This is a genomic window from Sulfurospirillum arsenophilum NBRC 109478 (assembly GCF_000813345.1).
Classification (GTDB): Bacteria; Campylobacterota; Campylobacteria; order Campylobacterales; family Sulfurospirillaceae; genus Sulfurospirillum; species Sulfurospirillum arsenophilum.
In genome coordinates, this window is sequence record NZ_BBQF01000002.1 from 56,328 (window position 1) to 113,998 (window position 57,671).

Below are 57,671 nucleotides of genomic sequence, written 5' to 3' on the forward strand. Positions count from 1 at the left end.
GTGTGATGATGGGTGAAGATGTGGTTAACTTAATCACAGGTAAACCATTTAAAGTTCAAACATTGGATGAGAGCAAAATTACCGAAGAAGCAACACGTTCATGGTATAAAGACAATGCGGCTTACCACCCATATGAGGGTCGTCAAGAGCCTAATTATACTGGCTTTAAAGATGCTCAAACAATTAATGACAAAGGCGTACTCGCTGCAACTAAAGTTATTGATGAAAAAGGTAAATATACGTGGGTAAAAGCTCCTCGTTACGATGGTAACCCACTTCAAGTTGGACCATTGGCAAATATCGTTATTAACTACGCACTTGGAAACAAACGTGTTAAAGTCGTTGTTGATAAATTCTTAAAAGATACAGGTCTTCCAATTTCAGCTGTTGCTTCAACACTAGGTCGTACAGCATGTCGTATGATTGAAGCTAAAGTGATTGCTGACAATGGTATGGAAGCATTTACCGCATTGATTCAAAACCTCAAAGTTGATGATTCAACGTGTACAAGTTACAAAATTGATAAAAACAAAGAGTACAAAGGTCGCTACATCGGACATGTTCCTCGTGGTGTTCTAAGTCACTGGGTTAAAATCAAAAACGGTGTGATCGAAAACTACCAAGCAGTAGTGCCTAGTACATGGAATGCAAGTCCTAAAGATGCAAAAGGTGTTAGAGGATCATATGAAGAGTCTTTAATTGGTTTGAAGATTACAGATCTTTCTCAACCGCTTGAAATTGTAAGAATCATCCACTCTTACGATCCATGTCTTGCATGTGCTGTACATGTTATGGATACAAAAGGTAATGAGATGAGCAGTTATAAGGTCAATGTTAACGGCGCGTCTTGCTAAAAGCGAAAGGGAGTCTAACAATGAAAAGAGATATAGAATTTGAGTTCTCAGCAGGGCTTCGTTGGACGCACTGGCTTAGAGCAATTGCTATTTTTGTATTAACGGTGACAGGTTTTTATTTAACGTATGTATTCATTGCTCCTGAAGCATCGGATGAGCCTATCCTCTTCTTGAATGCAAAGTTCAGAATGTGGCATGAAATCGCAGGATTTTTGCTTATTGCAATTACGCTTTTTAAAACATACCTTTTTTGTGTTGATCGTATCAGCTCAAAAGAGAGAGTATCGTTTTTAGATTTTATCAGTCCAAAAGTATGGATTGCACAGCTTAAATATTACCTTTTTATGGGGGAACATCCTCATTTAAGAGGTGTTTATAATCCGTTGCAATTTATAGCATACGTAGGTCTTTATACGATGATTTTTATCATCAGCTTAACAGGCTTAATTTTGTATGTACATTGTTATCAAGCTGGTGGTATCGGTCTATTTTTATACGACTATATGCGTCCAATTGAAGCAATGTTAGGTGGACTTTCAATGGTTCGAGAAATTCACCACATCGTTATGTGGGGTATTTTGATCTTTATACCAATTCACATCTATATGGCAATCTTTAACTCAATCATGGGTAAAGAGGGTTCAATGGATGCGATTATTAGTGGTTACAAATTTCATAAACAACACAAACACTAAGAGAGTCTTGGCTTGAAAGTGTTGATTTTGGGCATTGGCAATGTGATGTTCTCCGACGAAGGCGTCGGAGTTCATCTTTGCCGCCTTGTTGAAAAAAAGTATGCGTTTTCTTCTTCTGAACACACCCTCACATTTATTGATGGCGGTACCCTTGCAGAGAGATTAATCCCTATTATCGTTGAATATGACTACCTGATCGTTCTTGATTGTGTTGATGCCAATGATGGCGAGATCGGTGATGTTTACTTCTTCGATTTTGAAAATGTCCCCAATTCTATTACATGGCAAGGTAGTGTGCATGAAGTAGAAATGTTACAAACCCTCTCTATGATGGATTTAGTAGGAGATCGACCACCTACGAAAATAGTGGGCATTATTCCCGAAGTTATTGAAGATACAACGCTCCAACTGACCGATGCTGTCGTTAAAGGAAGTAGCGTTATGGAGAGCGTTTTACTGAAACATTTGGTAGAATTAGGCTTTTCGTATCAGCAAATCAGCGATATTGATATCCAAAGTGTGGCAAACACATCCTGTCTGGAGGATCGATGATCTTAGCATTTGAATTTAATTATGTTTCAAATAACGGTATTTTAGAAAATTTACTGAAAGAAATTGCGAGTGATTTTGGCATTAGCCATAAAATTATTCGCAAAGAGACGATTGTAACACTTTTTGTAGAAGCTGATGAGACAGTGTTAGGTACGTTTGCCGATACACTCTCTGCTTCGCTTCCATTATCTATCTTTTTTAAATCTTCCAGCGTGGAAGTACTCGATGTTATGCCAGAAGATCAGGAAGTAGTAACTGTGATGGCGTATACGGTAGAGTTTACACCCAAAATATTAGCCTCTGTTAATACACCCAATTCTCCACTTTATCTTTCTCCTTTTGCAAGCACACCCAAAGATGCCAATGTAAAGCTTTTGCACGAGGGTAAAGAACTTTTACATGTAAACAATTCTGAGGGCTATGAAAAGCTTTATGAAAAAATTTCAGAACTTATCTCAAATGGTGAAAATGTAGCGATACAAACCAAAAATGGTTCTTTTGTTTTTGGAAAAATTGAAAACAGCACTGCTCTTAAAACATTTGAGGTGATTGCAACAGATTTATCTGTCGTTGAGCGTATGGTTGTGAGCAGGGAAAATGAGATCAAAGCACTGGCTTCTTTGGAACGTCCAGCAATTCGTTTTAAAGTCAATAGCCTTTTTGCACAAAAAGGTATTTTAAGTGATGCTCGTGTGATGCTCAGACTTGCAGATGATCTTTTCTTGTATCATCTTTCAAAACGTCTTTTTGCTAAAGGGGTTCAGTTTATTTTCAAAGCTACGTTGGCACAATGCAAAACAGCGTATAGCGTTGATTATACTGCCCAGTCTGAAGCGCTAGAGCCTTTGGTGATAAGTGTCCTTGAAAATGGTGCAATTTTGATCCTTAAGGGTAAAGATTATGCTTCTAAAACGCTCAAAGCAAGTTTAGAAAAATTTGATGAGCCTTCTCATGCGGCATTTGCTTCTATTATGCAAGAACATCAACTCTTTGATGCAACGTCAAGTTGTTTTTATCTCAGCCAAAGCCATAATGATAGAATTATGCACTACTCGAAAGAGCATGGTATGCTCAATCTTGTAGAGGTTTCGCTTCCAATATCTTTTGCAGAACTGTTTGCTGAGATTGAGCGAAGTAGTCCAAGTGCAGAGCGTTTGGTTGCCAATTATAAAGAGCAATTTCCTGAAGTTTATGCGCATGCTATTCAAACTGCCATTCCGAGTGATCTTCCTAAAAGTATCTATTCTCTTTGGAAAATTGTTGCAATGGCATTAGGCTTAAGCGATGATTTTGAAAATGCAGCAGAACAACTTTTTGAAAATGCTGAAGATTTTGGTGGTTTAAAAGGTCCACGCATTGACTATTTCTTGGAAAAAGAGGATGCTCTGAGTTCTGATCTTAACTATGTGCGGTTGGTTCGTAGCGGTATCAGCTATAAAGTTGCAGGAACCGATAATACAACGCTCAGTTTTGGGTATATGGAGAGTCTCTCCTATTTTATCTCTGACCTAGCCGACGCACATAAAGAGAATCTTATGACAACGAAGATCGCCCTTTGTGGTTCACTCTTTGCTCACAAACGATTTTCTGAGATGCTCACTAAAAATCTTAGACCAAATCATACGATTTGCTTTAATAAAGAGTTGCCGATTGATCAGTAAATCTCGTCTGATTTATCATATTGAAGGTATTGTCCAAGGGGTTGGTTTTCGCCCCTTTGTCTATACCATAGCCTCGCGTTACACACTTCATGGTTTTGTACTCAACAATGCAAAAGGCGTTGTTATCGAGATAGAAGGATTTAAAGAGAGCCTTGATGCGTTTGAACAGGCTTTGTTTAAAGAACTTCCTCCTTTAGCTCGTATTGATTTTTGGCAAAAAAATATTCTTACATGTAAAGACGATACCTCTTTCGAAATTCGCCATAGCGATGAAGCAAGCACTAAATCCTCACTCGTGTTACCAGACATGTCTCTGTGTAAAGAGTGTTTAAGAGAGTTGCAAGACCCAACCAATCGTCGCTATCACTATTTTTTTACCAACTGTACCAATTGTGGGCCTCGCTATTCCATCATTAAAACCGTTCCATATGATCGCCCTTATACCTCAATGCAACCTTTTGTGATGTGTGAAGAATGCCAAAGTGAATATACAAACCCCTTGGATCGTCGCTATCATGCTCAACCCATTAGTTGTTCCAAATGTGGGCCAACACTCTCTTTACGTTCCATCAACGGAGAACTCCTTGCCATGAATGAAGAGGCAATAGTCCAATTAGCGGAGCTGCTTAACACAGGGTATATCGTCGCAATGAAAGGCATGGGTGGCTTTCATCTCATGTGCGATGCAACGCAAGACGATGTGGTTGCACGCTTGAGAGAGCGTAAACACCGACCTTCAAAACCGTTTGCAGTGATGTTTAAAAATCTTGAAGCCATCAAAGAAGAGTGTGTTTTAAGCGTTAAAGAAGAGGAGGGCGTTAGCTCACTGCTTCGTCCAATTGTTCTTGTAAAGCGTCGATTTCATGCTTCCAAGATAAGCCCGCTTATTGCACCGTGCATTGATCGTCTCGGTGTATTTCTTCCTTACACACCTTTACATGTAATTCTTTTCGAATACCTCAAAAATCCGATTGTTGCGACCAGTGCGAACCGCTCGGGTGAGCCGATTATCAGTGATGCAACTGTTTTACAACAGAAGCTGAAGGATGTTGTGGAGTATTATCTTGATTATAACCGCGAGATTGTCAACTCAAGTGATGACAGTGTTTTGCAGTACATTGGAGATGAAATGCTCTTGATGCGCTCTTCACGCGGCATTGCACCGCAGAGTTTTAGAGTGGATTGTAAAGATGAGCGTAAGATTTTAGCAGTTGGCGCACATCAAAAAAATGCGATTGCGATTTATCTAAACCACCAGATAATTGTAAGCCCGTATATTGGCGATTTGGATAATATTGCGAGCAATGAGCTTTTTGAAAAAATGATAGAAAGCTTTGCGCGTTTTTACGATTTTACTCCCGATCTTATTGTGGGTGATTTGCATCCCAATTACGTCTCAACGCAATGGGCAAAAAAGCAAAATATCCCTTTTGTGCAAGTACAGCATCACTATGCACATATTCTTTCAACCATGTTTGAGCATCACATAAGTGAACCTGTATTGGGTATTGCATGGGATGGCACAGGGTACGGCGATGATGGTACCATTTGGGGTGGCGAATTTTTACTGTGCGATCAAGAACGTTACGAGCGTGTCGTCTCTTTTGAACCATTTTTACTTTTGGGAGGGGACGCGAGTATTAAAGAAATTAAGCGCATTTTAGCTTCACTTTTGTGGGATACGCTTGGCGATGAAGCAGATGTTCATCTCTTAAACTATTTTGATGAAAAATCCCTCAAACTTCTTAAACATGTTTATACTAAAAAGATCAATGCACCACGTTGCTCTTCCGTGGGAAGACTCTTTGATGCAGTTGCTGTTTTGTGCGGAATGGAAGAGAATGTGAGCTATGATGGCGAGAGTGGATTGCTCATAGAAAGGCTTTATGACCCTTTGATTTTAGACTCTTATGAAGTGAAAATTGACGATAAAATAGTCCACTATAAGCCTATGTTTGCTCAAATGCTTTATGACCGTGAACCACGCCTTATTGCCTCTAAATTTATGAATACTTTGGTCAAAATTCTTCTTGAAATAAGCTCACGCTACACCTACCCTATAGTCCTTGGAGGTGGCGTGTTTCAAAATCGCACACTGATGGAGCAGATTCTTCAAAATGTCACACAAAACCTCTATTTTCCGCTACAATTAGCGATCAATGATGGCGGAATTTGTGTCGGACAGATATATAAATCCCTTTTGAAATAATATTAATATTTTTCTCTTTTAGTATTTAAAGATTACTATGATTAGAATGTAGTTGAAGTATATTAATTAAGGATACACCATGGATAAAATTATTCGTTTTAGTGTCTCGCTGCCAGAAAAGCTTTTAGAAGAGCTTGATAAAAAAGTTGACGCTCAAGGGTATGCTTCACGCAGTGAGTTTACACGAGATCTCATACGTGAAAAAATTGTTAAAGATGATTGGCAAGATGACAATAGCGATGTTATTGGTGTTTTGACGATGATTTATACGCATCATCAAAATGAGCTTGTTCAAAAAATCTTAGAGATTCAACACGATGCAAAAATAAACATTATGTGCAATACGCATGTACATGTAAGCCATGAAAACTGCCTTGAAACTATTATGGTGACGGGAAAAGTTTCTGAAGTAAAAGATTTTGCACAAAAGATTGCAGGGCTTAAAGGGGTTAAATTCTCTAAGCTTGTAGAGGCATCTATACCCGCTTCGTAACATTTTATCAGAGGGTGAGTAAACAAAAATGTTTGCTCACCACACTTTACATGTAAAGATATTTATCGTAAAACTTTCCATGCTAATACTCCAATAATACCAAGAACAATCCAATGAGCACTCATGAGCATGAACCCAAACAGTATCGCCAATAAAAGTGCTGTATATCGAATGGTTTGACTGGTCGCTAGTTTATACGCTGCAAGTAGGGCGATGGTCGCATTGGCTATAAAAAATCCATCGGCTAAAGCCACTAAGTCTTCTGTTGTAAACACTTTCGCATAGACTAACCCTAAGACAGCGGCATTGATGGTACATAAAAACCCCGTTGCTCCTATGGGTGCACCATTTTCAAGGCGTCTGTTTAAAAGACCTAATACGCCTTTATACTCAGAGGTCAACCCACTAATGAGTCTTGAAACACCACCAACAAACAGCAATACCGTACTCAGACACAAAAGCATCGCTAAAATGCCCATAACTAAATCACTCGATGTTCCAAACAGAGGATAGATAAGTGCCGTGATGGCATTGATATGTTCTAACGAAGCAAATTGGATGGCACATACAACTAAAAGGTAGATAACAGAGATAATCACAGCACTGATCTTCACCGCTTTAGGGATCGTTCGGGTAGGATCATTTACCTCTTTAGAGTAGTTCCCCACAACTTCCCATCCCACGATTGCCCAAAAAGCAAGCAGTAATGCTCTTGAAATAAGCGTTATATCAAAAGGTGCATTGAGCGAAAGCGTTGTCTCATGTCCTAGTAAAATAGCAATACTTCCAAGGCTTAAAATAATGCCAATAATGGTCGTTACGATCAACGAGAGCGTTCCTAAAAAATGGACAGGGCGAAGAAGGGCAAAAAGCGTAAAAATCAACATGAAGAGTGCCAGCACATTCACATCTAGCCCTAAAAGTGGCTGCATAAAATGTGCCCCAACGAGATAAACAGCTACGGGACCAAAAAGGACAGCGCTAATGAGATAGTAAGAAGTCAGGTACTTGAGCTTCGTGTTAAACGCTGATTGTACCGCGTTTGTTACTCCTTCATCGCCTGGAAATTTGATACTTAAGTTTCCAAGAACGAGAGCAAAAGCAAAGCCTAAAGTTAAAATGACAAACCATATAAGGATGGAAAAATTACCCACTAGATCGTAAACAATAGGAGGCAAAAGAATGATACCAGAGCCTAATATAGGGCCTATCATCAAACCTGAAAGTGTCAAGGTGTTAAGCTGTTTTTTCATAGGATTAACTTTTACGTAAATTGAGAGGAGAGTTTATCAAAATAGAGCTATATATCTAGTGTTATTAACTTTTTACATCCAAATCACCATAGTTCCACATCTTTTTTAAGTCATTGATTATTGTGTCGTATATTTTAATAGAATCGTCAATTTTCTTGATATACGTTTCGCCGTATGTCGTATCTTTTGGAGGGATTCTGAGTATTTGAATATCTTGGCTAATTTTCGAGTAATGTTCAATTATTTCAGACTTGGATAGATTTTGACTACTAACCTGTGAAGTAAAAAAACTTTTGGATCCAAACGTTTCTGCCATGCTTTTACCGTGAGTTCGAGCATCTTCTATTTGTTTATTATTGTTATTTTGGTTTACATAGTTCGCATATAATTCTTGAAATTTATCCGTTTTTGCAAATGCGTCACTGAACGAGTAGAGATTTTTGAATTTTTCTACTTGAATAGCATCAAATCTTTCTTTTGTTGTTTGACGTAAATTATTAGTATAGACGGTTTGAATGTCACTGACACCTTGAGAAAAACTTTCAGTAGGGCCTGGAAGCTCTTGTATATATTGCCTTTGTCGTTCAGTGAGTGTAACAGGAAATACAGACATCCTATCTGCAATAGCGATAGATTCTTTTCTAGAGGTGTTCTTTCCAAAATAGTCTTGTCCTAAGAAATCATATAACTCTTGAAATGTCATTCTTTTAATTATTTTCATTCCATCTCCAAACACAGTATAAGGGTGTGTTTTTTCATATTCTGTCGGTTCCCAATATGTAAGATCAGTTTGGCGATCAGAATAAAATTCTTCTGGGTGAGCATCATCATAACCCCAAATCGTCTTTTTATCTGCATCTACAGGATGGTATAGTGTAAGATCATATGCTTTTAGGTTTTTTTTACCCTCATCCGTCTTATCATTCATGATAGTTGATAGATAACTTATAAGCTCTTTATTGGTTTGTTCTTGCACAGGATCAACGGCGGTTGTATAGGCACTTATGTTTTCGCCTAAATCAACATAATTGTACGCATCTTTATTGATAGGAGTGATTTCTTTTGTTAAATTATTTTGTGAATTTTCAGGGGTATTCTTCAAAAATTCAGTATTGATTGGAGTCGTAAAATTATTTTGTAAATTACTGGAAATTTGCATGAGATAATCCTGTACAATAATGCTATAAAAATCATATCGGTAGTTTGTTGACGAAGTTTATAAACTTTAGGGCTCGATCTTTGATTAATGAAGTGCTTTTTACTTTACACCTATCATACTAGCACTATAAAACAGGATTTTTTAGATGAAAATTGCTTGAAAATCTTTACATGTAAAAAGGCATCACACCTTTTAAGATGTGATGCCTGCACACTAATACAATTCTAATTTATAATTCAAACGAATCGTGCGTGGAGAGCCTGCCGCAAGGCGTGTTCCACCTGCCGCCCAATACTCTTTGTCGGCAACATTATCGACATTGATTTGCCAGATGTTTTTCTTACCATAGAGTTTGGTGACATAACGCCCACCCAAACTAAAGAGAGTTACATCATCTAGCCACGCTTGGTTCAGGTCGTTCACAGGACGACGACCTGTATAGTAAGCTCCACCGTTAATCGAAAGTCCTGGAACACTGCTTAGGTCATAGCTTAGAAACAGACTTCCTGTACGACGTGCCGCATTTTCAGGCAATTTGCCGTTCAGTGCGGTTGCATCACCTCCCATATCTTCAAAACGAGGATCTAGCCACTGTGTGGAAGCGAGCCAGCTGAGTTGTTCTGTCAGTTTTCCCTGAATCGATAGTTCGACACCACTATAGCGTTTATGCCCACCTGCGACATAATAGTTCGCCGCATCGGTATAATACCCTGGGCTTTCTATATCAAACACCGCCGCCGATACAAGGGTACCTGTTGGCAAAAGCCAATGCGCGCCTAACTCATACTGCTTGCTAATGCCAGGATTTAGACGTTCAGCTTCATTTGCACTCCCCGCAGGTGCAGCTTCACCTTCTTCCAACCCCTCTGAATACGAAGCATACAGCGATACGCTCTCTAAAGGTTTATAGACAAGGGCTATCATAGGCGTGGTTTCACTCGCCTCATAGCGCGTTACATCTTGATTGCTCTCATACTTCGAGTGACGTAAACCTCCGATAACCTGCCATTGTGGATCTAAAGTCACACGATCCATTGTATAAAACCCTGTATCTTTCGTGGTATACGAAACACCTGCTGTTTTGGTAAAGCCCGTTGGCGTTATCGCATGTGGAGTATAGAGATTTTGAGCAATAGTGGCAGATGTGCTACTCGCAAGGGGTTCTTGATTTTTCTCGGTGTAACTGGTGCCAAACGTTACGTCATGTTGAACATCGCCTGTGTTGACAACACCATAGAGTTCAGCTCGTAAAAGATCCGATGTGTATTCGTACTCTTGGTGATTGACTCTAACCGTACCCGTACCTGTAGTGAGCGAGGTTGCTTGAGGGTTTGAAAAGGTAAAAGTAGCAAGGTTACGTTCGCGCTGCGTCTTAGCCCGTCCGGCTTCAAGTCCAAGACTCCATGTATCACTGAGCGCATAATCAGACCGTAGTAACACATTCGTCGTTTCTGTTTCAAACTTGCTTGAATCTGGTCCTACCAGTGTTGTTGGATCAACGGTTTTGGGTAAGGTGATGACGCCATTAACCGCTTTTGGAAGAGCAATGCCTGCTTGTTCTGTGACTTTGCGACGATCATATTCTACATCAGCTTTGATGGTTAATCGATCACTGACTTGCCAGTCAAGTGCCATGGAGACGAAGCTGCGATTTCCATTGTCAACATCGTCCATATACGACCCAAGTGATCCTCCTGCAGCATTGACCCTCACACCCACTTGTTTCTCTTCTCCAAAGCGCTCACTGACATCTGCTGATGTTATAGCTGAGCCATATTGATCCATCATCAAACCGACGGTTGCCATAGGCTCATTCGTTGGACGTTTGGTCACGTAATTGATAATGCCAGCAGGGGAGGTAAAACCATAATAGAGTGCCGATGCCCCTTTAAGCACTTCAACACGCTCTTTATTTTCCAGTGGAACTTGGCTAAAGTTCATCAGTGGCAGTGAACCATTAAGCCTGTAATTGGTACGATTTTGCACTTCAATGCCTCGAATGACCAACTGATCCCATGTCTCGCCGCCATTTTGTTGTTTTGTGATGCCCGCAGTGTTGCGTAGAGCGTCATACGTTCCCGTAGCTGCTTGCAAATCCAAAGCCTCTTTGGTTATAACATTGACTGTTGAGGGCACATCCATAATGTTGGTTCCTCGAAACGTACCTGCTTCTACAGTTTCAGGTCTAAGCCCTTCGGCACGTATATCTTCAATGGTAATGCTCGAAAGTACGGATGTCTCATCTTTTTCACTCTGGTGTGTATCTGCAAGTGCACTTACTGTTGCTAGGCTTAATAATGCTCCTACAAAACGATGTGAATGGATCTTAAAAACGCGCATTTAACTCCTTAATTGTGTATGGATGTTTTTAGTGAAAATTATTGAAATTCTTATAGTTTGCATGAAGAAGAATTTATATAATTGATAATCATTATATAAAATATATGTTTAAAGAGTACTCGTGTATTTTTCACTAGAACGTGAAGTTTAGGAAAGTATCAAATATATGGAATTAATTTTTGGGTTAAGATGGCGCGTTGTTCTTCTTTGTCGTAGTTAAATTTGAACTCAGCTTCTTTGAGATAGTAGATGAAATTTTCTTTTTGGATCCCTTTGAAGTGGTCTAGCCAATTTTCTAAAAAATGCCAAAAATCGACTAAAGCGTTGTCAAAACTCTCATAGTGTGCCACTTTATGCTGGTTTAGGTAACGTGCATAGGTCTCTTTTTCGATGGAGGTCTCTTCTAAATTTTTAAGATGGGCAAATTGATCGGGGAGTAAAAGTGTGTGAATACGTTTGCCATATAACATCCCCAAAATGCCGATAGCATCAAAGAGATACTTTGGTTTTCCCCTTTTACATGTAGGTAGAAAATAGTATTCGTCGTACTGCGAAAATGTATTGGTTTGCTCTGCGTAAAGGGCTTCGGAGTGTGCTATAAGCAGAAGGCGAAATTTATGGTAGGTTTTAGTAACGGTTAAATAATTGAGATCCAAAAGCTTTGCACATTCATGGGCACTGTGATTGGTGATAAAAGAGTCTAGTATGTGCATCTCTTGAGCCTGTTTTGCATGGCTAAACGTTCGTTTACATGTAATGCAACGATACTGTGTGGAAGAAACTTTATACAGTTTAGTCTGTCCGCAAAAAATGCACTGTTTTTGTTCTGTTTTCATGAGCATATTTTTCCTGAAAATAACTAAGAAACTTCTTTTTTTAGCTCCCATTTAAAGAGTTACTCTATAATAGATCAAAAATATACCTAAGGATCTAAAAATGTGTAAAGATTGCGGTTGTTCAATCACTCCTTCTCAATGGTCTGCGCATGCGCACGAACACACTCACGATGGCCATACACATAGCCATTCGCACGATCATGACGATCATACCCATCACGATCATCCTCATGCGCATAATCACGATCACCATGAACATAAAAATCATGATGAGATTCATGCTAATCCTCAGCTTAATGATAAAAAAACCATTGCGGTCATCACCAAAATTTTAGATGCCAATGACAAACAAGCAGGGCATAATCGCGCTCATTTTGAAGAGCATGGTGTCCTTGCCATCAATCTTATGAGTAGCCCTGGAAGTGGAAAAACAACGCTTTTAGAAGCGACCATAGATACCAAGCAGATCAAACTAGGCGTTATAGAGGGCGATCTTGAAACCAATCAAGACGCGGATCGCATCATTGCAAAAGGAGCGCCTGCACATCAGATCACAACGGGTCAAGCGTGCCATTTGGATGCCTTTATGGTGCATGAAGGGCTTCATCATCTCCCTATCGAAGGGCTTGATGTTGTATTCATCGAAAATGTGGGCAATCTAGTTTGTCCTGCGAGCTACGATGTTGGAAGTCATCTCAATGTCGTGCTTCTCTCCGTACCAGAAGGTGATGATAAACCAGCAAAATACCCTGTTATGTTTCGAAGTGCAGATCTTTTTTTAATCACCAAATGTGATCTTCTGCCTCATTTTGATTTTAGTGTTGAAAAAGCCATTCGCGAGGCGCGCAAGCTCAATCCAAAAGTGGATGTCATTGAAATTGACAGCAAGTCTGGCAAAGGGATTGATCAGTGGATTAATTACCTTAAAATGAAAAAAGCATTGAGATAACCATGTGCCTATCCATTCCATCACGCGTCGTTGAAATCGACGAAAATAACTATGCAACGGTAGATACTATGGGTGTTAAGCGTAAAGTGACGCTTGATTTGATCGCTGAAGAAGTCAACATTGGCGATTATGTGCTGATTCATGTGGGATTTGCCATGAATAAGATCAGTAAAGAACATGCCGAAGATAGCATTGCTGCGTACAATGAAATCGCAGAAGCGATGAAAAACGGTGAGATCAGTGAAGATGAGGGAGACAGTGGCTATGCCAGAAGTTGATCTTATTGAGGGATTTCGCGATCCTCTTCATATGAAGGCCTTAGCGGCACTTATCAAAAAAGAGTGCACGTCTAAGATTAACATTATGGAGGTGTGTGGGGGACATACGCATACCATTATGAAGTTTGGGCTTTCGCAGATTTTGCCAGAACTCATCGAGTTTGTTCACGGTCCGGGATGTCCTGTGTGCATCATGCCTAAAGAGCGCATTGACCATGCGATAGCTTTGGCTTCTATGCCAAATACGATTCTTGCAACGCTTGGCGATATGATAAGGGTTCCTGGAAGTAAAACGTCTTTGCAAAAACTAAGAGCTGAAGGTAAAGATATACGTTCGTTGTATTCACCACTAGACGTCATTAAAATCGCTCAAGAAAATCCTGATAAAAACGTTGTTTTCTTTGCGATTGGTTTTGAAACCACAACGCCTATGAGTGCAGTGTTAGTCCAGCAAGCGATCGAAAAAAAGCTGACAAATCTTTTCTTTCATATCAACCATGTCACCGTGCCTGAAGCGGTTGATGCGATTATGGGTGGAGGCGATGCAAAGATAGATGCCTTTTTAGGACCTTCGCATGTGAGTGTCATCACCGGTTATAAAATCTATGAACCCATTGCCAAAGCTTACCATACGCCTGTGGTAGTTTCCGGATTTGAGCCTACCGATGTGATGGAGTCTGTTTTGCGTATTGTTCGCCAAATGAACGAAGGCAAAAGCGTTGTGGACAATGAGTACGCTAGAGCCGTTACACGTGAAGGTAATCTCAAAGCACAAGAGCTAGTAGATACCTATTTTGAAAGACGTGACCACTTTCGATGGCGAGGTATTGGAGATATTCCTCATAGTGCACTTAAACTCAAAGCGGATTATGCAGCGTATGATGCTGAAATCGTGTTTGATGAAGTGCTTCCTAAAACAGAGTTGAATGACCATAAAATGTGTATTTGCGGTGACATTCTCAAAGGACGTGCCAAACCGTTTGACTGTAAAGTCTTTGGTAAAGCCTGTACACCAACCAATCCGATGGGGTCGTGCATGGTTTCCAGTGAAGGTGCGTGTTCTGCATACTTCAAATATGGCAAATTGAATCTCAAAGGAGCAAGAGCGTGAGCAAAAAGATACTTCTCTCTCACGGAGGTGGCGGCGAAGAGACCCAAAACCTCATTAAAGATCTCTTTTTTAAACATTTTGACAATGAAATTTTACTCCGCATGGAAGATGCCGCAAGCCTTGTGATGAATGACCATAAAATCGCTTTTACAACCGACTCATTTGTCGTTTCACCGCTTTTTTTTAAAGGCGGCAACATTGGAAAACTCGCCATCGCAGGAACGGTGAATGATCTCTCGATGATGGGCGCAAAGCCTCGTTATATGACCTGTTCATTTATGATCGAAGAGGGATTTTTGTATTCTCATCTTGAAGAGATTGTTATGACAATGCGCGATGAAATGGCAAAAAGTGGTGTCAAAATTGTGGCAGGCGATACGAAAGTTGTTCCTCGAGGTGGCGTTGATGGACTGTTTATCAACACTGCTGGTATTGGTGAAATCATGTGTGAAAACATCTCCGCACACAATTTGGAAAACGATGATGTCATCATTGTCTCCAATGAAATCGGCAATCACGGTGCCTGCATCTTAGCTACACGCGAAGAGATAGAACTTGAAAGCGATCTTCACACAGACTGTGCAAGCTTGTGGAAGCCAGTGGAAGCACTTATCGACGCGGGTGTTAAAATCCATGCGCTTCGAGATGCAACCAGAGGAGGGCTGAGTGCAGTTTTGAATGAATGGGCTGAGACATCAAAAGTATGCATTGAAGTGGACGAGGCTAAAATTCCTGTGGCTCAGGAGGTCAAAGGTGTGTGTGAGCTTTTAGGGTTTGAACCTTATGAGTTTGCCAATGAAGGTACGATGGTGATCTGTTTGCCTCAAAGTGAAGCGCAAAAAGCCATTGACGTGCTTCAAAAATTCCCTGAAACTGCTAAGTGTGCTGTGATAGGTAAAGTCACCAATGCCTTTACATGTAAAGTTGTTTTACATACACCTTGGGGATCAGAGCGATTTTTAGAGCCACCTAAAGGTGAGTTACTTCCAAGGATCTGTTAATGCATGAATTTTCGATTGTTACAGCACTTTTAGAGATGTGTGAGAAAAATGCCAAAGAACACAATGCCACAAAAATCACTAAAGTTGAGATCAAAATAGGCAAGCTAAGCGGTGTTGAACCGCATCTGCTTGAGAGTGCATTTGATACGTTTAAAGAAGAAACCGTCTGTGATGGGGCAGAGTTTGTGATGCACGTACAAGACATTGTTGTTCGATGTCAGAGTTGCCAAAGCGAAACAACACTCAGTAAAAATGAATTTACGTGCCCTACATGTAACAGTACGGAGCTTAGTATTATAGATGGTGAAGAGATGTACCTTATGCATCTGGAAATGGAGTAAAGAGAGGCTAAGAGTCCGTAATGTATAATCAGTGATTACATTAGAACTTTATTAAGGATGTTAATGATAAACGAGCTACGACGTGCAACCATTGAAGATTTGCCAGAGATCATCAAGATTTACAATGAAGCAATCAAAGATGGTATATCCACTGCCGATAGTAAAATCGTCACGGTTGAAGATAAACTAGAGTGGTTTCACTCGCATACATCAACTCGTCCCATTTTGGTTAAAGAGTACCATGGACGCATCATTGCATGGATTAGTGTGCAACCTTTTTACGCTAATCTTTTGGCCTATAATCATAGTGCTCGTATCAATATCTACATTGATAAAAACTTCCAAGGTAAAAAATTGGGGCAACAGTTTTTAAGTGAGGCGATAGACCAAGCGAAACATTATGAGATCAAGACACTTTTAGCGCTTATTTTTTCGGAAAATGCACCCAGCTTGAAACTCTTTAAAAAATTAGGTTTCAAAGAGTGGGGCAATCTTAACCGTATTGCTACTATTGAAGGAATCGATAAAGACCTTTTAATCCTTGGTCTTCGCATTCAAGAGTAACCATGAGAAAAGAAGCATCAATTATTTTTGATATGGATGGAACATTAATTGACTCCAGTGCGGCAATGACGCACAGTGTCAATTATGTACGCAACACCTTAGGTCTCTCGCCCATTGCCAAAGAATTCTTAGAGTATCACATCAATCAACCCGATCAACATTTACCAAAGATTTTTTACAATACAGATGAGTATGACCCAGCACATCGCGCTTTGTTTAAAGACCACTATATGCACTTTTCTCCTAGTATGATAGCGCTATATCCTGATGTGCGAGAGATGTTGCATGTGCTTAGTCAAAAGGCTTATTTGTCGATTGCTACCAATGCGAGTGATTTTTTTGCGCGTCATATGCTTGAGAAAATGGGCATCATTGAGCATTTTTCTGCCATTGTTGGAGCCAATAACGTAGCTGAGCCAAAACCCAGCCCCTTAATGGTTTACCGTTTAATGGATGAGTTAGGAAGTGATCCTTCAAAAACGATTCTCGTAGGTGACAGTATCAAAGATGAACTTGCCGCCTCAAATGCTGGAATCAATTTTATTTTTGCAGGATGGGGATATGGAACGAGTGAAACTGCAAGCGTGAAAGCCCATAATATCCATGAGCTTTTAAGCCTACTCAATACGTTTATTTAAGAAGCTCTAGCGGTAATTCAAACGTACGTTTTAGGATATTCATAGGGCTTTTGAGTGTATCTAAAATCAGGTGTGTTTCGATCTTTGGATCGGTGGTAGGACCTGTAACATCCACATTGGTTGCAATTCGTTTATCTTCTCCCAAAATAATGCCCCCTACAATAGGAATCATATCAATCGCTGAGCTAAAGGTTTTGAGTGTTTTGATCTGAAGTTTTAGATCAAGCGTGTTCGCGATTAAATTAACCATACCTTTGCCCATAATATCTGCACTTTTACCCCGTAGTTGAAGCTCTTTAATGTGCATAGCCTCTTTCGTTTGGTTAAATTCTACAGAGCCATTATCCACAAAATAACCCTCTGTGTTAAAGTTAGGATCATTAAAAACAAGCAAAGAAGGGATAGCGTTGATTGTTGCCATAAGATTATTGAAAAACTTGAGATCTTTGATAAACGTTTTGTGCATGACGAAAGTGCCTTGCATATTATTATCATCTTTACCATCAATATTCAATGAAAAATCACCCTCATAGAAATAGCGTCTATTAAAGAGTGCATTTGTGGCATCAGCATCGAGTGCTGTCGCTTGAATGCCAAGTTTTCCTTTTCGTTTTTCATATTCAAACGAAGATTTGCCACGCTTGGAATTGAGATGAATATTATCTTTAAAAAGTGTTAGAGTGTAGCGCTCACTTAAGATGGTTTTGTTACTTTCCAAATCAATGAAAGAGGAATTTTCACCAAAGATAGTGGTTTTAATAGGTATATCTAAAGGATCATCGCCTTGTGGCAGAGCGATATTGAAATCTTTTACATGTAACGTAAGATCTTTGTCATAATGAAGTGAGAGTTTCGTGTTGGTGGTGCTTGCATCAAGGATTTTAGTATTGGTTGTAAGTGCAATTTCAAAATCGCGAACAGGCTCGCGGTTTTCTAAAAGGGGCGTGTTGACATTTTGAAGATTGATCTTAGCATCAAAATTTTCAAAATCCTTGGTTTGAACATACACCGATCCTTGTGTAAGGTTACCATCGCTCATAAAAGGAGAGAATGCGGCTACTTTTGTTAGATCTGTAAGTATGAATTGATTGTTGTCTTTAGTAAAAATAATGGTCGTATTGAGGCTTGGCAACGCCATTTTTGTGGTGGCGTTCTCAATCGAAAATGAAGCATTTTGATCGGCTAAGTTATTGATTTTTAACAGCCTAGTTCCACTAAAATCAAGCAACAGTGCATTAATATCTATATCACCCTCGTATCGACTTTTCTTGGCATCAAAAACGCCTGTCGCATTGATATCAAAGAGATTTTTATACCGTAGATTTGTGTTATCAAGCATGATCTTGAAGTTATCGAGCCTTACTTCTCCATATTTGGTTGACATTGGAAGTCCGCTGAGGGTAAAGTCACTAGGGGAAAGTTTAAATTTTCCTGTTGCGTTTATGTCATAAGGAAGAAACTTAATATCCAGTCTGACATTGGCATCGGTTAAACCGGTTGTTTGAGTAATGGGTACATCAATTTTGAAAGCATGTAAAATTTTATGTATTGGGGCATCGAGTTTGGATGTGGCATTAAGATCAACGACAATGCCTGTTCCTTTGCCAATGAGGTTATAGATATAAACATCCGCTTTTTGGATGATTTTTTGCTCATAGCTTGGCTCTTTGATGTCAAAAAGAAGCTTATCGTTTTTAAACTCAATACCGATTTCTTTGACATAAGCAGGCGGCACAGTAGGTTCAAAACTTACGGTAGCATTTTTTACCGTTGCCGTTCCATGCATTTGCATTGGAAAATAATCAAGCGTAGCAAGATTAAATTTGCCTTCAAAGAAGTGTAAAATATACTCTTCTCCCACGATGTTTTTATCGATCCAATCTTTGGCAATTTGATCAAGTTCGACCTGAGAAACGATAAAATCCATAAGGTCTTTGAGTTCTTTGTTGGTAAAAGATTCACTTTGCAGATGGTAGGTTAAAAGCTTGTCTTTAATATCAAAAAGCGCAACTCCTTTAAGTCCAAATATCTCAAAATCACCTTCAAAGTTATAGGTTTTTTCTTTGAAGTCCATACGGGTTTTACCGTTTACATGTAAATGATAATCTTTAAGAAATGCCTCTTGAATTTCAACATCCACTTGCCATTTTTCGATAGGGATAATAATGAGATTGACGCTGAGATGTTTACTGTCCAGTTTAAAGGTGTTTTCTTCGTAATGAAGAGATAGCATTTCGTTAGCATAGCGAATAGTTTCAATGCTGATTTTGCTGAAAAACTGATTGATGTATGGGAAATTTTTAATCAGTTCAGCCATCTCTTCTAAAGAGGTATCGGTTTGTGTTTCCTTTTTAATATCAAGCGTTTCAATACTTACAATCAATTTTTTATCTAGTTTGATATATAATTGATCAATTTTTATCGTCGGTAATGTAAGATTATCGATCGAAATGCCATTTGCTAAGGTGCCAATTAATGCTACGACAGAAAGAACTATGAATAGTAAAAGTATCCAGATATTCCTAATTGTATGTGATGTTGCTTTAATAATCATATATTCTCTTCTCTTTCACTTGTCCAGACCGATGAGCTCTAGCTCGGTCGCCTTTGTGCCACAAGGCTCAATAAGCCAAATTATATCATATATGGTTGAGAAAAATTTTGACCTCCACGATAAAGTCGATAAATACCTTCTTTATATGATTGGCAAACCTCAATCGGGGTGGGTGAGTATCAATCCAAGTCCACTGACGCGTGGCGACTTCCTTTACAAGCTTTCTCATTCAAAAGCGCCTTTAAAGGTCATCACCTATATACCTGGTGAAACCAAAGAGCTTTTGTTTGTGCAAATTGCACTTGCCTTTGATCTTTCATATGAAAAATTGATGCAAGAATACGCTCTTGCAACACCTTATGTAGAGGGATTTTTGGTGCCAGATACCTACTATATTCCTATCGGTATTAGCGAAAAGCATCTGGTTCATTTTTTACTCGCTAATGCGAAGAAGTACCATAAAGATGTCTTTGAAAAGATTTTTGGTGAGTTTAATGAAGCGAAGTGGCAAAAGTTTATTATTATTGCTTCTATTATTCAAAAAGAGGCTGCTAATAATGAGGAAATGCCAATGGTGTCATCGGTTATCTATAACCGTCTTAAAAAAGACATGAAGCTCCAAATGGACGGAACACTGAATTATGGTCAATACTCTCATATAAAGATTACACCACAGCGCATTCGTGAAGACACGTCACCGTATAATACCTATATGTATAAAGGCTTACCACCTAATCCCGTGTGCAGTGTGAGTAAAGAGGCCATTTTTGCAGCTATTTTTCCAAAAGCGACCAATTATCTCTATTTTGTAAAAAATAAAAATGGAACCCACACGTTTTCACAGAATTATGAGACACATTTGGAAAATATAAAAAATTAATGACGTAAATTTAATAAAGAGAAATAAAGAAACTGGTAGCATTACCAAAATCTAGTTAAAAAAAGGGGTAATTATGGTTCAAAAAACAAGTAAAATCATCTATACACAAGTAGATGAAGCTCCCGCACTCGCAACGTATTCTTTGTTACCGATTGTTAAAGCATTTACCGCAAGCTCCAATATTGAGATCGAAACCAGAGACATTTCGCTCTGTGGTCGTATTCTTGCCAACTTCCCTGAAAATCTAACGGCTACGCAAAAGATCAATGATGATCTTACGTACCTAGGTGAACTTGCAAATCAGCCCGAAGCTAATATTATCAAATTACCAAATATCAGTGCTTCCTTGCCACAACTTCAAGCAGCCATTAAAGAGCTTCAAGAAAAAGGCTATAAGGTTCCTAATTACCCAGAAAACCCTGCCAATGAGAGTGAAAAAGAGATTAAAGCACGCTATGCTAAAGTCTTAGGTAGCGCGGTTAACCCCGTTCTTCGCGAAGGAAACTCAGACAGACGTGCTCCTTTATGTGTTAAAGAGTACGCACGTAAAAATCCACATAAAATGGGAAAATGGACCAGTGATTCTGCATCGCATGTTTCGTATATGACTGAAGGTGATTTTTACGGTAATGAAAAATCAGTCACTATACCAGAAGCGACTACGGTTCGTATTGAGCTTTTAAGCAAAGATGGAAAAACAACGATACTAAAAGATAAATTAGCTCTTTTAAAAGATGAAATCATCGATGGCACCTATATGAGTAGTAAAAAACTCTCAGCATTTTATGAAGCACAAATGGAAGAAGCTAAAAAAAGTGGCATCCTTCTCTCTTTGCACTTAAAAGCAACAATGATGAAAGTCAGCGATCCGATTATGTTTGGATATGCGCTCAAAGTCTTTTTCAAAGATGTTTTTGAAAAACATGCCACTCTTTTTAAAGAGATTGGTGTCAATGCCAACAATGGACTAGGCGACCTTTATGCCAAAATAGCAACACTCCCAGAAGTGCAAAAAACCGCGATTGAAGCCGATATTAAAGCTGTATACGCAAAACGTCCTAAACTTGCGATGGTTAATTCTGACAAAGGTATTACTAATTTACATGTGTCAAGCGATGTGATTATTGATGCTTCGATGCCAGCGTGTATTCGAGAGTCTGGTCGTATGTGGGGCGAAGATGGTGCCTTACACGATACAAAAGCGTTGATTCCTGATCGCTGTTATGCACGTATTTATGAAGAAACGATGAATTTTTGTAAGAAAAATGGAGCACTCGATCCAAAAACAATGGGTTCTGTGCCAAACGTTGGTCTTATGGCTCAAAAAGCTGAAGAATACGGCTCTCATGATAAAACGTTCCAATGTGATACCGATGGTAGTGTTCGCATCGTAGAAATTGCAAGTGGCAAAGTTTTGATGGAACATCCTGTTGAAAAAGGTGACATTTACCGTGCTTGCCAAGCTAAAGATGCACCGATTAAAGACTGGGTCAAACTAGCGGTCAACAGAGCACGCTTAAGTCATACACCCGCCATTTTCTGGCTTGATCCCGCACGTGCTCACGATGCGCAGATGATTAAAAAAGTTGAAAAATATCTCAAAGAGCACGACCTTAAAGATCTTGATATTAAAATTATGACGCCTGAAAATGCCATTCGTGAATCCTTAGCACGCATTGTGAAAGGGCTTGATACGATCTCTGTGACAGGTAACGTTTTACGTGATTATTTGACCGATCTTTTCCCTATTTTAGAAGTAGGAACATCAGCTAAAATGCTCTCAATCGTTCCATTGATGAGTGGTGGTGGATTGTTTGAAACAGGCGCGGGTGGTTCTGCACCAAAACACGTTCAACAATTTGTCGAAGAAAATCACTTGCGTTGGGATTCACTCGGAGAGTTTATGGCGTTGACTGCTTCTCTTGAGCATTTGGATAACGTTGTTGGCAATAAAAAAGCTTCTATTTTGGCAAAAACACTCGATGCTGCAACGGGTAAATTTTTGGATAACAACAAATCTCCTTCTTCAAAAGTAGGCGAGTTAGACAATCGTGGAAGCCATTTCTATTTAGCGATGTATTGGGCTGAAGCATTGGCTGCACAAAATGAAGATCAAGCGTTAGCTGAGCAATTTAAACCGCTCGCTACAACACTGAAAACCAATGAGCAAAAAATCGTTGATGAGCTAAATACTATACAGGGAAAAGCGGTCGATATGGGTGGGTACTATGTACCTGATTTTGAAAAAACGAGCAAGGCAATGCGTCCAAGCGCTACGTTTAACAAAGCTTTGGATGCACTCAAAGCGTAATTTTTGATTTACATGTAAAGAAGGAGTCTCATTGTCACAAGGAAAAAAAGTCTCAATTATCGGAGCAGGAAATGTGGGAGCAACAATTTGCTATTGGTTAGCCATGCGTAAAAGTTGCCGTGAAATTGTGATGATAGACCTCGTTGAGGGCGTTGCCGTTGGCAAAGCCCTTGACATCTCCCAAGCTACCAGTCCTGAAGGCAGCCATACACTTATTAGCGCTTCAAGCGATTATAAACATATTTCAAACAGCGATATTATCGTTATTACTGCAGGCAGTCCCCGAAAACCAGGTATGAGCAGGGATGATCTTTTGATGATTAACGCAAAGATTACCAAAGGTATTATTGAGCAAGTTAAAATCTATGCACCAGATGCCATCGTTATCACCGTTTCCAATCCTTTAGATGCTATTACGTATGTTGCCATCAAAGCAGGAAATTATCCACGAGGTCGTGTTATTGGAATGGCGGGTATTTTGGATAGTTCTCGTATGGAGACATTTATTTCGCAGAAGCTTGGTTTTGGCTATGGACAAATAACAGCGAGTGTTATGGGTGGGCATGGGGATGATATGGTTCCCCTTCCTCGTTACTCTTCTGTAAACGGTGTAGCACTTACAGATTTGCTCAGCGATCTTGAAATTGATGAGATTATTGAAAAAACACGTCATGGTGGAGCTGAAATTGTAGGTTATATGGGAACATCTGCTTATTATGCACCTGCTAACTCGACGGTTAAGATGATAGAGGCTATTTTGAGTGATTCTCGCTCCATTTTCCCCTGTGCGGTTTTACTTGATGGCGAGTATGGTTACCATAACACCGTTAACGGTGTACCCGTCGTTTTGGGGGCCAATGGCGTTGAAGAAATCGTTGAGTTACCCCTTAATTTAAATGAACAACATCAATTTTCAAAAAGTGTTGATTCTGTCAATAAACTCTTAGAGACGTTAGAAAAAAACAATTTCTTTACGGTCTAATATTCTTCCCTAAAATCTTAATGAGAGCCATAGGTTACCATGGCTCTCAATTTTATATCCTATTGAAAAACACGATACATACTTGCCATTTTAAAATCACATCAACCACAATCTTTACGGTTCATAACGTTTAATGTAACCAAAAGATGATAAACGGTGATAATTAATTAAGAATTAAATAATAAATTATACAATGGTATTACTAAAGATAAATATTATAGAAAATCAGGAGATACTGATGTCACAAGGTAAAAAAGTTTCAATTATTGGTACAGGAAATGTTGGTGCTACCGTTTGTTATTGGCTTTCAATGCGTAAAAGATGTAGAGAAATTGTTATGATTGATAGGCATGGCGTTGTTGCACATGGAAAAGCATTGGATATTTTGCAAGCAACAAGCCCTGAGGGTAGCCATACGCAAATTTATAATTCAACAGATTATGCAATGGCAGCAAATAGTGATGTGGTTGTGATAACGGCAGGAAGTCCACGAAAACCAGGAATGAGCCGAGATGATTTATTGATTTTGAATGCTGGCATTACAGAGCAAGTTATTCACGAAGTGCGAAAATATGCTCCCAATGCTATTATTATTATGGTTTCCAATCCGTTGGATGCAATGACCTATACGGCTCTTAAAGCAGGGTGTTATCCACGTAATCAGGTGATTGGAATGGCAGGTATTTTAGACAGTGCGCGAATGGAAACATTCATTTCTCAAAAATTGGGCTTTGGTTATGGCCAAGTAACCGCAAGTGTGATTGGTGGTCATGGTGACAACATGGTTCCGCTTCCTCGTTACTCATCGGTTAATGGTGTTGCTCTTGCCGATTTGCTGAGCGATGAAGAAATAAAAGAGATCATTGAGCAAACAAGAGAGGGTGGTGCAGAAATTGTGGGTTATATGGGAACATCTGCTTATTATGCTCCTGCAAACTCTGTTGTGAAAATGATAGAAGCCATTATTAGCGATGCGAGAGCTATTTTTCCTTGTGCTGTTTTATTAGAAGGGGAATATGGCTATAATGACATTGTAAACGGTGTCCCCGTTGTTTTAGGTGCTCATGGTGTTGAAAAAGTTCTTGAGTTGCCCCTTAATTTAGATGAACAAAAACAGTTTGCAAAAAGTATAAATTCTGTAGCAGAACTATTAGAAATATTACGAAAAAACAATTTTTTTACAGTATAAATTCTTTTGTTAACTTAAATTAGAGACAAAAAAAACATATAGTTAAGATTTTTATTGATTATGATGTTCAGATAACTATAGAGTCTTGGTATCGAAAGTTTAATTTAAGTCAATGCAGGGAGGTTTTATGAATATTCATGAGTATCAGGCAAAAGAGATCTTTAAAAGATACAATGTTCCCACACCAAGCGGCTACGTAGCCTTTAGTGTAGAAGAGGCTGTCGAAAACGCAAAGAAACTTGGTGGCTCTATCTGGGTTGTCAAAGCACAAATCCACGCAGGTGGACGCGGTCTTGGCGGTGGCGTAAAACTCGCACGTAGTTTAGACGAAGTCAAAACACTTGCAAATGAAATTCTTGGTATGACCTTGGTCACTCACCAAACTGGACCTGCGGGCAAACTGGTTCAGAAAGTTTACATTGAAGAGGGTGCTGATATCGCTGATGAGCTTTACCTTGGCGTTGTCCTTGATCGTGCTCGTGAAATGCCAGTTATTATGGCATCACGTGAAGGCGGTATGGAGATCGAAAAAGTAGCAGCTTCCTCTCCTGAAAAAATCATCAAAGTTGCTGTGGATCCATTTATTGGATTTCAAGCCTTTCATGGTAGAGAACTTGCTTACGGATTAGGTCTTGCACCAGAAGAGATTAGCAGTTTTATTAAATTTGCAGCAGCATTGTATAAAGTCTATATGGAAAATGACGCAGAGATGATCGAAATCAACCCTTTGGTAAAAACCAAAAGTGGAGCATTTATAGCACTTGATGGCAAAATGGGCTTTGATGACAACTCACTGTTTCGTCACCCAGAGATCGAAGCAATGCGCGATGAGAGTGAAGAAAACCCAATTGAGCGTGAAGCTTCAGGCTTTGGCTTAAGCTATGTCAAACTTGATGGCAATGTTGGCTGTATGGTCAATGGTGCTGGTCTTGCAATGGGTACAATGGATACAATTAACTATGTAGGTGGAACTCCTGCAAACTTCTTAGACGTTGGTGGTTCAGCTAATGCTCAAACCGTTGCTAAAGGCTTTGAGATTATCCTCAAAGATCCAAACGTCAAATCAATCTTTGTAAATATCTTTGGTGGAATTGTTCGCTGTGATCGTATAGCAAATGGTATTTTGGAAGCGACAAAGCTTGTCGATGTTCATGTCCCCGTAATCGTTCGTCTTGATGGCACCAATGCTAAAGAGGCCGCCGAAATTCTAAAAAATGCCAATATTAAAAATATTATTACTGCAAGTGATCTCAATGATGGCGCGATTAAAGCCGTTGCTGCTGCTAAAGGAAACTAATTATGAGCATATTGATTAACAAAAATACAAAAGTCATCGTTCAAGGGTTTACGGGCAAAGAGGGTAGTTTTCATGCTGAACAATGTTTGGCGTATGGTACAAAAATCGTTGGTGGTGTTACTCCTGGAAAAGGCGGCACAACGCATCTTGGACAACCCGTATTTAATACGGTTCGTGAAGCTGTTGCAGCAACAGGTGCAACCGTGAGTATGGTTTTTGTTCCACCTGCTTTTGTTGGTGATGCTGTTTTAGAAGCGGCTGACGCTGGCATTGAACTTTCTGTTATTATTACAGAGGGCTCTCCGGTACGTGATATGCAAAGAGCAAAAGCGTATGCGACTAAAAAAGGTATGAAAACCATTGGACCAAACTGCCCAGGTATTATCACCGCTGAAGAGTGTAAAATCGGCATTATGCCAGGTGTTATTTTCAAAAAAGGCAATATCGGCTTGATCAGTAAATCAGGTACATTGACCTATGAAGGTGCGAACCAAGTCTGTAATGAAGGCTTTGGTATTACAACAGCGGTTGGTATTGGTGGCGATCCTATCATTGGTCTTTCATACTTACAACTTCTTCCTTTATTTGAAGCAGATCCAGAGACAGAAGCGATCGTAATGATTGGTGAAATTGGTGGAGATCTTGAAATTCAAGCGGCAGCGTTTATAAAAGAACACATTAAAAAACCAGTCGTTGCATTTATCGCAGGTCAAAGTGCGCCGAAGGGCAAACGTATGGGACATGCAGGTGCAATTATTAGCGGAAGTGCAGGAACTGCTGCTGAAAAAATGGAAGCGCTTACAAAAGCGGGTGTTCATGTTGTAAAATCACCTGCTGAAATAGGTAAAAAAATCGCAGAGGTTTTGAAAAAGTAATAAATTAAGTCTGCTAGATGTTATAGTAGTGTACAATCTAGCAGTTTATTTTGGTTAACATTGAGTAAAAAGAGCTAAGAAAAGGAGAATGAAGGATGGGTTTAATCACCGCTCCAAGTAATACACCGGTATGGGTTAACGTCTCTAGGTGTAAAGCTTGTGATATTTGTGTCAGTATGTGTCCAGCAGGTGTCTTAGGTATGGTTCAAGCACCAAATTCGACATTAGGATCTATGATAGAGGTTGTTGTTCCAGAGGCCTGTATTGGATGTAGGGATTGTGAATTGCATTGTCCTGATTTTGCTATTTACGTAGCAGATAAAAGTGAATTTAAATTTGCGAAACTTTCAGAAACTTCTAAAGAGAGAGCTGAAAAAGTGAAACAAAATAAATTTAAAAAACTGAGCGCATAAGGATCATTGATGGCAAGAGAAGTAATATCAAGCGGCAATGCCTTAGTAGCAAAAGCGGCAGTTGAGTGTGGATGTAAATTTTTTGGAGGGTATCCTATTACGCCTTCAAGTGAAATTGCAGAGGATTTAAGCAAACTCCTTCCAAAATTTGGTGGTAAATTTATCCAAATGGAAGATGAAATCGCAGGTATCTGTGTAGCGCTTGGTGCTTCTATGAGCGGAACTAAGTCTATGACCGCTTCATCAGGTCCTGGAATTTCACTCAAATCTGAGCAAATTGGTTACAGCTTCATCACAGAAGTTCCTTTGGTAATCGTCAACGTTATGCGTGGTGGTCCTTCAACGGGTCTTCCAACACGTGTTTCTCAAGCAGACATTGGTCAAGCAAAATACCCAACACACGGCGATTTTGCCTCTATTTCACTCTGCCCAGGCAGTCTTGAAGAAGCTTACACTGAGACTATCAGAGCGTTTAACATCGCTGAAAAATATATGACACCTGTTTTTGTTCTTTTAGATGAGACACTTGGGCACATGCACGGAAAAGCGATTCTTCCTGATCTTGCAGAGATTGAGAAGAGCGTTGTAAAGCGTGCTGAGTTTACAGGCGACCCTAAAGATTATAAACCTTACGCAGCTGCTCCAACAGAGCCAGCGGTACTGAACCCTTTCTTTAAAGGCTATCACTACCATGTAACGGGGCTTCATCATGGGGACATGGGGTTCCCAACGGAAGATGGTGCTGCATGTGAATATAACATTGAACGTTTAATGAATAAAATCAATAAAAAAACAGATGATCTTGTACATTACGAAGAGTTTATGCTTGATGATGCTGAAGTCTGTATTATCGCTTATGGTAGTATCAGTCGTGGTGCGAAAGAAGCGGTTATGAAACTTCGAAATGATGGCATTAAAGCGGGTCTTTTTAGACCAATTACGTTGTGGCCAAGCCCTGTTGCAAAATTTCAAGAGATTGGCAAGAAATTTAAGAAAATCATGGTAACAGAGCTTAATATGGGACAGTACTTGGAAGAAATTCAGCGTGTTATGAAACGAGATGATTTCGCAACATTGCACAAAGCAAACGGTCGTCCAATCGCTCCATTAGAAATGGTTGCTAAAGTTAAGGAGATGATGTAATGGCATTTAATTACGATAAATATCTACGTGTAGATAAAATGCCAACCTTATGGTGTTGGGGTTGTGGTGATGGTGTTATCTTAAAATCTGTTATTCGTGCTATCGATTCGATGGGTTGGGATATGAATGATGTATGTGTTGTTTCAGGTATCGGTTGTAGTGGACGTTTTAGTTCGTACATTGACTGTAACACAGTACATACAACACATGGTCGTGCGATTGCTTATGCAACAGGCATCAAGCTTGCAAACCCTGAAAAACATGTCATTGTCGTCACAGGTGATGGTGATGGTTTAGCAATTGGTGGTAATCATACCATTCATGGCTGTAGAAGAAACATTGATCTTAACCATATTTTGATCAACAACTTTATCTATGGCTTGACCAACTCTCAAACCAGCCCAACAACTCCTCAAGGGTTTTGGACAGCAACAGCTAATTACGGTAACGTTGATCCTACCTTCGATGCAGCGCGCCTTGCAGATGCTGCAGGCGCTACGTTTGTTGCTCGTGAGTCTGTACTTGATCCTCAAAAATTGGAAAAGATGTTTGTAGCAGGTTTTTCTCATAAAGGTTACTCATTCTTTGATGTATTCTCTAACTGCCACATTAACCTTGGACGTAAAAACAAAATGGGCGAAGCGGTACAAAATCTTGAATGGATTGAAGGTCGCATTGTTGGTAAGAAGAAGTTTGACCTTTTAAGTGACGAAGAACGTGTGGGTAAATTCCCAACTGGCATCCTCAAACAAGAAGAGGGCAAACTCGAATACTGTGACGCGTATGACAAAGTCATTTACGCAGCACAAAATAAAACAACCGTACAGCTATAAGGAGCCCTTGATGAGAAGACAATTACGTTTCGTAGGTGTAGGTGGTCAGGGTGTTATCTTGGCGGGTGAGATTTTAGCGGTTGCGAAGATCAAAGAGGGCGGTTATGGTGTCAAAGCATCTACCTATACCTCTCAAGTACGTGGTGGACCAACAAAAGTTGACATTTTACTTGATGAGAGTGAGATCCTTTTCCCTTACGCCAATGAGGGGGAGATTGAGTTTATGATCGCTACAGCGCAAGTAAGCTTTAATCAATTCAAAAATGGTGTAAAACCAGATGGCATCATCGTTGTTGAACCAAACTTGGTTACGGTAAACGAAGAAGATCGTAAAAAATGGAAGATCATCGAGATTCCACTTATTACCATTGCTAAAGAAGAAGTTGGAAATGTTATTACTCAGTCTGTTGTTGCTTTGGCGATTACTGTTGAGATGACACATGTTCTAGCACACGATTTAGTCCGCGATGTCATGCTTTCTAAAGTACCAGAAAAAGTTCACGCTGACAATATTAAAGCCTATGAACTTGGTATAAAATACGCTAAAGAAGCGCTTGCTAAACTTTAATAATTGAGTTATTGATCGTCAGGTTTATAAGCCTGACGATCAGTAAATTTTCTTCTACTTCTACTTCTACTTTACATGTAAAGCATTTTTAAAAAAATAACCACACTAGTAAAACTACTCCAAAGCCAAGATTGAACCAACTTACGCCATCTTCAAAGAGTTTGATTAAGATTTCATAGTTGTAACGCTCTATGGTTTCAGGGTGCATTGCCAAGCCATTTTGTGCGTATTGAACAATGTCAATTGAATAGAAATAAGCAACAATTTCAGGTGCAATAAAAAAGAAGATAACGCCTAAAATTCCCCAAAATGATTTCTCAGGTTTCATGTCTGTAAGTATTTTTTTAGTGGCAGGATGGCGTGCTATTTTTTGGAGTTTATCTCTCACTATGAACCTTTTGGGATGTTTAAATGTGGAGCGGGTGACGGGAATCGAACCCGCTACTTTCAGCTTGGGAAGCTAACACTCTACCAATGAGTTACACCCGCATTTTAAAGCAGGCATTATAGCACATCAAAATGGTTTACACTTTTACATGTAAAAAAATTATCTTTAAAGAGGGATATAATGTAGTCAAGGTGAAATACAAAGGAGCGAAGATGGCACATGAACTAAATCTCAAAAAAGCATTGGCGCAACAGCAAAATGAAATCGATGATTTTACGATATACAGTATGCTTTCTGTATCTGATAAATACGAGGCAAATAAACTTATATTTCACAAGATTTCAGAGGAAGAGAAAGGTCACTATACCTATCTACTCTCTTTTACCAAACAAGAACTCAAGCCTCGCGCTCATGTCGTTTTTTTCTATCTTTTGCTTTCCAAAATTGTTGGTATCTCTTTTACACTCAAATTTTTGGAGAGACGTGAAGAAGATGCAAAACAATTTTACAAAGAGCTTATTGCGATCGATGATAAGGCAAACGCCATTTACGAGCAAGAAATTAACCATGAAATAGAACTCATCGATATGCTTCACGATAAAAAACTTCTCTATGCTGGTGCAATTGTTTTGGGTATGAACGATGCCTTGGTGGAACTTACGGGAACGCTGAGTGGTATTGCTTTAGCCTTTGACAAAAGTGTTGTGGTAGGTATTACTGGTTTGATTATGGGTATAGCAGCAGCACTTTCGATGGCAGGGTCAGCTTATTTGGAGTCTAAAGAAAACATAGGTGCTGAGATAAAACCGATGACATATGCCCTTTATACAGGCGTTTCGTATATTTTGACGACGGCTATTTTGGTAGCACCATTCTTTATATGTGAGAAAATTTCTGTAGCGATTATTTGGATGTTTTTTGGTGCCGTACTGATAATTGGGTTATACAATTTTTACATTTCTGTGGCAAAGGATTTGCCATTTTGGAAACGTGTGCGTGAGATGTCCTACATAACCTTTGGTGTCGCGTTAATCTCTTTTGGCATAGGCTATGTGGTCAAGCACTATTTTGGCATCGAAATATAAGATCAATAATAGAATTTTGATGTAATTTAAAAAGCGATATTTCTTTCAAACCTCCCTGTGCCATAATGATTTATATAATACAAAGGAGTCATTATGGATTATAGAATCGAAAAAGACACTATGGGCGAGATCAAAGTTCCCAATGAGCGTTACTGGGGTGCTCAAACTGAGCGCAGTTTGGAAAATTTTAAAATCGGCACAGAAAAGATGCCAAAAGAGCTTATTCGCGCCTTTGCACTTCTAAAGCGTTCCTTAGCATCTGTCAATCAAAAACTAAACAAACTCGATGCCAAAAAAGCAAACGCTATCATCCAAGCATGCGATGAAATTCTTGCTGGAAAATTTGATGGCGAATTTCCTCTCGCCATTTGGCAAACCGGCAGTGGTACACAGACCAATATGAACTTAAATGAAGTCATCGCCAATCGCGCAACGGAGATATTAGGGGGCGATTTTAGAAAAGAGAAGCTCATTCATCCCAACGATCATGTCAATATGTCTCAAAGCTCGAACGATACATTTCCAACAGCCATGCACATTGCCAGTGTGATCGAAATCGAAGAGCAACTGCTTCCATCCCTTGAAAAGCTCAAAGAGACACTGGAAAGCAAAGAAAAAGAGTTTGCTGGCATCATCAAAATAGGTCGTACACACTTGCAAGATGCGACACCACTTACCTTGGGACAGGAATTTAGTGGGTATCGCAGTATGTTGGAGCACTCCTCTTCACATATACTCCAAGCACTTGAATCTTTACGCGAACTTGCCATCGGTGGAACGGCTGTGGGAACGGGCATCAATGCCCATCCAAAACTGAGTGAATTTGTCAGTGAAGAGCTTACAAAACTGACAGGTAAAACCTTTGTCTCGTCTCCAAATAAATTTCATGCCTTAACCTCACACGATGCACTTGTATTTGCGAGTGGGGCAAACAAAGGTTTAGCGGCAAACTTGATGAAAATAGCCAATGACATCAGATGGCTCGCTTCGGGTCCACGTTGTGGTATTGGTGAGCTAAACATTCCTGAGAATGAACCGGGAAGCTCCATCATGCCAGGCAAGGTCAATCCAACCCAAGCTGAAGCAGTTACGATGGTTGCATGCCAAGTGTTTGGCTCAGACACAGCGATAGCATTTGGTGCAAGTCAAGGTAACTTTGAGCTCAATGTCTTTAAACCTGTCATCATTCTTAACTTTTTACAGCAAGTTAGGTTACTTGCAGATGTCATGGAGTCGTTTCGTATTCATTGTGTGGAGGGCATTGAAGCCAATAGTGAAAAGATCGCTCATAACCTTAAAAACTCGTTGATGCTGGTCACAGCACTCAATCCTCACATTGGGTACGAAAATGCAGCCAAGGTGGCAAAGCTCGCGCACAAAGAGCATCTAAGTCTCAAAGAAGCATGCGTCAAGCTTTCGCTTTTAACGCCTGAGGAGTTTGACCGTTATGTTATACCCTCAGAGATGATTCATCCTAAAGAGTAAAAATCTTAGCGTAGCGACTGAGTTATGTTGTCGCTACGCTTTACATGTCACGTTTTTGTGACTATGGTATGACTCTTGCATAAACTCCTAAAAATATTCAAGGAGTCCTCTTGGAAACAATCGTTAAAGGTGTCAGTAAAGTTTTACAGAAAAATGAGCGAAAAATCGGTTCAGAAGCTCCTGCTATCAGCCTTACCATGTTAAATGGCGAAAGCAAAGTCATTGGTATGTTGGCAACCAAAGTGCAAGTGATGATTACGTTGCCATTTCACAACTCCCTTAGTATGGAACTCTCTAATATCATTAAAACGTATCAAGATCAAGCGTTTATTTATACCATTAGCGCTCAAATGCTAGATCAAACGACCAATCCTACCTGTAGTTCGACGGATTTTGAAGAACTCGCAAAGAAATTTGGGGTTTATATTGACGAAACATTGTGTGCAAAGGCTATCTTCATCATCAACAAAGATGGGCAATTTGTTTACAAAGAGATCACGCGTGATGTCGAAGATGCGTTCGATCTTGAAATGTTTGAAACAAAACTGGATGAAGCGATCCATTTTAAGAAAAAAGGGCATGTGCATGAAAATTGGATGGGTGCTTGATAATCACCCTTTTTACATGTAAAGATTTCAGTCTTTTTGCGAGAGTGCTTTTTTCTCAAAAACACTCCAACCGCATTCTAACCACAGCCGTGCAGTTTGGTTAAAGAGTTCGCTGTGCAGTGTTGCCACTTTCGCTCTCGTTGAAGCTAAGTTTGCGATGGCACGGCTGAGTTCGTCGGCACTGATGAGTTGGTTGTCAAAGCGACCTTGCGTAAGATGGGTGTATGATTCGCTGGCTTTGGCTTCAAGTTTGGCACTTTGCAATTGAGCTTCGAGGGTTTTGATCTCTAATTGAGTGTTTTCCACCTCTAAACTCACTTGTTGTTTGTACTCTTCAAGATTGAAAAAAGCGGACATTTTGGAAGCACGTGCCGCATCGATGTTGTGTGCATCTGTGTAGCCGTTAAACAGATTCCATGAAGCACTTATCCCCACATAGCTTTTATCGGCATTGGTGTAACCATCGCCATTGAGCTCAAGTGAGTCACCTTGTCGTTTTAAAACGCCTACCATGGCAAGTGAGGGGTAGTTTTTGCTTTTGGCTAACTCCACACTGCTTTGCGCTACATCTATCGCTTTTGTCATTACATGTAAATCTTCGCGCTCATTTAAAGCGATCTCTTTGGCTTCATGAATACTTGGAATTTCAAAAGCTTTGAGAGCGTTTGATTGAACGGTTTCAATTTTGGTATTGAGTATAAACGAGAGCTGGTTTAGCAGTTGCTTTTTTTGATTTTTATGGTGAAGCAGTTGCGCTTCAATGTCATACTTTTTCGCTTCAATGGCGTAGAGTTCGCTTTGTGCTAACAGCCCATTGTCATAAAAACCTTTGGCTTTTTTATAGGATTGGTTGATGGCAAGCTCTGAGCTTAAAAGTGCCTCAATGACTTTTTCTTCCGCAATGATAGTACTGAAAAGTTGGGTGACGTGCATGGCAAGATTGCGTTTGAGATTGGTTACTTTTAGGGTTGCTTGCTCACTTTCGAATTTGGCTTTATCGATGGCGGCTGAGATGGCAAACCCTGTAAAAAGTGGATAGCTTAAAACCAGTGCGCCTTCAAGATGTTGCCTTGTTCCAACATCGGCTTTGGTGAGCGGAAAAGAGGGAAGGTGCAATGTCATGTTTGGAATTTCGTTAAATTCAATGGCACTCAGGGTCGCATCAAGTGAAGGAAGGTTTTTACCCTGCGCTGCAAGGTAGAGTGACTGGGATGCACCCTCAAGTTCTTTAGCGCTTTTATAGCTATTGCTTTTTTCCAACAAATTTAAAAGTTCCGTGTAAGTTTGTGCATTTAAACATAAAGGCAGTAAAAACAGAAGTAAACGTCGCATGAACCGTCCTTGCGAAACATCATGATTGTGATGTTAATAGTATTGCTTATCCTATTAATTCACTCTTAATTAGGTGAAAATATAAGAAATTAGTTATATAATAGTTTTCTCTTCATCCAAGGAGCGTGAATGTTGGAAAAAATCAAACAGTATCGTTTAGGTGTGGCTATCTTAGCCTTGGTTTTAATAGCTTCAGGACTCATCGTCAATAAACTCATAGCTCCCAAACTTGCCGAAAATCTCGTTCAAGGCTCAGGTCGGATGGATGGCGATTTGGTCAATCTCAACGCCAAGTATGCGGGACGTATTGCTGCTTTAAACATTCATGAGGGACAACACGTTTCAGTAGGGCAAAGCATCGCCGTTCTTGCAAGCCCTGAGTATGAAGCGCAAAAGGCACAGATCGAAGCCCAAATCAATGCCAGAGCACAGGAACTTAGTGCGAAAGAGACAGAGCTAGAGATTGCTTCTAAAACAATTCCTGAAACACTTTCAAAAGCCAAAGCAAATTTTTCCATCAAACAACATCAACGCGATGAACTCGATAAAAATATCGCTTCACAAACCAGTGTCCTTGCACAAGATAAACGCGATTTAGAGCGCATGAAAAACTTGTATGATCAAAATCTCATTGAAAAACGCCAAGTCGAAACGGCAGCGTTAAAACACCAAACCAGTGGCAATTTTCTTTCAAGCTTACACCAAAAACGTGAACAACTTAGCCTTGCTATTAATGTTGCAAACAGCGAACTGATCGAAGCAACGGCACATCAAAAAACCTTACATGTAATGTCTCAAGGACTCGAAGCTTTGCGATCATCTCTCAAAGCCTTAGAAGCTTCCAAAACACAGATCGAAGCGGTTTTAAATGAGATGACACTGCGCTCTTCCATTGATGGTGTTGTTGTGGAAAAAATAGCCAATCAAGGCGAAGTCATAGGGACAGGAAGTGTTGTGGCAACCTTGCTTGATCCAAACTCACTTTACCTTAAAATCTTTGTCGACACCAAACAAAATGGCAATCTCCACGTAGGCAATGACGCGGTCATTTTTTTAGATGGAAAACCCAATGAGCCCATCCCTGCAAAAGTTGTGCGCATCGAACAAAAAGCAGAATTTACACCCAAAGAGGTAAGCGTTCCGAGTGATCGTATTCAGAGAGTTTTTGCTTTACATGTAAAGCCACTTTCTCCTCAGCCAACCCTGAAACTGGGCATTCCTGCTGTGGGCGTTGTCTCAATGGACGGCAAAGGTCTGCCGAAGAGTTTAAACAACGTTCCTGAATGAGCAAATCATGGAATTGAACGTTGAGAATGTCCGTGTTTACCATAAAAAAAGCCTTGGCATTGCTGGGGCGAGTTTATCGGCAAATGAGGGCGAAATCATCGGTTTTATTGGCGCAGATGGTGCGGGAAAAAGCTCGCTCATTCATGCTATAGCAGGCGTCATTCCTTTTGAGGGTAATGTTACGTTTAATGGTTTGACGTACCATTCACCCAAAGAGGCAGAACCGCTTAAACCTTCCATCGGATTGATGCCTCAGGGCATTGGTTTGGTACTTTACGATCTCCTTACCGTCGATGAACATTTACGTTTTTTTGCCAATATTCACAACATCAAACAAGATGCCACGTTTGAAGCGTACAAACTTCGCCTCTTAAAAATGGCAGGGCTGGATGCGTTTCAAGACCGCCAAGCGGGAAAGCTGAGTGGCGGCATGATGCAAAAGCTCTCGCTTATCTGCACGCTGCTACACCGTCCTAAACTTTTACTGTTGGATGAGCCTACCACGGGTGTTGACCCGCTGAGTCGCATTGAGCTGTGGGAAATCCTCGATGAAATTCGAAAATCTGAAGGGACAATTTCGATCATCAGCACCGCATACATGCAAGAGGCTGCAAAGATGGATAAAATCTTACTCTTTGATGAACAGGAGATCATCGCGCAAGGCACTTCAAGCGAACTGATAGACTCTATTCGTGCCATGAGCTATGTCGAAGGAATTAAAACGCAAGAGCCGTGTATTCGCACGCTTCATGCGACCTATTGCCTTTCGCCTTTAGAAGCGGAACACACAGAACCAAGCCTTGAAGCGCTCTTTTTTGTCAATGCCCTTCAAAAAGGCAAAAAAATGCCACTCATTGAGATTACCAATAAAGAGAAAACCATTGAATTGCCCGATGTCGTCATGGAAGCCAAAGGGCTCACCAAGGTTTTTGGTAGTTTCACTGCAAATGAAAATGTCGATATGACACTACACAAAGGCGAGATTTTAGGGCTTTTAGGAGCAAATGGTGCAGGTAAAACAACATTTATTAAGATGCTTTTGGGACTTTATCCTATCGATGGAGGCGAATTGACACTGCTTGGAAAGTCGATTCAAACGCAAGAAGATCGTCAGGCGCTTAAAGCCAGCATTGGTTATGTGAGTCAGCATTTTGCGCTTTACAATGATATGAGTGTTGAGGAAAATCTACTCTATTTTGCTTCCATGCGAGGTATCGCTATGGATGTTGCGAAAAGCCGTATTGCACGTTATGCCCTAGAATTGGGCTTTGATGAATACCTCAATGCAATGCCTCAAGAGTTACCACTCGGCATCAATCAGCGTTTTTCACTTGCCTCTGCTTTACTGCACGAGCCTGTCATTTTGTTTTTGGATGAGCCAACTTCGGGTGTGGATGCCATCGCACGAGCAAAATTTTGGGAGCTTTTAAAAGCTCTTAAAGAGCGTTGGGAAATTGCCATTTTAATCACGACACACTACATGAGCGAAGCAGAATTTTGTGACCGTGTGGTGTTATTGCGCCAAGGCAAAAAGATCGCCGATCATACTATTGCAGAGTTTTACGCGGAACATCCCAAAGCGCAGAGCTTTGAGGAGATTTTCTTGGAGTATTACCGATGAAACTAGGAGTCGTCAAAGCGTATGTGCTCAAAGAACTTACGGAGATTATAAGATCACGTCTTATCATCATGGTTTATTTGATGCCAACGATGGTGTTGGTTCTCTTTGGCTATGGCATCCGCATGGAAGTCACAGGAGCACGCACGCTTATTATTGATAACGACCAGAGCCACTATTCGCAGCTTCTTTTGAGCAAGTTTGAACACTCCAAATACTTTGACGTTACCATCGAAAAACAAGATGAAGCCAAAGCACTCGATAAAATCCATCAAGCCAAAAGCGACATACTCATCATCATTCCAGAAAGTTTTGAAAAGCGGCTTTTGCACGGACAAACGACGCAAATCGGTGTCTTCTTAGATGCTGCATTTCCAACACGAGGCTCGACGATGGAGAGTTATGTCAAAGGTGTAGTCTTAGATGCCGCCAGTCAGATGTTAGAGCGCTTGGGTGGCAATGCCCCAACGATTAGCATTAACCAGCGTACACTTTTTAACCAAGCGATGCGCGATGAAGATGCCATAGTCCCAGGGCTCATCGGGCTTGTCATGCTCATTGCACCGGCTATTTTAGCCGCTCTTCTTATCGTCAAAGAGAAAGAACGAGGTACGATCTTTAACTTTTACGCATCACCTGTTTCCAAAAGCGAGTTCATCGCCGCCAAGCTTATTCCTGTTTTTTTACTGCATTCCATCAATATTTTCATCCTTTTCCTTTGGGCAACGTATCTATTTGAAGTGCCGTTTCGAGGCAGTTTTTTGCTCTATTGGCTTACATCTGAGCTTTACTTGGTGATTAGTCTCTCCATTGGTATGCTTATCTCCATCATCACACGCACGCAAATCGTTGCGGTGGTTTTAACGGTCATTGTTACGATCATTCCAGGGTTTTTATACTCAGGCATTTTGATGCCGATCTCTTCGATGGTGGGTGTTTCACGTTATGAAGCACATATTTTCCCTGTTATGTACTACAACCACATTCTTTACGATGTTTTCTTGGTGGGAGAAGGGCTGGCTTCGTCTAAAACCGTGACGTATATTTTCATCTTGGCGTTGTACGCTTTTAGTATGCTCACCCTTGGCAGTTTCTTGCTTAAAAAGGAGCTAAGATGAAGATCTTTTGGGCGGTTGTGGGAAAAGAGTTACTGAGTTTCATACGCTCGTGGCAGTTAGTCTTTGTTGTCCTTTATGCCTTTAGTTTTGAGGTTTACATCGCAGGCAGTGGCATTGAGCTTAAACCTCGCAATATCGCTGTTGGCTATATTGATGCAAGTGGAGGAGGGCTGAGTCAAAAGTTTTTGAGTTACTTCCATGCCCCTGAGTTTTTAGAGCCTATTTTATTTGAGTCGCAAGAAAAACTCTCTCAAGCGGTGTTTGATAAAGAGATCATGGTAGGCTTAGTGTTTGATGATACTTTTGAGCAAAATTTTCGTAAAAATCACCATACCACTTTGCATGTTTTACTCGATGCGACAGCGGCTTCACAAGCGTTTACAGCACTCAGTTACCTGCAAAACATAGCGATCAATTTTACAGCACGCACTTTTCCAGTTGAACTCGTAACACATAAACTCTTTAACGAAAATGCGGACAACCATACCTTTATGGCGTTGACGGAATTGCTCTCCATTGTAACGCTTTTATCGGTCATCTTAACCGCGGTTGTGTTTGTGAAAGAGAAAGAAGAGGGTACTTGGGACATTATGCTTTTGATGCCTGTGAATGCTAAGATTATTATTTTAGCTAAGTCTTTTTCTCAGGTGATTATCGTGATGGTGGGTATTGTTATCTCGGTGGGATTTGTGATATTTGGTGTTTTTGACACGCCCATTAATGGCTCGTTTTTCGCTTTTTTATTGCTGAGTTTTCTTTATGCCTTCACGGGGGCTGGCATTGGGCTTTTCATCGCTGCGATTGCCAAAGATGTGATGCAAGTGGCTCAACTTTCCATCGTCATCATGTTACCGCTCATCTTTCTCAGTGGTGCATGGACACCGATTTACGCGATGCATCCATGGTTGCAGACGTTTTCACTGATCTCACCACTGCGCTATTACATCGAAGGAACAGAGAGTATTTTCTTTCGTGGAACGCCATTTTTAGAGCTTTATCCCTATTTCTTAGGGGTGACATTGGTGGGGAGTGTTGTGTATGCGATAGGATTTCGCAAAATTGGGCGGTTGTTTTAACCGCTCAATTTTTTTACATGTAAAGGTTAGTGTAAAAAGTTTTTAATGCCAGTAAAGATGAGTTGCGCAGAAAGTGCTGCCAAGACAAGACCCGTGACTTTACTAAAAACAACAAGTCCCGTACGACCGATGAGTCTTTCAATATGACCTGAAAGATACAGCAACAAGCCAATACTAAAAATAGCCGATAAAAGCGCGCTAGACCCCAAAAGCAAGTCTTCAACACTGTTCATATCAGCACCCATGACCATAAGCGCACCCACGGTTCCAGGTCCTACCGTGACAGGAATCGCCAAAGGAACAACGGCATGTTTTAAGATGTCTGTTTTGCAGGTAGGTTCCGCGTTGATGTCTTTTTGCACCAAATCAACAGCGGTTAAAAAAAGAAGTGCCCCAGCACCAATACGAAAGGCATCAAGGGTAATGCCAAAAAGTTCAAAAATGTATTTTCCAAAAAAGAGAATAATCAGACACGTGATCGAAATTGCTAAAGTTACTTTAATCGCAAGGCGCTTTTTATCGCTCTCCTCAATACCTTTGGTCATCGACAAAAAGATGGTTGTGACAAAAAATGGTGTCATAATAAAAAAGAATTTAACATAAATCGCAAAAAAAGCAGAGAGGTGAATCATCGTATAAGCTCCTTAAAAAGAGTTGGCATTATAGCACTTTTTCAGTTCCTCTTTGGCAGAATGGAGGGATGAAAAAAGAGATACTTTACCTAACCGAATATTTAGCCAAAAGTGAAAACGATGATGCGAGTGCTTTTTATGACCTATTGGTGCAAAATCTTACTTCCTTAGAGCTTTACACGCCTACTAAGTTTACACAAGCACAGATTGGCTCTTTGATGTCCCGACAAGGGTTTTGTGCTCCTTCTGGTTTTGTTGAAGGGCTCAAAGCACTAGATGCTGCTTTTGAAAAAGCTCTGCCCAAACCACTGCACGAAGCTAAAAAAAGCCTTTTCATGACACTTTTAAGCGTCAATTTCCCCAAAAAGAAAGGGTTTTTGAACGTTTCCTTAGACCTTTTCCTTTCGCAACTTGAACCTGTGGAAAAAAGCATCTATGAAAATCTTTTAGCCTATGTTGCTGGGCTCAATCGCGCCCTTGCACTCTTTTTTGTCTTGGGCAAAGAGGATGCACAAAATTTTACACCCGAGTGTCTAGTTGCTTTTGGAGAATCTTTACATGTAAAGCTTTTGGACTTTTTGTTGAACGAAGAAGAAAAAGCTTTGCTGAGCCAAGGACTTAAAGAGTTGCTTGGGGTTTACCTTAGCCTTTATGGAAAGTATCTTTACATGTAAAAAGGATTTTAGATGCAAGAAGATGAAAAAGAGCTCAGTTGCGCTGAGTGTGGAACGCTGAACTGCCATAAACACGAAAGCCGTTATCCTAAGTTTTGTCTCACCACAAATGTCGATGAAGCAATGCTTGAAGAGTCTCTTGAGTGCTATAAAGACGAAGAGGGGATTGATCGTAAAATTGCCATGGCGGCGGCTGACATTGAGGGTAAATACTATGGGCAACTAACACGTGTCGAAGAGATACTTGCCTTTGCAAGACGCATTGATGCTAAAAAGATTGGCATTGCATCCTGTGTGGGATTAGCGGCTGAGTCAAAAATCTTTGCAGAAATTCTCAAAGTCAACGGTTTTGATGTTTTTATGGCAATCTGCAAAGTAGGTTCTCGCGATAAGTGTGAAATAGGACTCAAAGAAGAGCAAAAAATCCGTCCCAATACGTTTGAGCCAATGTGCAATCCTGTGCTTCAAGCCAAGTACCTAAACAAAGCCAAGACCGATCTCAATGTCATTATGGGCTTGTGTGTGGGGCATGATTCATTGTTTATCAAATACGCCAAAGCGACGACAACCTATCTGGTTGTCAAAGATCGTGTTTTAGGACACAATCCTGTTGTGGCACTCTACACGACAGGTTCTTATTACAAGAAACTTTTAACGCCAAAAGAGTACTAAACTCTTTACATGTAAAAATGAGAGTACCAAAAATGGGTACTCTCATTACGTAATATCTGCCAAAAGTTTTGCAAAATAACGCGATTTGATCTGCTCACTTGCCATGATCTGTTTGATGGGTGGAAGTTTAAGTAGCACGCCTAAAATTGCCGCCATTGCGCGGTGATTCCAAAGGGCTTGGTTATCGAAAATAAGATCTTGAAGTTTTCCTCGCTCTATTGCCATCATCACCGTTTTATGCGCTGAATTTACGGGAGTAATGATCCGTTTAGCGCGTTCTTTTAAAGAGATGACTTTATCTTTGCATGCAGTGACACAAACTCCACATCCAAGACACCTACCCTCATCAAGCATCGCTTTTAGTTTTTTTGGCTTTTGCGGATCGTGAGCCGAAACCATAGAAATAGCCTCGACGGGACACGCTTGAGCACATTTACTACAGCCATGACATGTAAGATCAATTTCGGGTAAAAAGTTGGTGGTTTCTACAGGATTTAAAAAGGCAAAGCGACGTGCGGCAGTGAGTGCTTCGCAACAACAGCTGCAACAGTTGCAGATAAAATTGACCCCACTTTGTGCATTTTCGCCAAATTGTACGAGTTTATGCTCCCTTGCTTTTTCTAAAAGTTCTAACCCTTCACTTTTCTCCACCAGTCTTGTATAGCCATGCTTGGAGAGTGAGTGTGCGGTATTGCCAAACGTCATACAAATTTCTAGCGGAGCATCGCAAGCCGTACCAAGATGCTGTTTTTTATGACGACAATAACACAGTCCTACACCCATGTATTTGGAACTTTCAATAATATGCGAAGCACGTTCATAATCAAGCACGTACAGACTGTTTTGAGCTTTAAGAGCATTTTCATTGACAAAGGCACGACCGGGTTTGGTCTCCCCCGTAAAGAGTGTTTTGATGAACTCTTCTTCGACACTGAGGTATTGGTAAAAAAGCTCTGAGATTAATTTTTGATCCACATGTCCGCCTGTTCGCATCAAGCTAAACTCAAAAAAACCAGCCATAGGCGGAGGAAGAACATAGGTGGAGCTTCCCTCTTGTTCAATGTCGATAAGAAGGGCTTTTGAACAGAGTATATCGAGCATCTTTTGAGCTTCCAAAAGAGTTACTTTCCAGTTTTGTGCGGCAGTTTCTGCTTTAAAAGGTTTGATGGGAAGTAAAGAGACCAGCTCGGCTTCTTTAGGTGTAAAAAGAAGGCTTAAAATATCATAGAGGGTTTGTGAAGGAGGCGCACCTAAAGGAAAGCGGTTGAGCCGTTCTATCAGATGCGTGTAGCCTTCTCTTGAAGTAAGGTGTGACATGCGATCATCTCCTTTAAAAAAGGTAGAGAACTTATTTAAAAAAAATACCAAAGGTGCGTGAGCTTTCCGCTGAGGAAAACCCAGTGTTAGCGTAGATTAAGAAGCTTTACTTCAAAAGCGTGTTAAGAGTTCTGTAAAGAACTCTATTTAAATAGAATGCTTCCTAAACGAACCATATTAGAACCACACGCTATAGCAAGCTCAAAATCCCCACTCATCCCCATAGAACAGTATTTTGCCCCATGACCTTGCAGTGATTCGTAAATTTTGTGCGTGGTTTTAAAGCTTTTCTGAATGATGGCAGTATCTTCGCTATGCGCTCCAATGCTCATGACACCTTTAAGTTGAAGATGTTTACATGTAAGCACGATTTGCTCATAAATTTCTACTGCCTCTTCAGGCAGTACACCTGCTTTTTGCTCTTCATACGCACTGTTGATTTGAAGTAAAACATTCATTGTTTTACCTTTTACCTCTAAGCGTTTATCGATCTCTTGGGCAAGTTCTAAAGAGCTTAGTGAGTGCATCAATGAAGGGTCAAGGTCGATGAGCTGATTGATTTTATTGGTTTGTAAACGACCGATAAAATGCCATTCTAGTGGAAGATGAGCGAGTGCATGTACTTTATCACTCATGTCTTGGATTTTATTTTCTCCAAAACAACGTTGACCGACGTTGTACATCGCTTCAATCATTGAGGGATTGGCACTTTTACTCGCCGCTACGATCTTAACAATCAAGTGTTGATCGACACTCAAACGCGCTTTTTCAACGCGTGTTAGAATCTCATCCATAGTAGTTACAAAATTTTTAGTTTCCATTGGTTAACCTATATAGATCATTAAAAATACTCAAAGCCATCAGGCTTAAAAGTAGCAACCATCCAGCGGTTGTCATGGTCGTAAGTACACGCTCATTAGGGGCTTTTTTGGTAAGTAACTCATACGCATTAAACATAATATGTCCGCCATCAAGGGCAGGGATAGGCAATAAATTAAGAACACCAAGGTTGACTGAAATAAGTGCCGTTAATGCAAAAAGTGCTACAAGACCCGCCGCACTCGCTTCGGAAGTGACTTGAACGATAGAGATAATACCACCTAACTCTTTAGGAGAGACAACCCCCTCAACCAATTTTTGAAGACTGGTTAAAATCAGTGTTGTTGATTTAACGGTTTGTTGCCATGCAAATTTTGGAAGTTCACTGATACCATACACCACTTCAATGGTTTTACCACTGGGTGCAATGCCAATCATCTTTTTATGTTTTGTTTCGCCAAACATATTTTGGTATTCATTAACTTTTGGGTTTAGAAGAAAGGTTTGCACAGCGCCTAAACGATCAATTTTGACTTCAAGTTTCTCCGTGCTCTCTTGAATCAGTTGACTGACTTCATCCCATCCTTCAATTAAGACCCCGTTGATCATCACAATGCGGTCATTCTCTTGAAGTCCTGCTTCAAGAGCTGGAGAGTTGGGGCTGATTTGACCAATGATGGGAGCAAATTTAGTGACACCCATAGAGCCAATGGCAAGAAAAAGTAAAAAAGCGAGTAAAAAGTTGGCAAAAGGACCTGCAAAAAGAATGATGATGCGTTTCCATGGTGCTTTGGTATTGTAACTATCCTCGTCATAACTTACTTTGGTTGGATCTCGATCGTCTTGTCCTTTCATCTGGACGTAACCGCCTAGAGGAATGAGGGAGAGGCAATATTCTGTTTTTCCAACCATTTTTGAAAAAACTTTTTTGCCAAATCCAATGCTAAAGACTTCAACATGCACGCCAAAAAAACGAGCCGCTAAAAAGTGTCCTAATTCATGAAAAAAGATAAGAAATGAAAGAACCAGAATGGAGGTAAGTGTTCCCATTAATTGGTTCCTTTTTTAGTGTAACCGATGATGTATTCATAGCCTGAGTACATTGTGAGTGCAACCGCTGCCCATAATAAAAGATTGGCATAAGGCCAGTTCATCATCAAAAAGCCAATAGCTATCATCTGAAGAACTGTTTTAATTTTTCCAGCCATACTCGCAGCAATGTTTTTACCTTCACCCATTGCAGCAACACGAAGCCCTGTAATGAAAAATTCGCGTGTCAGGATGAGAAAAATTGCCCAAGGATTCGCACGATCTATCATCATAAGCCCTAAAAAAGCGGCTAACGTGAGCATTTTATCGGCTAAAGGATCAAGAATGGCGCCTAGTTGTGTCATTTGATTCCAATTGCGTGCAATGTAGCCATCAAAAAAATCAGTGGCACTAGCGATGACAAAAATCAAAGCGGCAAAGTAGTCTAACCAGCTTACATGTAACCCTGCAAAAAGAGGTAAATCACGGTTGATCAAAAGGACAAACATAAGAGGGGCCAACCCTATACGTAAAGAGGCTAGGAGATTAGGAAGGTTCATCATTTAAACGTTGTTCCACCATCAATTAGCATTGTGTGTCCTGTAATCCACGATGCTTTGTCTGAACAGAGAAACAAACAAGCGCCTGCTAGATCTTGTGGCTGACCCATACGACCCAAAGGTGAAAGCTTAGCCGTAATATCACGAACCTCTTCATAATTGGTAAAAGCTCTGAGTGCATCCGTCTCGATTGGACCACCACTGACTGCATTAACACGAATCCCTTTACAGCCAAGTTCTGCTGCTGCGTAACGTACCATTGTTTCAACAGCAGCTTTTGCTGTACCATGACCTGCATAGTTTTCGATATAAACAAGATTGCCTGTAGAAGAAAGAGAGATAATGCTTCCACTACCCACTTTTTCCATACGTTTTGCCGCTTCTTGCGCACCTACAACAAAGGCGTTAACGGTTGCAGTAAAGATATTATTGATGCCACGTGGTTTAAGCTTCATAAACTTGGTATAGCCACCGACCACTGGACGACCAGAGATGATCGCATTAGAGATAAAAAAGTCAACGCGATCAAAATCTTTGTCAATTTCTAAGAAAAGATCTTTATAAGTTTCTGGCTCTAAAATATTGAGAGCGTATGCTCTGGCTTTAATACCGTAATTTTTTTCTAAATCTTTAACTTGCTCTATGGCTAACTCTTCATTGGAGTTATAAGTAAATGCAACATTCACACCCTCACGAGCAAATTCATAAACGATAGCTTGTCCGATACCTCTGGTACCGCCACTAATGACAAGTGTTTTTCCCTTCATTAAAATCCTTTGATTGTATATTTTTTAAGTGTATTTTCAATACGTTTCATATTGTCGTTACTTGGCGCACAGAGTGGTAAACGATACTCCAGTGTTTCAAGTAATCCTGCGATGTACATTGCAGCTTTAATAGGAATAGGGTTACTCTCACAGAAAAGTGTTTTATTGATCTCATACAGTGAGTCATTAATTGCTTTTGCTCCATGGAAATCACCTGCTAAGGCTAAGTGCGTAAGTTCTGAGATTTGATCTGGCAAAATGTTTGATGTTACTGAGATCACACCTGATCCTCCGTTAGAGAGAATAGGGTAGTTAATCGCATCTTCACCGCTAAAAACAGCCAATTTTGGCTGATGAGCGAGCAAATCAACACAACGATCGATGGAGCCTGTTGCTTCTTTGACACCAAAAATATTTGGGCATGCTTCAAAGAGTCTAAAAATAGTATCAGGAAGCAAATCACAGCCTGTACGACCTGGGACATTGTACAAAAGGACTGGAATATCAACAGAACCAGCAATTGCTTTATAGTGCTGAAAAAGACCTTCTTGCGTTGGTTTGTTATAGTATGGCGTAACAGAAAGTATGCCATGTGCACCGTGCGCTTGTGCAAATTTTGCTAAACCAATGGCTTCATGGGTTGCATTGCTTCCTGCTCCTGCAAGGACTTTTACGTCACTCTTTGAGCAGACATCAACGGCAATCTCAATACAACGACGGTGTTCGTCATGATCCAGTGTTGCACTCTCACCCGTTGTACCTACTGGAACAACAACATCAATGCCATTTTTAATCTGTCTTTCTATCAGTTTTGCGTATTGAACTTCATCGAGTTTTCCATTTTTAAATGGTGTAATAAGCGCGGTCATCGCTCCTTGTAACGAGTGGTGCATCTTAATAATCCTTTCTTAGTATCACAGTCGTAGACGATTGTGGGAGTAAATATTTGTTAACTACGTTGATTATATCTTCTTTTTTGAGCTTATTGATGCCCTCTTCATAATTAAGTAATGGGGTGATGTCCCCCTTGGCATAGTAAGAACCAAACAATGTTGCTAGCTCACTCGAACTCTCTAAATTATGAATAAAATCGGCTTTGGTATTGATCTTGATCTTTTCAATTTCTTTATCACTAACGTCACCCTTCTTTAGGCTATCAATAATCTTTAATATTTCTGCTTCAACATTTTCAGCTTTAATCCCTGGGTTACAGACAGCTAAGAACAAAAAGACAGAAGGATCTTTGGCTTCCATGGCATAGCCATAGATTTGGTTGACCAGCTTCTTCTCATCGACCAAAATACGGTGAAGCTTACTGCTTTTACCACTGCTTAAAAGCTCACTTAACGCTGAAAGTGCTACTTGGTCTTCATGGGTAAAGTTAGGGATTTTATAAGCGATTGCTACCATTTCCACTTCACTCTCTTTTTTTATCAACATATGTTTGGCACCATCTTGTTGTGGTTCAATTTGATGATGTGCTGCTGGTATGGGTGTTGTGTTTTTTATATCGCCAAAATATTGCGTAACATTGTTAAAAACTGTCTCAGGCTCAATGTCTCCAGCAACAACAACGATAGCGTTTGCAGGTTGGTAATATTTAGAATGGAAACTACGAATATCTTCGATACTCCAGTTTTTAATATCTTGTATAAAACCTATGGGTGTCCAGTGGTACGGATGATAGGTAAAGGCGTTATTAAAAAGTCTAAAGTACATATACCCAATAGGTGAGTTATCGGTTCTCCAAAGTCTCTCTTCTAAAACAACATTGCGTTCAGGTTGAAACTCTTCATCAGAGAGCTTTAGATTTTGCATAAGTTCTGCAAAAAGTTCCAAAGATTTTGGCAAGTTTTTAGAGGAGCTTTTGATGTAGTAATGCGTATAGTCAAAACCTGTTGAAGCGTTATTTACACCACCAAACCCTTTGACAATCTCATCAAATTCACCTGCTTTTAAGTTCTTTGTGGATTTAAAATTGAGGTGTTCTAGCATGTGTGCTATACCACTTTTACCCATGATTTCATTGCCACTTCCCACTTTATAAAAGATATCTGTGGTAATGACATCACTTTTGTTGTTCATCGGAATAACGACAATTTGAAGGCCATTCTCCAATGTTTTGGTAAAGTGTGCTGGAAGAGAATTAGCCATCAATGCTCCTAAAAATATTAAAAATAGTACTAAATGTTTCATCTGTTATCATCTCCTATCGCTTCCGATCACTTCACTGATGTGGGTAAATCCATCTTTGTCCATACGTTCTAAAATACCAAGATTAATAGAGCGGTTGAGGGATGGTCCTTTAAAAATAAACGCTGTATAGACTTGAATCAAACTAGCCCCTGCTTTGAGTCTTCGGTATGCCTCGTCGGCTGAGTCAATTCCACCTACTGAAATGAGCGTTGTTTTGCCATAAAACTCTTTGGCTAATGCTTCGAACATCGCAAAACATTTCTCGGTAAGGACTTTACCACTAATTCCACCAAAATCTTTTGCATTAGGTAGAAGTGAATAATCAATGGTTGTATTCGTAGCCACAATACCAGATGCTCCGTTTTCAAGTGCAGAGGAGCAGATATTAAGAGCATCAGATACTGCTAAATCAGGCGCAATTTTAAGGAGTACGGGTTTACATGTAAGCTCTTTCGCCATGACAAAAAGCTCTTTAATAAAGTGTTCGTTTTGCAAATCTCTAAGACCTGGTGTGTTAGGTGAAGAGATGTTGATGACCAAATAATCGCTCAAATCTTTAAAACGTTTAATCAGTTTTTCATAGTCTTTAAGGGCATTTTCTGCCGATGTGACTTTGTTTTTACCAATGTTTGCCCCAAGCGGTGTTGCAAAAGGGTAAAGTGCTTCTAAGCGTTTCCCGACTTTATACATGCCTTCATTGTTAAAGCCCATAGCATTTTGGATACTCTCTTGTTCTGGAAAGCGAAAACAACGTGGTTTTGCATTGCCGCTTTGTGGCTCAGGCGTAATCGTGCCATACTCTATATGTCCAAAGCCAAGGGCAGTGAGCATTTTAATCATAGTGGCATTTTTATCAAAACCAGCTCCAAGACCTAATGGATTATGAAAGGTTTTTCCAAAAAGCTCTTGTTCAAGACGTTTATCGTGGATAAAAAACTGTTCTGCTAGGGGGGCGAGAATAAAAGGTGTAAATTTTGCTCCATTTTTAAAGAAAAATTCTGCAATATGGTGCGCGTTCTCTGGGGAGAAGTTAAACATGAATTTTTTCATCAGACCATAATAATCAAACATCTTTTATTTCCTTCAATAGTAAGTACGCGATTATACTGCATTAAAGATAAAAGATGGTTGATTTTTAGGCTATTTTAGTGTTGCAAGCCTTTAAGATTAAGGTACTCTTGTGATGTTTTGAGTAACTCTTCATCACTCCCCATGGCACAAATTTTACCATGTTTCAAAAGTGCAATTTTGTCAGCTTTTTTGATAGTGCTAAGACGATGTGCAATCACAAAAGTAATTTTATCTTTGATGAGATTTTCTATGGCTTCGGTAATTTTTTGTTCACTTTGTGTATCCAAAGCGGATGTTGCTTCATCTAAAATAAGCACTTGAGGATTGGTATAAATAGCACGCGCTATAGCAATACGTTGTCTCTGACCCCCAGAAAGGTTTGTCCCAAACTCATCTAAGTGTGTATAAATACCCTCAGCGAGATTTTGAACAAACTCGTATGCATTTGCTTTTTGAAGCGCATCAATCACTTTTGTTTCATCAATTTCTTTGCCATACGCAACATTCGCTGCAATGCTATCGTGAAAGATATAAACACGTTGGGTTACCATGGCAATATTGTGGCGTAGATCGTGAAGATCGAATGTTTTTAGATCAATCCCATTGATGCAGATGCTCCCCGATGATGGGTCGTAAAAGCGCATCAGCATATTCATCAAAGAGCTTTTACCACCACCGCTATCGCCAATAAGTGCAATCATCTCGCCCGCTTTTGCTTCAAGGCTGACTTCGTTTAAAGCTTGTTTTTCGCCATAAGAGAGGGAAACACTGTTAAAAGAAATCGTATCAATTTTTGGTGGTAAAGACTCTGTTCCCACGGGAAGAGAAGATTGTTGATCCAGTAAAAAGAAAATACGCTCACTTGCAACTAAGGCATCTTGCATTCTATTGTAAAGCCCAGAAATTCTCTTAATGGGTGTATAAAGCATAAAAAGAGCTGTTAAAAAAGAGAAAAAGGCACCAACACTCATACCTCCTTCTATAACCTCTTTGCCACCCACTAAAATAACAACAGCAACACCGATAGAACCTAGTGTTTCCATAATAGGGCTGACAAGTTCATTGACTTTAACGGATTTCATTGTAAGTTTAAAAAAGCGCTCATTATCTTTTTGAAAAAGCCCATGTTCGTATTTTTGGGCATTATTGGCTTGTATGACTTCAATATTATTAAAAATTTCACTGAGTTTTGCCGTAATATCTGAAATTTTTTCCTGCGATTGGCGCGAGACTTTTTTCATTTTCTTTGAGAGAACACTGAGTGGATAGATGGCTAAAGGCATAACGATTAAAGCATAAAATGCAAGCTCAGGACTTTGATAAATAACAACACCAATGAGACCAAAAATAGTAAACGTTTCACGTAATAATTCAGGAATAAGATTGGAAACAACGGTACGTACACGTTCAACATCGTTGGTATTACGGCTAATAAGTTCACCTGTTCGGTATTCATGGAAAAAGGAGAGGTCAAGTTTTAAAAGATTTTCTAAAATATTTTCACGAAAACGCCTGATAATATCATGTCCGATATAAGCCGTGTAGTATGCTTGCATATACCGACCAGCCTCTTTGATCGCATAGACGGCAATAATTGCATAAGGTAAAAGCTGTAACATCTCTTTATCTTTTGCAATGAAAATTTCATCCAAAAGTGGTTTTACAAGGTAAGCAGAGTATGCCGTACCTCCGCTGGATAGTCCCATACCAATAATTGCCAAAATAAAATAAGGAATATAGTCTTTAAAAAAAGGTGAAAAACGTTTTAGAACATCTTTAATGCTGTACATTTAGTTTACCTTTTCCCATTGTGTTCCTGCTGCTGTATCCATGAGTTGAATGTTTTTGCTTTCCAAAAGGGTGCGAATTTCATCAGCTTTAGCAAAATCCTTGGCTTTTTTTGCTTCGCTGCGTTCTTCTATAAGTGATTCAATCTCTGTTTTCTCAGCCTCACTGACACCCATTTGAAAGTACATGTAAGGATTGTAGAGTCCTATGCCAAGCAGTGATTCTACCCAGATAAGATTTGCATGGGTAACTGCTTTAAAGGCTTTGTCTTTTGAGTTAGAATCGAGCATCTCATTGGCATACGAGATCATTTCATCAAGACTGGCAAGTGCTTTTGAAATATTAAGATCATCACTTAAAGCTTCTAACATTGCCTCTTTAAAGCTGACAGAAACTTCGCTTGGTGTTGTTTCAAAGACTCTTTTTTTCAGACGGTACAGTTTATCAAGACGTTTTTTGGTGTTTAACAAATCGTCTTCGGCAAAGTTGAAATTGGCACGATAATGTGTAGCAAGCAAATAAAAACGAAGCACTTCGCCACTGTAAATTGCAAGCGCGTCTTTTAAGAAGAAGCTATTGCCTAAGGATTTACTCATTTTCTCTCCGCTAATGGTGACAAAACCATTGTGCATCCAGTATTTGGCAAGCTCTTGATCGCTCTTGCATCTGGTTTGTGCTGCTTCATTTTCATGGTGAGGAAAGAGAAGATCTGCTCCACCTGCGTGAATATCAATCTGAAAATCGCCACTGCTTGCAAGATGCTTTTCAATCATCGCAGAACACTCAATGTGCCATCCTGGGCGTCCTACACCAAAAGGGGCAGGGTAACTTGGCTCATTGGCTTTAGAAAATTTCCAAAGTGCAAAATCTCTTTGATCTTTTTTCTCTTCTTTTTGCTCAACGCGTGACTGACTAGAATCTTCTTCAATGACTCGGTGACTTAAACAGAAGTATTTATCGTCTTTTGATGTATCAAAATAGATACCATCGCTGGTAGCATATGCAACCTTTTTGTTTAGCATTGCATCAATAAACGTGATGATCTCTGAAACAGTCTCCGTAGCCTTTGGTTCGATGTCTGCATCGTTTACATGTAAAGCATGCATTTCGTTTTTATAACGTTCAATGTAAAAGGAAGTAATCGCTTCAAGAGACTTCCCACTCTCTTTCATTTTGTTAATGATTTTATCGTCAATGTCTGTGAAGTTTTTCACAAAAGTTACCGTATAGCCTAGCGTTATAAAAACACGACGTAAAAGATCAAATGCAATAGCACTTCTAGCATGACCTAAATGCGCATCATCATAAACCGTTGGTCCACAGACATAAATTTTAACTTCGTTTTCTTTGATGGGAATAAACGGTACCTTCTTCTTTTGGACCGAATCATAAATAAACATGGATGAGTTCCTTTAACCAACTTAGTACAAACCATTCAATGAGAAGTACTAAAAGTAAAATAAGTGATTTTTTACTATACAGTATAGCGAAAAACGTTTTGAGCCCAAAAGAGCGTAGGGTAAAAAAGAGTAAAACATAAGCTGACAACGATCCAGCAAGGGCAAGGCCAGCCGCTCCCATAGGCTTAATTAGGGCAAATGAAAAGATAAGATTGGATGCGAGCGAATACATAGCAATCACGGCAGCTTCCTTTTGTCGCATTCCTGCATAAAGCCAGAGTGAAAAGAGTTTTGCAAGTCCAAAAGGGATTAGACCTATCATATACATCCCCAAAACCCATCCTGTTGTGAGGCTATCTTCGTGCGAAAATGAGCCATGTTCAAAGAGAAGTTTTACAATTTCATAGCTGAGCATATACCCGCCCATTGTCGATGTTGTGAGTAGAAAAGCCAAGACCCAAAAACCTTGTGCAAGAAGTTTTGATGCTTGTTCATCGTTATTGGCTTTCAGCAAACGCGTGATCTTTGGAAAAATCCCCGTAGTCAGGGCAATCGCAAAAAGTGCTAAAGGAAGTTGAAAAATGCGGTTTCCATAGTAAAGGTAACTAATACTTCCACTCACCAAAAAACTGGCCAGTGTTGTGTCCACAAAAGAGACAATTTGAGGGGTTGAGTTACCAATGATGGAGTGCCAAAAAGAGCGATTAAAGGTTTTGTTACTCTCTTCAAGCGCTGTATCTCTTTTATGTCGGTGCTTAAAGCCTAGCGCAAAAAGTTTCAAAAAATTATCTTTTTTCAGGGCAATGACATGTACTAAAACTTGAAGAAGACCACCTACTAAAACGCCATAACTGAGTGCATAAACGATTGTTTTTTTATCATAACCCTGAAATAAAAGCAGAGCGCCTATCATTCCTATATTCAGCAGTGCAGTGGAAAATGCTGAAACAGCGAAATGGTGTTTGTATTGAAGCAGTGAACCAAAAAGTGTTACACAAAAGATAAGAGGAAGATAATAAAAATTGATGGCAACAAAAGGAGCAGAGAGTGCAACCGTTTCCGCATCAAATCCAAAGGCAATGATTTTGGCGAAAAATTCGCTGAAAAGAGTCACAATGAGCGAAAATACAATTAAAAAGAGTAAAAAACGTATAAAAATGGTATAGGTAAAGAGTGCTTTGCGTGGCGTTTTGATGAAGCTTGGTATGAAACTTTGGGTAAAAGCACCTTCCGCAAAAATGCGGCGAAAAAGATTGGGAAATTTAAAGGCAACGAAGAAAATATCGCTGTAGATGTTAGCTCCCAAAATAGAAGCACTCAGCATATCACGAATAAAGCCAAAAATGCGCGAGACCAATGTCCCGATACTGTTTGTAAAAAATGATTTAATAAGCATTGAGTATTTTACCAAAATAACGTTTAAACAAAATTTTTATCTATATTTCGCTAAGATACGCCACCTACTATGTAACATATATGTAACTTTGGTCGATATACACACACGGGTTCAGAACTCACTTAAATCTATTTAGAGGTGCACATTGGGGCTATTTGACAAAATCAAGGGAAATAATACGGACGAGACAAAGCAAAGCGATGGTGGTACGTCTGAATTTAAATCCATCGTCATAGACACAACAAATGTCATCAAAGAACTTAAAAATGTAGCTGTTGCAAATCACCTTAAGCCAACGGATCTCGCATTTAAACTGCTTCGTACTACGACATATTACAGCGATGAAAAAAGTGAAAATAATGAGATGAATGAAGAGGAATTAAAGCTTCTTATGGATGATGGTTTTTTACTCAATCCAAATCTCAAATTAACACAACATTACCGTGTTGAAATCTATAAAATTGCAGCTCAAGAAGATGAACATACCCTTCTTCCGGACATCTCCCTTAGTGGCAATAAAAACCTCACCAAGATTATTGCAATGGTCGCCCAAAGCCATGATGTAAAGTATACTTCAAAACTTGAAGAAAAAATGATCGAAGATATTCAGATCAAAAAAATCAAAGCAGGTATTTTGGTTGGTATCCGTGATTTGAACATGTATAAAGAAGTCAAGAAAATTGTTGCAAATGTCCGAGTAAACGGTATTATCGATCAAAATTATACGTTTGTCGCATGCCAGGGTGTTGATGAAGTTCCTTCCATCAATGACGACCTTATTTTTCATTACAAAAAGAAAATTAATGCTAAAAGTACCGATGGTAAAGTGGATTACTCAAAGCGAGGATTCGTTTTAGCAGTGGATCAAGATGAATGTATTATTGAATACATCAAACCACAACTCGGTACACCTGGAAGAAATTGTCGAGGTGCATTTTTAACCGTTAAAGAGCCTCGAAAAACCAATGATGCACCAATACTTATTACGGCTAATTTAACCAAAAAAGAGAGTGAAACGAGTATCAAATACATTGCCAATCGTGGTGGCTATGTTAATTTTGAAAAAGGCACGTATGATATTCAAGAACAGATGGAAATTAATGAAATTAGCTTTAGATCCACAGGTTCTATTGATGCCAGTTTAGGCTCTAATATCAAGATCAACATTAAAGAAAAAGATATACTCAAAGATGCCATAGGTGCAGGAATGAGTGTTGAAACGACTGAAGTGCATGTTCAAGGTAATATCGGCAGTGGTGCTAAAATTAAAGCAAAAATTGCTGATATTGGTGGACAAACGCATCAAACTGCCTATATCGAAGCCGATAAAATTATTATAGCAGTACATCGTGGTGAAGCCAATGGTATTGATGTGGAGATTGACCGTTTAGAAGGTGGTAAAGTCATCGGTGATACCGTGCATGTTAAGCAGATGATTGGTGGTGAGATTATCGCTAAGATTGTCAAAATAGACAGCCTTATGTCCAATGCCAAAATTACAGCATCTGAAATTTTAGAAGTGACGGAACTTAAGGGAACGAATAATAAATTTATTATTGATCCTAGTGTCACTAAAGAATTTAACGAAATGATTGATTCTATTAACAAAAAAATCGAAAAGCTCGAAGAAGAGCTCAAAGCATATCCACGACAATTAAGTGCTAAAAAAGAGTTTATTGATAAAAATAAACCGATGGCAGAAATGGTCAAAGATAAAATTATGGAACTCAAGCGTTCAGGTGTTGAGCCTCCAGTGACACTTTTTGCGAAGATTAAAGATTTTCAAGAAAAAGTAATTGATTACAACAATTTTTTACAAACGTTTAAAGATAAGAAAGAAGAGTTGCATGAGTATCGTGAAGAGCTTAACAAAGTTCAAAATAAAGTATTCACCGCTAAAATCATCAATCATTCTGCATGGAAAGAGTTCAATGAAATACGTTTTAGACTCATTTATCCACCGAAAGATGTGACGTATAACCCAAAAGAGCATGAAATAGCACGTGAAATTACGCTCAAAGATATGGGCAATGGAGAGCAAAGAATTATGCGCTCAACGGAGTATAATAGCAAATGATAGTTGGAATTGAAGGAAAAGTTGTCAAAAAAGAGGTGACATTTGTCTATATCAAAACAACCTCGGGATTAACCTATAAAGTTTTTGTTTCATTATCCTGTATTGGAAAGATTAGTACGGATGTGATTTCTTTACACGTAACGCAAATTATCAGAGAAGATCAGCATAGTTTGTATGGTTTTATCGATGAGAATGAAAAAAAAGTCTTTGATACGCTTATTAAACTTAATGGCATTGGTCCTTCAACGGCACTTGCCGTCTGCTCAACACTGAGTCCGGATGATTTTGCACAAGCCCTAGTGAGTCAAAATGTTCAAGCTTTTCAAAAGGTTCCAGGAATTGGTCCTAAGAGTGCAAAACGTATTTTGATCGAGCTTAGTGATTTTTCATTGCAATTGCACAGTGACGATGCATCCTCTGGAAGTATTTTTGAAGCATCGCTTGCCCTTGAAAGCCTTGGGTTTAAAAAAGAGATGATTAAAAAAGCACTGAGCACATGTCAAGGTGGAGATACCCAAACACTTATCAAAGAAGCTCTTAGAAAGCTTAGTTAAACAAAGGAAGAAGATGACTATAGCCGTTTTATTTGGCGCCCAAAGTTTTGAACATGAGATTAGCGTGGTGAGTGCCATTGCTCTAAAAAAAGTCCTCAAAAGTGACATTGTTTATATTTTTTGTGATTATGAACGTAATTTTTATTTGATTCCAACGGACAAAATTACTTCAAAACGTTTTAGCAGTGGTGAGTATAAGAAAGATAAATTGCTTTACCTTAAACAAGGTGGCTTTTACGCTAAAAAAATGTTGGGTGAAGAGAAAGTTAATTTTGATGTAATGATTAACCTTGTGCATGGACAAGATGGCGAAGACGGAAAGTTAAGCTCAATGCTGGACTTTTTTGGTGTTCCTTATATTGGACCGCGCATGGAAGGAAGTTGTATCAGTTACAATAAACTTTTTACAAAGCTTTATGCCAAAGAAGTTGGAGTCAATGTTTTAGACTATCAAGCACTTCGAAAGGGAAGTACCGAAGCCATTCGTATTGCTTATCCTTTCATTGTAAAACCTTTACGTCTTGGAAGCTCTATTGGTATTGGTATTGTAAAAGAAGAGAAAGAACTCGCTTATGCGCTTGATGTTGCTTTTGAATTTGATGATACTGTACTTATTGAACCATTCATCAGCGGTGTCAAAGAGTACAACCTCGCGGGTTGTAAAACCGATATTTTTCATTTCTCCATTATAGAAGAACCACAAAAAGAGGAATTTTTAGACTTTGATAAAAAGTATTTAGATT

54 protein-coding genes and 1 tRNA gene (2 of these 55 cut by a window edge) are annotated in these 57,671 nt (G+C 39.7%); 35 read left to right on the forward strand and 20 right to left on the reverse strand.

Going from position 1 to position 57,671, the window contains the following annotated elements; genetic code table 11:
- From SAR02S_RS04680 to nikR, 6 genes are all read left to right on the forward strand, one after another.
- Window positions 1-854, forward strand: the final stretch of a protein-coding gene (locus SAR02S_RS04680; RefSeq protein ID WP_041957437.1) for a nickel-dependent hydrogenase large subunit. The gene continues 895 nt to the left of window position 1, outside the view; the window shows 854 of its 1,749 coding nt (coding positions 896-1,749); its start codon lies off the left edge, out of view; its stop codon occupies window positions 852-854.
- A 20-nt stretch (window positions 855-874) separates the two neighbouring features.
- Window positions 875-1,549 carry a Ni/Fe-hydrogenase, b-type cytochrome subunit gene (gene cybH / locus SAR02S_RS04685; RefSeq protein WP_041957438.1) on the forward strand — a complete coding sequence of 225 codons (675 nt, stop codon included), beginning with the start codon at window positions 875-877 and terminating at the stop codon, window positions 1,547-1,549.
- Between the two features lie 12 nt (window positions 1,550-1,561).
- Window positions 1,562-2,101 (forward strand): HyaD/HybD family hydrogenase maturation endopeptidase, encoded by a 540-nt coding sequence (locus SAR02S_RS04690; protein ID WP_041957439.1) that lies wholly within the window; start codon window positions 1,562-1,564, stop codon window positions 2,099-2,101.
- Window positions 2,098-3,762 carry a hypothetical protein gene (locus tag SAR02S_RS04695; RefSeq protein ID WP_041957440.1) on the forward strand — a complete coding sequence of 555 codons (1,665 nt, stop codon included), beginning with the start codon at window positions 2,098-2,100 and terminating at the stop codon, window positions 3,760-3,762. The genes SAR02S_RS04690 and SAR02S_RS04695 overlap by 4 nt, the downstream gene beginning before the upstream one ends.
- Complete coding sequence (gene hypF / locus SAR02S_RS04700; RefSeq protein ID WP_041957441.1) at window positions 3,752-5,971, forward strand: carbamoyltransferase HypF; 2,220 nt, start codon at window positions 3,752-3,754, stop codon at window positions 5,969-5,971. The genes SAR02S_RS04695 and hypF overlap by 11 nt, the downstream gene beginning before the upstream one ends.
- 79 nt (window positions 5,972-6,050) lie before the next feature.
- Window positions 6,051-6,464: a nickel-responsive transcriptional regulator NikR gene (gene nikR / locus SAR02S_RS04705; protein WP_041957442.1), complete on the forward strand. Its 414-nt coding sequence runs from the start codon at window positions 6,051-6,053 to the stop codon at window positions 6,462-6,464.
- A gap of 62 nt (window positions 6,465-6,526) precedes the next feature.
- On the opposite strand, the gene SAR02S_RS04710 is transcribed toward nikR, so the two are convergent.
- The 4 genes from SAR02S_RS04710 to SAR02S_RS04725 all read right to left on the reverse strand — a co-directional run bounded on the left by SAR02S_RS04710 (window position 6,527) and on the right by SAR02S_RS04725 (window position 12,052).
- Complete coding sequence (locus tag SAR02S_RS04710; protein WP_041957443.1) at window positions 6,527-7,717, reverse strand: APC family permease; 1,191 nt, start codon at window positions 7,715-7,717, stop codon at window positions 6,527-6,529.
- 64 nt (window positions 7,718-7,781) lie between these two features.
- On the reverse strand, window positions 7,782-8,876 hold the full coding sequence (locus SAR02S_RS04715; protein ID WP_041957444.1) for a hypothetical protein: 1,095 nt from the start codon (window positions 8,874-8,876) through the stop codon (window positions 7,782-7,784).
- A gap of 213 nt (window positions 8,877-9,089) precedes the next feature.
- Entirely contained in the window at window positions 9,090-11,216 is a 2,127-nt protein-coding gene (locus SAR02S_RS04720; RefSeq protein WP_041957445.1) for a TonB-dependent siderophore receptor, read from the reverse strand.
- A gap of 158 nt (window positions 11,217-11,374) precedes the next feature.
- Entirely contained in the window at window positions 11,375-12,052 is a 678-nt protein-coding gene (locus tag SAR02S_RS04725; RefSeq protein WP_041958352.1) for a hypothetical protein, read from the reverse strand.
- A gap of 100 nt (window positions 12,053-12,152) precedes the next feature.
- Between SAR02S_RS04725 and hypB the strand changes: the two genes are divergently transcribed.
- The 7 genes from hypB to SAR02S_RS04760 all read left to right on the forward strand — a co-directional run bounded on the left by hypB (window position 12,153) and on the right by SAR02S_RS04760 (window position 16,934).
- Window positions 12,153-13,001, forward strand: a complete 849-nt coding sequence (hypB, locus tag SAR02S_RS04730) for a hydrogenase nickel incorporation protein HypB (RefSeq protein WP_041957446.1) — start codon at window positions 12,153-12,155, stop codon at window positions 12,999-13,001.
- Window positions 13,002-13,003: 2 nt separating this feature from the next.
- Window positions 13,004-13,279 carry a HypC/HybG/HupF family hydrogenase formation chaperone gene (locus SAR02S_RS04735; protein WP_041957447.1) on the forward strand — a complete coding sequence of 92 codons (276 nt, stop codon included), beginning with the start codon at window positions 13,004-13,006 and terminating at the stop codon, window positions 13,277-13,279.
- A complete protein-coding gene (hypD, locus tag SAR02S_RS04740) occupies window positions 13,266-14,390 on the forward strand; it encodes a hydrogenase formation protein HypD (RefSeq protein WP_041957448.1) in 1,125 nt (374 codons plus the stop codon). The genes SAR02S_RS04735 and hypD overlap by 14 nt, the downstream gene beginning before the upstream one ends.
- Complete coding sequence (hypE, locus tag SAR02S_RS04745) at window positions 14,387-15,391, forward strand: hydrogenase expression/formation protein HypE (RefSeq protein ID WP_084218450.1); 1,005 nt, start codon at window positions 14,387-14,389, stop codon at window positions 15,389-15,391. Before hypD ends, hypE begins: the two co-directional genes overlap by 4 nt.
- A complete protein-coding gene (gene hypA, locus SAR02S_RS04750; protein ID WP_041957449.1) occupies window positions 15,391-15,732 on the forward strand; it encodes a hydrogenase/urease nickel incorporation protein HypA in 342 nt (113 codons plus the stop codon). The genes hypE and hypA overlap by 1 nt, the downstream gene beginning before the upstream one ends.
- Before the next feature lie 63 nt (window positions 15,733-15,795).
- The gene (locus tag SAR02S_RS04755; protein WP_041957450.1) at window positions 15,796-16,296 is read left to right on the forward strand and encodes a GNAT family N-acetyltransferase; all 501 of its coding nucleotides are present in this window, start codon (window positions 15,796-15,798) and stop codon (window positions 16,294-16,296) included.
- 2 nt (window positions 16,297-16,298) lie between these two features.
- Entirely contained in the window at window positions 16,299-16,934 is a 636-nt protein-coding gene (locus tag SAR02S_RS04760) for an HAD family hydrolase (RefSeq protein ID WP_041957451.1), read from the forward strand.
- Here the strand turns inward: SAR02S_RS04760 and SAR02S_RS04765 are convergent.
- Window positions 16,927-19,488, reverse strand: coding sequence for a DUF3971 domain-containing protein (locus SAR02S_RS04765; protein WP_041957452.1), 2,562 nt, complete (start codon window positions 19,486-19,488; stop codon window positions 16,927-16,929). The two genes, SAR02S_RS04760 and SAR02S_RS04765, sit on opposite strands and share 8 nt — an antisense overlap.
- Here SAR02S_RS04765 and mltG point away from each other — a divergent pair.
- The 10 genes from mltG (at window position 19,379) to SAR02S_RS04815 (ending at window position 29,979) form a co-directional block, all read left to right on the forward strand.
- Window positions 19,379-20,368, forward strand: a complete 990-nt coding sequence (gene mltG / locus SAR02S_RS04770) for an endolytic transglycosylase MltG (RefSeq protein ID WP_439645578.1) — start codon at window positions 19,379-19,381, stop codon at window positions 20,366-20,368. The genes SAR02S_RS04765 and mltG overlap by 110 nt on opposite strands.
- Window positions 20,369-20,441: 73 nt before the next feature.
- Window positions 20,442-22,679, forward strand: coding sequence for an NADP-dependent isocitrate dehydrogenase (locus SAR02S_RS04775; RefSeq protein ID WP_041957454.1), 2,238 nt, complete (start codon window positions 20,442-20,444; stop codon window positions 22,677-22,679).
- Window positions 22,680-22,710: 31 nt separating this feature from the next.
- Window positions 22,711-23,661, forward strand: coding sequence for a malate dehydrogenase (gene mdh / locus SAR02S_RS04780; RefSeq protein WP_041957455.1), 951 nt, complete (start codon window positions 22,711-22,713; stop codon window positions 23,659-23,661).
- A gap of 238 nt (window positions 23,662-23,899) precedes the next feature.
- Entirely contained in the window at window positions 23,900-24,850 is a 951-nt protein-coding gene (mdh, locus tag SAR02S_RS04785) for a malate dehydrogenase (protein WP_041957457.1), read from the forward strand.
- Window positions 24,851-24,977: 127 nt separating this feature from the next.
- Window positions 24,978-26,147 carry an ADP-forming succinate--CoA ligase subunit beta gene (sucC, locus tag SAR02S_RS04790; protein ID WP_041957459.1) on the forward strand — a complete coding sequence of 390 codons (1,170 nt, stop codon included), beginning with the start codon at window positions 24,978-24,980 and terminating at the stop codon, window positions 26,145-26,147.
- A gap of 2 nt (window positions 26,148-26,149) precedes the next feature.
- Window positions 26,150-27,022 (forward strand): succinate--CoA ligase subunit alpha, encoded by an 873-nt coding sequence (gene sucD / locus SAR02S_RS04795; RefSeq protein ID WP_041957461.1) that lies wholly within the window; start codon window positions 26,150-26,152, stop codon window positions 27,020-27,022.
- 95 nt (window positions 27,023-27,117) lie between these two features.
- Window positions 27,118-27,435 carry a 4Fe-4S dicluster domain-containing protein gene (locus tag SAR02S_RS04800; RefSeq protein ID WP_041957463.1) on the forward strand — a complete coding sequence of 106 codons (318 nt, stop codon included), beginning with the start codon at window positions 27,118-27,120 and terminating at the stop codon, window positions 27,433-27,435.
- Between the two features lie 9 nt (window positions 27,436-27,444).
- Entirely contained in the window at window positions 27,445-28,578 is a 1,134-nt protein-coding gene (locus SAR02S_RS04805) for a 2-oxoglutarate synthase subunit alpha (RefSeq protein ID WP_041957464.1), read from the forward strand.
- Window positions 28,578-29,411: a 2-oxoglutarate ferredoxin oxidoreductase subunit beta gene (locus SAR02S_RS04810; RefSeq protein ID WP_041957466.1), complete on the forward strand. Its 834-nt coding sequence runs from the start codon at window positions 28,578-28,580 to the stop codon at window positions 29,409-29,411. The genes SAR02S_RS04805 and SAR02S_RS04810 overlap by 1 nt, the downstream gene beginning before the upstream one ends.
- A gap of 10 nt (window positions 29,412-29,421) precedes the next feature.
- Window positions 29,422-29,979 (forward strand): 2-oxoglutarate:acceptor oxidoreductase subunit OorC, encoded by a 558-nt coding sequence (locus SAR02S_RS04815; protein ID WP_041957468.1) that lies wholly within the window; start codon window positions 29,422-29,424, stop codon window positions 29,977-29,979.
- A gap of 88 nt (window positions 29,980-30,067) precedes the next feature.
- Here the strand turns inward: SAR02S_RS04815 and SAR02S_RS04820 are convergent, their stop codons facing one another.
- Entirely contained in the window at window positions 30,068-30,367 is a 300-nt protein-coding gene (locus tag SAR02S_RS04820; RefSeq protein ID WP_041957471.1) for a hypothetical protein, read from the reverse strand.
- A gap of 26 nt (window positions 30,368-30,393) precedes the next feature.
- A tRNA-Gly gene (locus SAR02S_RS04825) sits at window positions 30,394-30,468 on the reverse strand.
- A gap of 111 nt (window positions 30,469-30,579) precedes the next feature.
- On the opposite strand from SAR02S_RS04825, the gene SAR02S_RS04830 reads away from it, so the two are divergent.
- The 3 genes from SAR02S_RS04830 (at window position 30,580) to SAR02S_RS04840 (ending at window position 33,545) form a co-directional block, all read left to right on the forward strand.
- Window positions 30,580-31,452, forward strand: coding sequence for a VIT1/CCC1 transporter family protein (locus SAR02S_RS04830; RefSeq protein ID WP_041957473.1), 873 nt, complete (start codon window positions 30,580-30,582; stop codon window positions 31,450-31,452).
- 93 nt (window positions 31,453-31,545) lie between these two features.
- Window positions 31,546-32,937: a class II fumarate hydratase gene (gene fumC, locus SAR02S_RS04835; protein WP_041957476.1), complete on the forward strand. Its 1,392-nt coding sequence runs from the start codon at window positions 31,546-31,548 to the stop codon at window positions 32,935-32,937.
- A gap of 110 nt (window positions 32,938-33,047) precedes the next feature.
- Window positions 33,048-33,545 carry a thioredoxin domain-containing protein gene (locus SAR02S_RS04840; protein WP_041957478.1) on the forward strand — a complete coding sequence of 166 codons (498 nt, stop codon included), beginning with the start codon at window positions 33,048-33,050 and terminating at the stop codon, window positions 33,543-33,545.
- Between the two features lie 27 nt (window positions 33,546-33,572).
- On the opposite strand, the gene SAR02S_RS04845 is transcribed toward SAR02S_RS04840, so the two are convergent.
- Window positions 33,573-34,877: a TolC family protein gene (locus SAR02S_RS04845; RefSeq protein ID WP_041957480.1), complete on the reverse strand. Its 1,305-nt coding sequence runs from the start codon at window positions 34,875-34,877 to the stop codon at window positions 33,573-33,575.
- Window positions 34,878-35,006: 129 nt separating this feature from the next.
- On the opposite strand from SAR02S_RS04845, the gene SAR02S_RS04850 reads away from it, so the two are divergent.
- From SAR02S_RS04850 to SAR02S_RS04865, 4 genes are read left to right on the forward strand one after another with little or no spacing between them, the layout of a single operon-like run.
- Window positions 35,007-36,164 carry an HlyD family secretion protein gene (locus SAR02S_RS04850; RefSeq protein WP_084218451.1) on the forward strand — a complete coding sequence of 386 codons (1,158 nt, stop codon included), beginning with the start codon at window positions 35,007-35,009 and terminating at the stop codon, window positions 36,162-36,164.
- A gap of 7 nt (window positions 36,165-36,171) precedes the next feature.
- Window positions 36,172-37,785, forward strand: coding sequence for an ATP-binding cassette domain-containing protein (locus SAR02S_RS04855; protein WP_041957483.1), 1,614 nt, complete (start codon window positions 36,172-36,174; stop codon window positions 37,783-37,785).
- On the forward strand, window positions 37,782-38,900 hold the full coding sequence (locus SAR02S_RS04860) for an ABC transporter permease (protein ID WP_041957485.1): 1,119 nt from the start codon (window positions 37,782-37,784) through the stop codon (window positions 38,898-38,900). Before SAR02S_RS04855 ends, SAR02S_RS04860 begins: the two co-directional genes overlap by 4 nt.
- The gene (locus tag SAR02S_RS04865) at window positions 38,897-39,976 is read left to right on the forward strand and encodes an ABC transporter permease (protein ID WP_041957487.1); all 1,080 of its coding nucleotides are present in this window, start codon (window positions 38,897-38,899) and stop codon (window positions 39,974-39,976) included. The genes SAR02S_RS04860 and SAR02S_RS04865 overlap by 4 nt, the downstream gene beginning before the upstream one ends.
- A gap of 26 nt (window positions 39,977-40,002) precedes the next feature.
- On the opposite strand, the gene SAR02S_RS04870 is transcribed toward SAR02S_RS04865, so the two are convergent.
- Window positions 40,003-40,608, reverse strand: coding sequence for a MarC family protein (locus SAR02S_RS04870; protein ID WP_041957488.1), 606 nt, complete (start codon window positions 40,606-40,608; stop codon window positions 40,003-40,005).
- 68 nt (window positions 40,609-40,676) lie between these two features.
- Between SAR02S_RS04870 and SAR02S_RS04875 the strand changes: the two genes are divergently transcribed.
- On the forward strand, window positions 40,677-41,282 hold the full coding sequence (locus SAR02S_RS04875; protein WP_041957489.1) for a hypothetical protein: 606 nt from the start codon (window positions 40,677-40,679) through the stop codon (window positions 41,280-41,282).
- A gap of 12 nt (window positions 41,283-41,294) precedes the next feature.
- On the forward strand, window positions 41,295-41,954 hold the full coding sequence (locus tag SAR02S_RS04880; protein WP_041957491.1) for a DUF1847 domain-containing protein: 660 nt from the start codon (window positions 41,295-41,297) through the stop codon (window positions 41,952-41,954).
- A 45-nt stretch (window positions 41,955-41,999) separates the two neighbouring features.
- On the opposite strand, the gene SAR02S_RS04885 is transcribed toward SAR02S_RS04880, so the two are convergent.
- From SAR02S_RS04885 to murJ, 11 genes are all read right to left on the reverse strand, one after another.
- Window positions 42,000-43,271 (reverse strand): 4Fe-4S dicluster domain-containing protein, encoded by a 1,272-nt coding sequence (locus SAR02S_RS04885; RefSeq protein ID WP_041957493.1) that lies wholly within the window; start codon window positions 43,269-43,271, stop codon window positions 42,000-42,002.
- Window positions 43,272-43,414: 143 nt separating this feature from the next.
- Window positions 43,415-44,092: a YggS family pyridoxal phosphate-dependent enzyme gene (locus tag SAR02S_RS04890; RefSeq protein WP_041957494.1), complete on the reverse strand. Its 678-nt coding sequence runs from the start codon at window positions 44,090-44,092 to the stop codon at window positions 43,415-43,417.
- Complete coding sequence (rseP, locus tag SAR02S_RS04895; RefSeq protein ID WP_041957496.1) at window positions 44,082-45,140, reverse strand: RIP metalloprotease RseP; 1,059 nt, start codon at window positions 45,138-45,140, stop codon at window positions 44,082-44,084. Before rseP ends, SAR02S_RS04890 begins: the two co-directional genes overlap by 11 nt.
- A complete protein-coding gene (gene pgsA / locus SAR02S_RS04900; RefSeq protein ID WP_041957498.1) occupies window positions 45,140-45,682 on the reverse strand; it encodes a CDP-diacylglycerol--glycerol-3-phosphate 3-phosphatidyltransferase in 543 nt (180 codons plus the stop codon). The genes rseP and pgsA overlap by 1 nt, the downstream gene beginning before the upstream one ends.
- Window positions 45,679-46,446, reverse strand: coding sequence for an enoyl-ACP reductase (locus SAR02S_RS04905; protein ID WP_041957500.1), 768 nt, complete (start codon window positions 46,444-46,446; stop codon window positions 45,679-45,681). Before SAR02S_RS04905 ends, pgsA begins: the two co-directional genes overlap by 4 nt.
- On the reverse strand, window positions 46,446-47,339 hold the full coding sequence (gene dapA, locus SAR02S_RS04910) for a 4-hydroxy-tetrahydrodipicolinate synthase (RefSeq protein ID WP_041957502.1): 894 nt from the start codon (window positions 47,337-47,339) through the stop codon (window positions 46,446-46,448). The genes SAR02S_RS04905 and dapA overlap by 1 nt, the downstream gene beginning before the upstream one ends.
- A 1-nt stretch (window position 47,340) precedes the next feature.
- Window positions 47,341-48,600: a M16 family metallopeptidase gene (locus SAR02S_RS04915; protein ID WP_232293993.1), complete on the reverse strand. Its 1,260-nt coding sequence runs from the start codon at window positions 48,598-48,600 to the stop codon at window positions 47,341-47,343.
- Between the two features lie 48 nt (window positions 48,601-48,648).
- Complete coding sequence (locus SAR02S_RS04920) at window positions 48,649-49,713, reverse strand: quinone-dependent dihydroorotate dehydrogenase (protein ID WP_041957505.1); 1,065 nt, start codon at window positions 49,711-49,713, stop codon at window positions 48,649-48,651.
- Window positions 49,714-49,787: 74 nt separating this feature from the next.
- Window positions 49,788-51,503 (reverse strand): ABC transporter ATP-binding protein, encoded by a 1,716-nt coding sequence (locus tag SAR02S_RS13425; RefSeq protein WP_041957506.1) that lies wholly within the window; start codon window positions 51,501-51,503, stop codon window positions 49,788-49,790.
- A complete protein-coding gene (gene cysS / locus SAR02S_RS13430) occupies window positions 51,504-52,901 on the reverse strand; it encodes a cysteine--tRNA ligase (RefSeq protein ID WP_041957508.1) in 1,398 nt (465 codons plus the stop codon).
- Window positions 52,888-54,297, reverse strand: a complete 1,410-nt coding sequence (murJ, locus tag SAR02S_RS04935) for a murein biosynthesis integral membrane protein MurJ (RefSeq protein WP_041957509.1) — start codon at window positions 54,295-54,297, stop codon at window positions 52,888-52,890. Before murJ ends, cysS begins: the two co-directional genes overlap by 14 nt.
- Before the next feature lie 145 nt (window positions 54,298-54,442).
- Between murJ and SAR02S_RS04940 the strand changes: the two genes are divergently transcribed.
- The 3 genes in view from SAR02S_RS04940 to SAR02S_RS04950 are tightly spaced (at most 13 nt apart) and all read left to right on the forward strand, a layout consistent with a single transcriptional unit that may run on beyond the window.
- Window positions 54,443-56,374: a flagellar assembly protein A gene (locus SAR02S_RS04940; protein WP_052433536.1), complete on the forward strand. Its 1,932-nt coding sequence runs from the start codon at window positions 54,443-54,445 to the stop codon at window positions 56,372-56,374.
- The gene (ruvA, locus tag SAR02S_RS04945) at window positions 56,371-56,928 is read left to right on the forward strand and encodes a Holliday junction branch migration protein RuvA (protein WP_041957511.1); all 558 of its coding nucleotides are present in this window, start codon (window positions 56,371-56,373) and stop codon (window positions 56,926-56,928) included. The genes SAR02S_RS04940 and ruvA overlap by 4 nt, the downstream gene beginning before the upstream one ends.
- Window positions 56,929-56,941: 13 nt before the next feature.
- Window positions 56,942-57,671, forward strand: the 5' portion of a protein-coding gene (locus tag SAR02S_RS04950; protein WP_041957512.1) for a D-alanine--D-alanine ligase. 305 nt of this gene lie beyond the right edge of the window; the window shows 730 of its 1,035 coding nt (coding positions 1-730); it begins with the start codon at window positions 56,942-56,944; the stop codon falls past the right edge of the window.

What these genes read in the sequence shown, in the direction of transcription:
- SAR02S_RS04885 (WP_041957493.1), bottom strand. Translation starts at nt 43,271, where the DNA reads ATGTCACACCTTACTTCAAGAGAAGGCTACACGCATCTGATAGAACGG.
- SAR02S_RS04760 (WP_041957451.1), top strand. Translation starts at nt 16,299, where the DNA reads ATGAGAAAAGAAGCATCAATTATTTTTGATATGGATGGAACATTAATT.
- hypA (WP_041957449.1), top strand. Translation starts at nt 15,391, where the DNA reads ATGCATGAATTTTCGATTGTTACAGCACTTTTAGAGATGTGTGAGAAA.
- SAR02S_RS04810 (WP_041957466.1), top strand. Translation starts at nt 28,578, where the DNA reads ATGGCATTTAATTACGATAAATATCTACGTGTAGATAAAATGCCAACC.
- SAR02S_RS04815 (WP_041957468.1), top strand. Translation starts at nt 29,422, where the DNA reads ATGAGAAGACAATTACGTTTCGTAGGTGTAGGTGGTCAGGGTGTTATC.
- sucC (WP_041957459.1), top strand. Translation starts at nt 24,978, where the DNA reads ATGAATATTCATGAGTATCAGGCAAAAGAGATCTTTAAAAGATACAAT.
- SAR02S_RS04915 (WP_232293993.1), bottom strand. Translation starts at nt 48,600, where the DNA reads ATGGCTAATTCTCTTCCAGCACACTTTACCAAAACATTGGAGAATGGC.
- hypD (WP_041957448.1), top strand. Translation starts at nt 13,266, where the DNA reads ATGCCAGAAGTTGATCTTATTGAGGGATTTCGCGATCCTCTTCATATG.
- rseP (WP_041957496.1), bottom strand. Translation starts at nt 45,140, where the DNA reads ATGGGAACACTTACCTCCATTCTGGTTCTTTCATTTCTTATCTTTTTT.
- SAR02S_RS04845 (WP_041957480.1), bottom strand. Translation starts at nt 34,877, where the DNA reads ATGCGACGTTTACTTCTGTTTTTACTGCCTTTATGTTTAAATGCACAA.
- SAR02S_RS04875 (WP_041957489.1), top strand. Translation starts at nt 40,677, where the DNA reads ATGAAAAAAGAGATACTTTACCTAACCGAATATTTAGCCAAAAGTGAA.
- sucD (WP_041957461.1), top strand. Translation starts at nt 26,150, where the DNA reads ATGAGCATATTGATTAACAAAAATACAAAAGTCATCGTTCAAGGGTTT.
- SAR02S_RS04855 (WP_041957483.1), top strand. Translation starts at nt 36,172, where the DNA reads ATGGAATTGAACGTTGAGAATGTCCGTGTTTACCATAAAAAAAGCCTT.
- SAR02S_RS04850 (WP_084218451.1), top strand. Translation starts at nt 35,007, where the DNA reads ATGTTGGAAAAAATCAAACAGTATCGTTTAGGTGTGGCTATCTTAGCC.
- SAR02S_RS04755 (WP_041957450.1), top strand. Translation starts at nt 15,796, where the DNA reads ATGATAAACGAGCTACGACGTGCAACCATTGAAGATTTGCCAGAGATC.
- SAR02S_RS04765 (WP_041957452.1), bottom strand. Translation starts at nt 19,488, where the DNA reads ATGATTATTAAAGCAACATCACATACAATTAGGAATATCTGGATACTT.
- SAR02S_RS04695 (WP_041957440.1), top strand. Translation starts at nt 2,098, where the DNA reads ATGATCTTAGCATTTGAATTTAATTATGTTTCAAATAACGGTATTTTA.
- murJ (WP_041957509.1), bottom strand. Translation starts at nt 54,297, where the DNA reads ATGCTTATTAAATCATTTTTTACAAACAGTATCGGGACATTGGTCTCG.
- dapA (WP_041957502.1), bottom strand. Translation starts at nt 47,339, where the DNA reads ATGCACCACTCGTTACAAGGAGCGATGACCGCGCTTATTACACCATTT.
- SAR02S_RS04905 (WP_041957500.1), bottom strand. Translation starts at nt 46,446, where the DNA reads ATGAAGGGAAAAACACTTGTCATTAGTGGCGGTACCAGAGGTATCGGA.
- SAR02S_RS04735 (WP_041957447.1), top strand. Translation starts at nt 13,004, where the DNA reads ATGTGCCTATCCATTCCATCACGCGTCGTTGAAATCGACGAAAATAAC.
- SAR02S_RS04890 (WP_041957494.1), bottom strand. Translation starts at nt 44,092, where the DNA reads ATGGAAACTAAAAATTTTGTAACTACTATGGATGAGATTCTAACACGC.
- SAR02S_RS04800 (WP_041957463.1), top strand. Translation starts at nt 27,118, where the DNA reads ATGGGTTTAATCACCGCTCCAAGTAATACACCGGTATGGGTTAACGTC.
- cysS (WP_041957508.1), bottom strand. Translation starts at nt 52,901, where the DNA reads ATGTTTATTTATGATTCGGTCCAAAAGAAGAAGGTACCGTTTATTCCC.
- SAR02S_RS04715 (WP_041957444.1), bottom strand. Translation starts at nt 8,876, where the DNA reads ATGCAAATTTCCAGTAATTTACAAAATAATTTTACGACTCCAATCAAT.
- SAR02S_RS04720 (WP_041957445.1), bottom strand. Translation starts at nt 11,216, where the DNA reads ATGCGCGTTTTTAAGATCCATTCACATCGTTTTGTAGGAGCATTATTA.
- SAR02S_RS13425 (WP_041957506.1), bottom strand. Translation starts at nt 51,503, where the DNA reads ATGTACAGCATTAAAGATGTTCTAAAACGTTTTTCACCTTTTTTTAAA.
- SAR02S_RS04725 (WP_041958352.1), bottom strand. Translation starts at nt 12,052, where the DNA reads ATGAAAACAGAACAAAAACAGTGCATTTTTTGCGGACAGACTAAACTG.
- SAR02S_RS04920 (WP_041957505.1), bottom strand. Translation starts at nt 49,713, where the DNA reads ATGTTTGATTATTATGGTCTGATGAAAAAATTCATGTTTAACTTCTCC.
- hypB (WP_041957446.1), top strand. Translation starts at nt 12,153, where the DNA reads ATGTGTAAAGATTGCGGTTGTTCAATCACTCCTTCTCAATGGTCTGCG.
- mdh (WP_041957457.1), top strand. Translation starts at nt 23,900, where the DNA reads ATGTCACAAGGTAAAAAAGTTTCAATTATTGGTACAGGAAATGTTGGT.
- SAR02S_RS04880 (WP_041957491.1), top strand. Translation starts at nt 41,295, where the DNA reads ATGCAAGAAGATGAAAAAGAGCTCAGTTGCGCTGAGTGTGGAACGCTG.
- cybH (WP_041957438.1), top strand. Translation starts at nt 875, where the DNA reads ATGAAAAGAGATATAGAATTTGAGTTCTCAGCAGGGCTTCGTTGGACG.
- fumC (WP_041957476.1), top strand. Translation starts at nt 31,546, where the DNA reads ATGGATTATAGAATCGAAAAAGACACTATGGGCGAGATCAAAGTTCCC.
- SAR02S_RS04870 (WP_041957488.1), bottom strand. Translation starts at nt 40,608, where the DNA reads ATGATTCACCTCTCTGCTTTTTTTGCGATTTATGTTAAATTCTTTTTT.
- SAR02S_RS04865 (WP_041957487.1), top strand. Translation starts at nt 38,897, where the DNA reads ATGAAGATCTTTTGGGCGGTTGTGGGAAAAGAGTTACTGAGTTTCATA.
- pgsA (WP_041957498.1), bottom strand. Translation starts at nt 45,682, where the DNA reads ATGATGAACCTTCCTAATCTCCTAGCCTCTTTACGTATAGGGTTGGCC.
- SAR02S_RS04830 (WP_041957473.1), top strand. Translation starts at nt 30,580, where the DNA reads ATGGCACATGAACTAAATCTCAAAAAAGCATTGGCGCAACAGCAAAAT.
- SAR02S_RS04775 (WP_041957454.1), top strand. Translation starts at nt 20,442, where the DNA reads ATGGTTCAAAAAACAAGTAAAATCATCTATACACAAGTAGATGAAGCT.
- ruvA (WP_041957511.1), top strand. Translation starts at nt 56,371, where the DNA reads ATGATAGTTGGAATTGAAGGAAAAGTTGTCAAAAAAGAGGTGACATTT.
- SAR02S_RS04860 (WP_041957485.1), top strand. Translation starts at nt 37,782, where the DNA reads ATGAAACTAGGAGTCGTCAAAGCGTATGTGCTCAAAGAACTTACGGAG.
- SAR02S_RS04805 (WP_041957464.1), top strand. Translation starts at nt 27,445, where the DNA reads ATGGCAAGAGAAGTAATATCAAGCGGCAATGCCTTAGTAGCAAAAGCG.
- nikR (WP_041957442.1), top strand. Translation starts at nt 6,051, where the DNA reads ATGGATAAAATTATTCGTTTTAGTGTCTCGCTGCCAGAAAAGCTTTTA.
- SAR02S_RS04710 (WP_041957443.1), bottom strand. Translation starts at nt 7,717, where the DNA reads ATGAAAAAACAGCTTAACACCTTGACACTTTCAGGTTTGATGATAGGC.